We start from the raw sequence: 57367 nt of genomic DNA, 5'->3' as shown, positions 1-57367 counted from the left end.
TCCAATGGCTCAGTTACTCTTCACTGCATAATCAGGCTTCTTGTCGTTGCCATCGATGAACGGGCTCCACGGCTGGGCACGGATCGGCCCTTCGGTCTGCCACACGACGTTGAACTGACCGTCGGCCTGGATCTCGCCGATCATCACCGGTTTGTGCAGGTGGTGGTTGGTCTTGTCCATGGTCAGGGTGTAGCCCGACGGCGCCGCGAAGGTCTGGCCGCCGAGGGCTTCACGAACTTTGTCGACGTCAGTGGATTTGGCTTTTTCAGCCGCTTGCGCCCACATGTGGATGCCCACGTAGGTGGCTTCCATCGGGTCGTTGGTCACGGCTTTGTCAGCGCCTGGCAGGTTGTGTTTCTTCGCGTAGGCTTTCCAGTCGGCGACGAATTTCTTGTTCGCCGGGTTCTCGACCGATTCAAAGTAGTTCCATGCCGCCAGGTTGCCCACCAACGGTTTGGTGTCGATGCCGCGCAGTTCTTCTTCGCCCACGGAGAACGCCACAACCGGCACGTCGGTGGCTTTCAGGCCCTGATTGGCCAGTTCTTTGTAGAACGGTACGTTGGAGTCGCCGTTGACCGTGGAGATCACAGCTGTCTTGCCGCCGGCCGAAAACTTCTTGATGTTGGCGACGATGGTTTGATAGTCGCTGTGACCGAACGGGGTGTAGACCTCTTCGATGTCCTTGTCCGCCACGCCTTTGGAATGCAGGAACGAGCGCAGGATTTTGTTGGTGGTACGCGGGTAGACGTAGTCGGTGCCGAGCAGGAAGTAGCGCTTGGCGCTGCCGCCTTCTTCGCTCATCAAGTATTCAACCGCCGGGATCGCTTGCTGGTTCGGCGCGGCGCCGGTGTAGAACACGTTCGGCGACATCTCTTCGCCTTCGTATTGCACCGGATAGAACAGCAGGCCGTTGAGCTCTTCGAACACCGGCAGCACTGATTTACGCGACACAGAAGTCCAGCAGCCGAACACGACGGCGACCTTGTCCTGGGTCAGCAATTGACGACCCTTTTCCGCGAACAGCGGCCAGTTCGACGCCGGGTCGACCACCACCGGCTCCAGCATCTTGCCGTTCACGCCGCCCTTGGCGTTGATCTCGTCGATGGTCATCAGCGCCATGTCTTTGAGCGACGTTTCGGAGATCGCCATGGTGCCGGACAACGAATGCAGGATCCCGACCTTGATGGTCTCGGCGGCCTGCACGGTCCAGGTCATGCCCATCGCGGCAATCGATGCCGTGAGTGTGAAAGCCTTGATCAAACTGCGACGCTTCATTGTGCGATCTCCATGAACGTTTAATTTTTCTGGTTGGCAGAGGCGGACGACTGAAGGGTCTTTAGCAAAGGCTGTGCCGGGTCGGCGTGGAGCATGAAAACGTCGTGTTAGAGCGCTCGCAGAGTTTTGCCATGCACCATCAAGGATCGCCGCGCAAGGCGTGGTGCGCAGGGTGCGCCAGATTAGGGCAGGGGAATCATTCGGCAACAATGGTGGTAACTATCTATCGCTGATGGCTCGGCGGACGCGGGCACAGTGAGTCACGTGCTCATTGAAGCGTTAACAAAGGGAGTTGCAGCGTATGAACGATCTGTCCGGCCGTGTTGCCCGAGCGGCCTATACCGGAAAAAAAGTCCGTCTGCCAAAACTGAGTCCAGCGTTCAGTAGCGAACAAGACGCCGCCTATTGGGCGCACCGCCAGATCCCCATGAATGCGGACAAGGAATATGGCAGCCTGATTCTGCAAGTATCAACGGGATGGTTCGCCGCCACGACCCCCCTGGCGGGCGAGGCACAACAATTCGACATGAGGCTGCTGCTCGAAGTCGATGCGGCCGGAAACTATGTGCCGCCGAAGGATTACACCTGCGTGGCAAGCTTTCATTCGCACATCAATCAATTCGACAAGTATCAGAGGTTAAGGCCTGATTGGGATGCAATGACCGTCAGGCTGTTCATGAGTTTTTACTCGACCGCGGATTTCGTCGCTGACGTCGCGGATCGACGTTTTTTCCCTGCGGCTTATCTTTCCGGGCCCCACGGGTCTTTGCTCCGATACGCACCTAGCGGATCTGCGGACGAAACGGCTTATTGGCAATGGATCAGGGCGGATATGCCGGCAGACAGCCCCGTCGCCGTAGCCGGAGTCGCCAATATCATCCGGCGCATGGCCACGGTTGGCGAATTGAAAGTCGTGGTGTCCAACGCTGACTGGGGCGGTTCCGTCGGCAAAGTGCCGCCAAACTGGAGGCCGGGGAAAGTGTTCAGCAAAGGTGTGCTGACGGAGCAGCCGCTGATGACTCAGATGGTCAAGACGGCAAGCCTGGCGGTTCGCATTGCACTCAGGCGTAAGAACGCGCTGACCTCGGGCCTCATCCTCAAGCAGATCAATGTGGAGAACTACATCGCGACGCTGCCAAACCACTTCGAGCCGTCGGTATGGAATCCCGAGCGCTATTTCCCGCTAGACGCCAAGGGCAGATTGAAGTTGCCGCAAGGGTATGCGCTGGAGGGTTTCTACTATGCGTCGCGCCCTGATCGTGCTGGCGTTACCCACAAGCAGCCATGGATTTCCCAGAGTTTTTTTACACCCGGCGAACTCGCATTGGCGATCGCCTGTTATGCCAAGAGCAAAGCGCTGCATCTGGCCAACCGGCCGTTGTCGCTTTATATGCAGAGCATGGACGCGGCGTTGTTGAAATACAGTTTCGCTGACTCGGCGCTGGAGGCAGCCATGAGCAAGACGCTGCCTGACGGCACCGTCACCGACGGCGGCATGCAAAAGAAACTGGACAGTGGAAAAATGCAGCCTCGCGGTTTCGTGACGGCAGTGGCCGCCGCCGGAAGACTGGAAGTGCTGCTCAACAGTTCGCTGTGGGATCGCGAAGGCCTGGTCGGGGCGGACTGGATGCCCTACGCCGATTTTACCTGGCCGGTGTTGAGCCCTGCGTTCCTGACGGCCGACGATGCCGCGCGGTACGCCCATGAAAAAGTCGGCAGACGCCGCGACCGGCAGTACGCCGGTTACGTCTTCCAGATTCCCGGCCGCCGCTTCGTGGCGACGGTGCCATTGCCGACCCAGAGCCTTTCCATCGGGCAAGGCCTGTTTTATCCCAAGGATGTTTTTGGCCAGTCGGTGTTTCCCCAAGATCATGTTCTGCACGGGCACTATGTTTCGCACGCTGCGCTCTCAACCCTCGACCTTTCAATGGTCGAGCGCTTGAAGTGGTCGCGCGAAGAAGCAGCGCTGAGCTTGCAGATGTTCACTGTCGAGGAGGCCCGACGCCTGTTGCTGGTCGACGGGCCGGTGTATTTGTCCGGATCGGCGCAAAGCCTGATCAGTTTCAAAACTGACAACTCACCCCATGCCGAGACGTTTCGACACCGTCTGGGAACGCACGAACATCCGGGTGAACTCGCCTTGGGTCTGGACAGCGGCAGCCAACGCCCCGGCGATTTTATTCGGGCGCTTGCCGGTGCGGGTCATGTGAATGTCGTTATGGCTGGCCATCTTTGGGGCGCGCGTGGACGGTTGGAACCCTCGTGGTCGATGCTATCGTCCCCGCCCGCCTGGTCACGCCCTCAACGCGTCGCATTCGGCGCCGTGTTCGCCAGCGCCGATGAGGCCGCGCAGGATCAGTACTCGCGCAATCAGAAGCCGCACGACCGTGAACAAGCCTGGTTCGGTTTCATCCTCAAGCACCGCACGCGCGAGGAGTATGTGGCCAGTGAACTGTCGCCGGTTTCCGAGCAAAGCAATGATCTCTTTCAGCCACAACGTCTGTTTAGCTGGACGCGGGAAGCACCCTGGTTCAGCTACCCCGAAGAGTTTGATCGCCATGCGTTCTTCTATTTGCGTCAACAGGTCAAGCATCCCTCAAGCAAGCCGCAGGACTGGATCGCCAACCACTTTATCCGTCCAGACGACCTGTTCGTCGCGGTGTATTACTCCAAGCGCAATACGGTCATCCCGCACCAACCTGTTCCGCTTTATCTATCAAGCCAGGACGGAGCACTGCTCAAATACGTACCGCGAGGCGACACCAGGCTGTTTGATAACGACACGCCCGACATGGGCCTGGAAGACATCAAGCAGAACCTGAAGGCGCAAAGGCTTTCCTTTACCGGTTATGTGCGAGTGGTCGCCCAAAGCGGCGAACTGAGCGTGTTGCGAAACAGCGCCTGTTGGGATCGCCTCGGTAAGGTCGATACGCAGTGGAGTCCGATGAGTAATTTTCAGCGACGCTGGCTCAGTCCCGCTTTTGAAAACCCGGATGACGCCGCGCGTTATGCCCGCTCGCAGATGCCGGCCAACGCTGACGGATCTTGCGGCGGTCTGATTCTTGAGCGCTGGGACGGCTTGTACCTGGCCACGGATCCGATCGCCATTGCACGCGAAGATTTTGACAAACAGTGGATTTATCCCGACGAGACGAAAGCCCTCGGACTGTTCCCGGACGACTGCAGGGCTGTCGCCCGTTATCGCAGCCGGCAGGTTCAAGGTTTCGAGGTACTGCTGACGGAAAGCGAAAGGCAGATTTATCTGAACATGTTGTCGGTGGACGTTTTGTTGTCGGCATTTGAACGATCCGTCCTGAATACGCTGCGAGTTGACTATCTGTTCGCCCCGGACGGTGCGGTCATTCGATATGAGGCGGGCTATCTGGATCAGTACAGAGCGGCTGCGGCACGTGCGTTTACCGACGGCAGGAAAGTGCCGGAGGATCTCAACCCCGAATTGATCAAGGCACACATACGCGATGGGACGATCAAGCCCAGCGAATGGGTGCAGGTGATGATCAGCGCCGGCTATATGCAGGTGATCACTGGCAGTGCGTTATGGGGCCAGCCACGACGGGTCACTGAGTGGCAGCCCAATCCCGTGATCGAGCTTGCGCCCGGCGACTTTGCGAAGGTGTTGGCCGATCCGCCGATGAGTCCGTTGTTTCCTCAACATGATTCCATTGCGCGCTTTGTCCACGAGGTCAAAGAGGATATCGCCGAGTTGAGTTTCGGTTTCATTCTGTGGAGCGCCAAACACAACTGTTTCGTTGCCACCCTGCCGGTGACGGAGCCGGGCCCGCACATAAAGGTCGATCGTGTGTTTGCGGACGGTGTGCTGCCGCGCAGCCATACACTGCATTCCGTTTACCTGCGGGCGCCGAAGAAAGTCTGGAACGTACGGGACGATGATCACCGGCAATTTTTCTCTCCACTGGAGATTCATCGGATCTGCGCGTTGGCCAACTATCCCGACGGTTACAAAGTCATCTATCTGTCCTGTGCCGACGGGGCGTTATTGCGATTCGAGATGGATCCATTCGATCCGGCCCCATCCCTTGACCGGTTTGGTCAGGTTCAGTTTTTACCCAACCCTTTCGCTTCGCTGGCGCAGGCTATGAGTGATGAGTACGAGATATCCGTCAACCGTTTCAAGCTGCGCGACTACATCCAGCGCATGGCGCGCGCGGGCAAACTGGAAGTTGTTCTGACGAGCACCTACTGGTCGCGCCATGGTGTCGTGGATGATACCTGGCAGCCACGCATGGCGGATGTCGATTTCGAGACCCGCTGGCGATCTAACCAGACGTTATTCCACAGTCCGGTTTACCAGCATGCCGATGATGCCGCGCGTTATGCCCACCGGCGGATGTCGTTGCGTTATGAGCCTGGAGCCGGGTTTGAAGGCGCCATTTTGCGCAAGGACAATACGCACGCGTACCTGGCACTCGAACCGCTGCCTTATGACGGTTACAGCGTGCATCCGCTTCGATTGATCTTCCGAACCGTGCATGACCTGCAACTGAAAAAACTTGCACCACTTTATCCGCACGGATACAGGGTGGTGGGCGCGCATCAGTTGCACTGGTCCGATCCTGGCGCGACACCTGAGCAGGAAGATTTCGCCGCCACGTTGATGGTTTACGCCCATACCCTTGAGCTCAAGGCCAAAGGGTTCGACATCCAGCATTATTACTATTCTTCGCCGAACGACGTTCTGCTCAAATATTCGCCCAGTTACACCGAGGCGGAAAAAGAGCTGCTGCTGGAAACCCGGGTGTTCGGCTCCTCGAACGGGACAGTCGCCTCCATAGACTTTGTCTCCCGACTCGCCAAGGCAGGCGCGGTCGACGTGTTGATCCCCGGCAGTTACTGGCAGCAACCGGGTCGACTGGATACAGGCTGGAGGAGCGACCGCTTGTATTCGCCCAAACCGCCGCTTGTTTTGATGCACGATGAGTTTTGAAGGCTGACGGTTGCGGTTGAGCCCTGAAAAATTGGCAATTGACGTTGTCGCATGACAACAGGCGCGAGTATCACGCTTGATCTCGCGCCTGATTGGCGTTTTTGCAATCAGCTATCAAGCGGGTGCTTTCGTCGCCATCCAGCGCGACAGCAACAGCCGATCCAGCAACCACACCACCACCAGCGAAGCACCCACCAACGGGAACGCCACCGCCAGTGCCAGCATGATCGCGACGCCGGTTTTCCACTTCGGCAGGTCATGGCGCAGCGGTGGCACGCCGAACTTGCCTTCTGGGCGGCGCTTCCACCAGATCACCACACCACTGACGGCACTGAGCAGGATCATCAGGCAGATCAGCAACACGATGATCTGGTTCAGCGTGCCGAACATTTTGCCTTCGTGGAGCATCACGCCGATTTCGGTGGCACGGGCAACGGTGCCGTAGTGTTCGAAACGTACATCGGCGAGAACGTTGCCCGTGTACTGATCGACATGCAGGGTTGCGTCGTTGCGCGGGTCGTCGGCAAACACGGCGATGGTGAACACGCCGGTCGCGGTGGTCGGCAGGGTGATGCTGTAGCCCGGTTCGACCTTGCGTTGACTGGCGATGTTTTGCACATCTTGCAGGCTGATGGCTGGCGCGGCGGGGCCTTGGTGCATGCCGCCGTGGGCCATGTGTTCGGCGTGGTCGCCGGACATCGGCATTGGCGTGTTTTCCATGGCCCAGGGCACGGTCTGGCGGGTGGCGCTGTTGAGGCTGCGGGCCTCGACGTCGGAGGTTGGCACGTTGTCCCACATGGCGGCCGGGAACACATTCCACACCTGGGCGTATTGCTTGCCCCAGAAACCCGTCCAGGTCATGCCGCTGAGCAACATCACCAGCAGCAATGTCGCGCCCCAGAAACCGGTGACGGCATGCAAATCCCGCCACAGCACGCGCCCGCGACTACTCAAGCGTGGCCACAAAATCCCGGCTGCCTGCCCGCGTGGCCACCACAGGAAAACGCCCGATACCACCAGCACCACGCCCCATCCGGCGGCGAGTTCGATGAGCCGGTCACCGACAGTGCCGATCATCAATTCGCCGTGGATCGCCCGGGCGATGGCTTGCAGGTTTTGCTTGGCGTCCTGCTCACCGAGGATGTCGCCGTGGTACGGATCGACAAACACGTTCAGTTCATGTCCGGCGTTCACCAGCACAAATTGAGCGCTGCGATCAGCGCTGACCGGCGGCAGGTATTGGGTGACCTGGCCTTGTGGGTAAGTTGTTTTGACCTTTTGCAGCAAGTCATCGGCAGACACCACATGATGGCCGGCCGGGACGTTGAGCAGGCTGCTGTACATCAGTTGATCGAGCTGCGGCTTGAACAGGTAAATAGTGCCGGTCAACGCCAGCATCACCATGAAAGGCGCGACGAACAATCCGGCATAAAAATGCCAACGCCAGGCCAGGTTGTAGAAATTCGGTTTGGGTTGTTTCATCACGTGTATTCCGCTTGGCATCGTTTTAGATCAAAAAGATCGCAGCCTTCGGCAGCGCCTACAGTGGGTACGCGATCTCCTGCAGGAGCTGGCGCAGCCTGCGATCCTTTGACTTTTCTTGTCGTTTACGCGATGACGGGCGGGGCGCGGGTGCGGGCGCCGGGGAAGAACGTTTGCCGGGCATGGCCCAAGCGCGGGAAGGGGACAGTGAAGGTGTTGACCGGCGGGATATTGAACGCGGTGAAAGAGCCACCGCCAGTGAGTGCCGGGCAGTTGAACAGCAGGCTGCAATAGCCGCATTTTTCCCACAGCGCGTGATGCTCGTTCTGCGGCGGGCAATGTTCAGGCGCGGCCATGCTGGCATGCGCGGCGTGATCCATGCCGGGCATGTCCATCGACATGTCCATGCTCGTTGGCATGGACATCGAGGCGTGTTGACCCATCGGCATCGACTGGGAAATCAGCGGGCCGATGAAAATCATCAACATGGCGAACAGGGCGATCCAGCTGCCGCGCGTCAGGGGGTGGCTCTGACGACGTTGCCGGGTGGGCCTGGCGCTAAGCGGGCGCATGGGCGAAGTTTGCCGAGTCGGTTACTGGGCGTGCGCGTGGTGCTGGGTATCTTCCGGCGGCTTCTTCTGCACGGCGACTTCCACCGTCACCTCACCGGCCTTTTCGAAATGCAGCGTCAGCGGGAAGCGTTTGCCATCGCTCAACAGGCTGCGGTCCTTAAGCTCCAGCAGCATGACGTGATAGGCCATCGGCGCGAAGGTCACTTCGCCGCCAGCGGGAATCGCCACGCTGGGCACCTGATCCATTTTCATCAGGTCACCTTTCATCACGTGCTCGTGGAGTTGCGCTGCGCCGGCAATCGGCGATTCGACGCTGAGCAAGCGGTCGGCGGTTTTCCCCGGGTTCTGAATCACGAAATACGCGGCGACAGTCGGCGCGTTCGGCGGCAACTCCTGCGACCACGGATGAGCGATTTCCAGCTCGCCGGCCTTGTATTCGTGAGCATTGGCGAAGCATGCAGGCAGCAACAACACAGCCAGAACGATGAGTTTGTTCAACATGGCAGTTCTCCGGAACGATTTGAGACGCAGATTCAATGCGAGAACAAATCAGGCCAGAGGCGAGGCGCGGGGATTGAGGCTCGGCCATTGCTGGCGCGGTGTGGGTATGTCGAGTGAGGAGGGCGCCACGCTGCGATTGCTTTCGAAGCGAGCGTAATACAGCTGCGGCACATGCCCCGGCAACGCCACCAGCGGCGCGGAACCTGAGCAACACCAGCAATGCTGCATGTTGGAATGATCGTCATTTTGCGGCGCTTTCTGATCGGTGACCCCGATGGAAATCGCCACCATTTTCATACCGCTGCCGGTACAGAAACTGCTCCACAACACCTGCTCTGTCGGCGACTGCGCAGCCTGCGCCATCGCACCCTGCGCCATCGCACCCGTCATCGGCATGGCGAGCATGTTGAACAGCACTGCAAAGCAGGCGATCCAGGCAATGGCAAGCCGGTGTCGGTTCATGGGACAGGTCCGTCGGGTGGGCGATCAGGCGCGGGCTATTTAGCCTGATCAGGGCCGATAAGTAAAAAAGCGTTGTGCGGTGTGGTGTCGCAGCACGACTCAGAGAGCCATTGCGTGCAATCTCAAACCCAGGGCCTTCATGACTTTGATGATAGACGCGAATTCGGGATTACCCGTGCTACTGAGTGCTTTGTATAAACTTTCACGGCCCAGCCCTGCATCGCGTGCTATTTGGGTCATGCCTTGAGCTCGGGCGATGTCGTTGAGCGCGGCTCGTATAAGAACGCCATTGCCGGCATCTTCATCAAAACAGGCATCCAGATAGGCCGCCATTTCTTCAATCTTGAATCAGCAAAAGTTCGACGATGACAGAGCTTCGAGGACTTCAGGCGTTGTAAAAAACTCCCGATCAACCCCCGCCAACACCGGCCGCTTCAACACAATCACAGGCACCCCGCGCTCGCGCGCTACCTCCAGCTTGGGCTCGGTGGCGGTGCTGCCGCTGTTTTTGCTGATCAGCACGTCGATCTGCCGGCGTTTGAACAACTCGCGCTCTTCCTCCAGCAAAAACGGCCCACGGGCGCCGATCACTTCGCAGCGGTCGTTACCGGGGTAAATGTCGAGGGCGCGCAGCGTCCAGAATTGTTCAGCAGGGATTTCGTCGAGGTGCTGTAGCGGTTCGCGGCCCAGGGTGAACAACGGGCGACGAAAGGGTTCGAGTGCGTCGGTCAGTTCAACCCAGTCACTGACTTCTCGCCAGTCGTCACCCGGTTGCGGTTGCCAGGCCGGACGGCGCAGGGCCCAGCAGGGAATGCCGGCGAGTGGCGCGGCGGTTGCGGCGTTCTGGCTGATTTGTGCGGCGTAAGGGTGGGTCGCGTCGAGCAGCAGGTCGATGCCTTCGTCGCGAATGAACTGCGCCAGACCTTCAGCACCGCCAAAGCCACCGACCCGCACTTGGCAGGTCAGATCAGTGGGCACTCGGCCCACGCCGGCGAGGCTGTAAATGTGTTCCGGCCCCAGGGTGCGAGCAATCGCCAGCGCTTCGGTAACGCCACCGAGCAACAGAATCCGTTTCATCGGAAAACTCCCGCATGGCCGACAACGCCGCCCTGACGATCAATTGCAAACACTTCGACCTGCACTTGCGCCGGCACCACGCTGCGGGCGAATTCAAGCGCATGGCGACACACTTCATCGCCGAGGGCAATGCCCGCCGCACTGGCCAATGCCAAGGCTTGCTGGCTGGTGTTGGCCTCGCGAATACCATGCTGCAAGGCTTCGTCGGCGCCAATGGTGGCAGCCCATTGCGCCAATTGCGGCAAGTCGATGCTCGAATGGCGGCTGTGCAGATCCATGTGCCCGGCGGCCAGTTTGCTGATCTTGCCGAAGCCGCCGCACAGGCTGAGTTTATCCACAGGCACTTTGCGCAAATGCTTGAGCACGGCGCCGACAAAATCGCCCATCTCGATCAGGGCGATTTCCGGCAGGTCGTAGACCCGGCGCATGGTGTCTTCGCTGGCGTTGCCGGTACACGCGGCGATGTGCAGGTAACCGTTGGTTTTGGCGACGTCGATGCCTTGATGAATTGAGGCGATGTACGCCGCGCAAGAAAAGGGCCGGACGATGCCGCTGGTGCCCAGAATCGACAAGCCGCCGAGAATGCCCAGGCGCGGGTTCATGGTTTTCAGCGCCAGGGCTTCGCCGCCCTCGACGTTGACCGTGACGTCGAAACCGCCGCGATAACCGGCTTCCTCGGCGAGCAGGTTCAAGTGATCGCTGATCATTTTGCGCGGCACCGGATTGATCGCCGGCTCGCCCACGGCCAAGACCAATCCCGGGCGGGTGACGGTGCCGACGCCCACGCCGGCGTTGAAGCGCACCCCGGCTTCGCTGCTCAATGTCACCCGCGAGTAGAGCAGGGCGCCATGCGTCACGTCCGGATCGTCGCCAGCATCCTTGATCGTCCCGGCCTCGGCGCCATCATCGGTCAACCGGCAGAACTCCAGGCGCATCTGCACCTGTTTACCTTTCGGCAAAATAATCTGCACGGCATCAGCCGCCGATCCGTCAAGCAACAGGCGTGCAGCGGCGAGGCTGGTGGCGGTGGCACAGCTGCCGGTGGTCAGGCCGCTGCGCAGGGGCGCGGGTTGTTCGGCGGTTTCGTCACGCATCGAGGGGTTTGACCAGGTCCAGCAAAGTGATCGGCAAGGCCTGGCGCCAGGTGTCGAATTCACCGAGCGGCTGCGCCTGGGCGATGTGAATGCGCGTCAGTTCGCCGCCGTGGCGTTCGCGCCAGTCCATCAGGGTCATTTCGCTTTGCAGGGTCACGGCGTTGGCGATGAGTCGGCCCCCGGGTTTGAGTTGTGCCCAGCAGGTGTCGAGCACGCCTTCGCGGGTGACACCGCCACCGATGAAAATCGCGTCGGGGCGCTCCAGATTTTCCAGTGCCTCTGGTGCGTTGCCGCGAACCAGTTGCAGACCGGGGACGCCCAGCGCATCGCGATTGTGCTCGATCAGTTGCTGGCGACCGTCATCGGCTTCGATGGCGATGGCGCGGCAGCTGGGGTGCGCGCGCATCCATTCGATGCCGATCGAGCCGCAACCGCCACCGACGTCCCAGAGCAATTCGCCGGGAGTCGGTGCGAGGCGGGCGAGGGTGATGGCGCGCACGTCGCGCTTGGTCAGTTGGCCGTCATGCTTGAAGGCTGAATCCGGCAGACCGGCGAGGCGCGACAGGCGCGGCGTATAGGCGTCGGCGAGGCATTCGATGGCGACCACGTTGAGGTCGGCGATCGGCGGATCGTTCCAGTCATTGGCGCTGCTTTCGACCCGTCGCTCAAGATCACCGCCAAGATGCTCAAACACGGTCACGCGACTCGCACCGAAGCCGCGCTCACGCAGCAAGGCCGCTACGGCGATGGGGCTCTGACCGTCGTTGCTCAGCAGCAGCAGGCGCACGCCGCTGGACAACTGTGCGTTGATGGCCGCCAACGGTCGGGCCACCAGCGACACAATCACCACGTCTTGCAACGGCCAACCCAGACGCGCAGCTGCCAGGGAGCAGGAGGACGGCGCCGGGACGATCAACATTTCGGCGCTCGGTACCTGTCGCGCGAGGCTGGCACCGACGCCGTAAAACATCGGATCACCGCTGGCCAGCACGCATACCGCTTCGCCACGGGACTCAAGCACCGGCGCGAGGCTGAACGGGCTCGGCCATGTCTGGCGTTCACCACGGATGCAAACCGGCAGCAGATCCAGTTGACGCGGGCCACCGACGATCCGCGAAGCGCCCATCAGGGCATGCCGGGCATTTTTGCCCAGGCCCTTGAAGCCGTCTTCACCGATTCCCACTACTGTCAGCCAGGGTGACATCTGTTGCCCTCAAAAATTGTCCCGAAAACGCGTCGTTCCGACGGGCAGACTTTTCATGCCGCCGGACAAAGCAGGCATAATACCGCGCCTTCGCCCGCGAAGCGCTTATCCCTCAGAGCCAGCCGTCCTTTGAACGAACGCCCGATGTCCACCGCCATACGCCCCTCGGCCTGCCCGGGGTTGCTGCGTATCGTCCAGGCACTGGACGGCGGCATCTGTCGGATCAAGCTCAATGGCGGCTCAATCGGCGCCGAACAGGCCGAGGCGGTGGCCGATGCCGCCGAACGCTTTGCCGGCGGCGCCATCGAGGCGACCAACCGTGCCAACTTGCAGATTCGCGGGATCGGCCCACAGTCCGCCGCACTGATCGAGCGCTTGCTGGCTGCTGGTCTTGGGCCTCGCACAGCGGCGGGCGACGATGTGCGCAATCTGATGCTCAGCCCGGCCGCCGGCATCGACCGGCAGATGCGTTTCGACACGCGCCCCCTGGCCGAACAGATTCTCGACACGCTGCAAAGCCATCCGCGTTTTCATGAATTGAGCGCCAAATTCGCCGTGCAACTGGATGGCGGTGAAGCGCTGGCGATGCTCGAGCATCACCACGATCTCTGGCTGTCGGCGTATGAGCAGCACGGCCAGCAACGACTGGCTTTCGGTCTGGCGGGTTGTCCGACGGATCGCGCATTGGCGGCGGTGAGTCTTGAAAATGGGCACGCACTGGTGGTTGCCGTGCTTGAGCTGTTTCTTGATCTGGCCCGGCCCGAGCAGACGCGTATGCGCCACCTGCTGGAGGAATGGCCGGCGCTGGAATTGCTCGATCAGTTGCGCTCACGGGTAGCGTTGAAACCTGTCAGTGATTGGCAACGTCCTTCGGCGGCCGATCACCTGCACATCGGCGTGCATGCGCAGCCTGTGAAGGGGCTGGTTTACGTCGGTGCCGTGCCGCCACTGGGACGGCTCGATCCGCCGATGCTGCGCGGCATTGCGCAACTGGCTCGCACATTCGGCGATGGCAGTGTGCGTTTCACACCGTGGCAAAGCGTGTTGTTGCCCGACGTGCCTGAGGCCGATGCGGCTGACGTTGTCCAGGCACTGAAGAGGTTGGGACTGCTTTGCGATGCCAGCGAGCCGCTGTCCCGCCTGATCGCCTGCACCGGCTCCAACGGTTGCGGCAAAGGCCTGGCCGACACCAAACACGACGCCCGTCGATTGGCGGCATTGTTGCCATCGGCAGAATCCGTTCATCTTTCCGGCTGCTCGCGCTCCTGCGCCGCCGCCCACTGTGCCCCAGTGACGTTGCTGGCCGTCAGTCCCGGTCATTACGATCTCTATTTTCGCGATGCCGCGCAGCCGGGTTTCGGCGCGCTGCACGCACACAATCTGACTATTGAAGCGGTCGCGACCCTGCTCGCCGCCCGCTCACGGAGCCCCTTTAATGCTTGATTACATCCGCGACGGTCAGGAGATCTATCGCAACTCCTTCGCGATCATTCGCCGCGAGGCCGACCTGTCGCGCATCCCGGCCGACCTGGAAAAACTCGCGGTTCGGGTGATTCACGCCTGCGGCATGGTCGAGGCCATCGACGGCCTGCAATTCTCCGAAGGCGCTGGCAAGGCCGGGCGTGATGCACTGGCGGCCGGTGCGCCGATTTTGTGTGATGCGCGGATGGTCAGCGAAGGCGTGACCCGCGCGCGCCTGCCAGCCAACAACGAAGTGATCTGCACCTTGCGCGATGAAAGCGTGCCGCACTTGGCTCGTGAGCTGGGCAATACCCGTTCCGCTGCGGCGCTGGAACTGTGGCGTCCGCACCTGGAAGGCAGTGTTGTGGTGATTGGCAATGCGCCAACCGCGCTGTTTTACCTGCTGGAAATGCTCGATGCCGGCGCACCGAAACCGGCGCTGATTCTTGGCTTTCCGGTGGGCTTCGTCGGGGCTGCCGAATCCAAGGCAGCGCTGGCGGCCGACAGTCGTGGCGTGCCGTTTGTGATCATGCAAGGTCGCCTGGGCGGCAGCGCCATGGCGGCCGCCGCGATCAATGCCCTCGCCACGGAGATCGAATGATGCAGTCAACAGGACGTTTGATCGGCCTGGGCGTGGGCCCCGGTGATCCGGAGCTGATTACCGTCAAGGCTCTGCGCCTGCTGCGCGAATCGCCGGTCGTGGCGTACTTCGTGGCCAAGGGCAAGAAGGGTAATGCGTTCGGCATCATCGAGGCACACCTGCAAGATGCGCAGAATCTGTTGCCGCTGGTGTACCCGGTGACCACCGAAGTGCTGCCGGCGCCGTTGTCCTATGAACAAGTGATCAGCGATTTCTACGACGAAGCGGCCGAAGCGGTGGCCGCGCATCTGGACGCCGGTCGCGATGTGGCGGTGATCTGTGAAGGCGATCCGTTCTTCTACGGCTCCTACATGTATCTGCATGATCGCCTCGCGACCCGTTACGAAGCTGAAGTGGTGCCGGGCGTTTGCTCGATGCTTGGCGGCGCATCGGTGCTGGGTGCGCCGCTGGTGTATCGCAATCAGAGTTTGTCGGTGCTGTCCGGTGTGCTGCCACACGAAGATCTCAAGCGACGTCTGGCCGATGCCGACGCAGCGGTGATCATGAAACTGGGGCGCAACTTTCCGAAGGTGCGGCAGGTGCTCGAGGAGCTCGGTCTGGCCGAGCGGGCGCTGTACGTCGAGCGCGCGACCATGGCCAATCAGAAAATCGTGCCACTGGATCAGGTCGAGCCGATGTCCTCGCCGTACTTCTCGCTGATCATCGTGCCCGGTGAACGGTGGCAAGGTTGATGGCCTTCAGTGCGCCGGCCATCGTCATTCTGGGGCAGGGCAGTCTCGCGACAGCGCGCCGATTGCAGCAGGTGTATCCGGCGGCGTTGATCCACGGTCTTGCCGGTCGGGTCGAAGGGGCCGACCGCACTTATCAGGTATTCGGTACGACGCTGCGAGATTTGTACCAGCAAGACACGCCGATCATTGCCCTGTGCGCGGCCGGCATCGTGATTCGCACGCTGGCGCCGTTGCTGCTGGAAAAAGGCGTCGAACCGCCAGTGCTGGCCGTCGCCGAGGACGGCAGCGCCGTGGTGCCGTTGCTCGGTGGGCTCGGCGGGGTGAACGTTATGGCCCGCGAAATAGCCTCGGCGTTTGAAGTTACAGCGGCAATCACCACCAGCGGTGAGCTGCGTTTCGGTACCTGCCTGCTCAATCCGCCGAGTGGCTATGCCCTCGGCGACCTGGAGTCGGGCAAGCGTTTTGTCTCCGATCTGCTGGCCGGGCACAGCGTACGTATCGAAGGTGCCGCGCCGTGGCTTGAGCAAGCGCAGTTGCCGGAAGATCCACAAGCACAGCGCTCGATTCATGTCGGCAGCGCCGCGCGTGAGGTCAGCGCAAATGAACTGTTGATCTATCCGCGCAGCGTTGCTGTGGCGGTGGACGCGGGTGTCGCTGAGTTGCCGCAGACGATTCGCGCCGCGTTGCAGCAAGCGAACGTCGCGTCGCAATCCTTGGCTTGCCTGATCGCGGCTGACACGCAAATGGCTGATTCGGGTTTGCGCGAGGCGGCGCTGGAACTGGACGTGCCGCTGCGATTTGTGACAGCGGCGCAAAGTACTGGCGTATTGGCGCAAAACGCGTTGCCGGCAGCGGCAATCATCAAGGTTGTCGAGGGCATCGCCATCGCTGTGGCCGAGCAGCCGCTGGACGTGAATCTGATCGGTCGCCCACGTGGACGACTGGCAGTGATCGGTCTCGGCCCCGGCGCTGCGGAACTGATGGTGCCAGCGGTGAAAGCCGAACTGGCCCGCGCCACCGACGTGCTCGGTTATGAAACCTATGTGCGCATGGCGGGGCCGTTTCGCCCGGATCAGATCCAGCACTGCACCGATAACCGCGAGGAAATGCAGCGCGCTCGCCACGCCTTTGAGCTCGCCGCGCAGGGTCGCTCGGTGATCGTTGTGTCCTCAGGCGATCCGGGTGTGTTCGCCATGGCGGCGGCGGTGCTCGAGGCGTTGCATGAATCGAGCGACCCGGCGTGGCACAACGTCGATCTGGAGATCCTGCCAGGCGTGTCGGCGTCGCTGGCCACCGCTGCTCAAGCCGGTGCGCCGTTGGGTCATGACTTCTGCGTCATGTCGCTCTCGGACAATCTCAAGCCTTGGTCGATCATCGAGAAGCGTCTGGATCTGGCCGCCGAAGCGGATCTGGCGCTAGCGTTTTACAACCCGATCTCACGTTCCCGACCATGGCAACTGGGCCGGGCGCTGGACATCGTCGCCGCGCATCGGTCGCCTGAAACACCCGTGGTGCTTGGGCGAGACATCGGGCGACCGGGCCAGACACTGCGCGTCACCACGTTGGGGCAACTGACGCCCGATCAAGTCGACATGCGCACCATGGTGTTGGTGGGCTCTTCCACGACATGCACATTCCCGCGACCGGGCGGCGGTGAATGGGTATACACGCCACGCTGGTATGGCAGCAAGCCTGGGTCTTGAAGACGACGCGGCCGTTTCGGGCCGCATTGTTTTGCTGAAGCCGCACGCATCCAGAACCGTGCTTCAGCGTGCCCTCAAGGCACCAGGTAACCTTTGATACCGGTAAAAATAATCTGCGCCGCCAGTGCGCAGACGAACAATCCCATCAAGCGGCTGACGATCTGCAGCCCCTGATCGCCAAGTATCCGCTCGATTCGATTGGACAGGTAAAGCACGATCCCGACGGTGAAACTCGCCAGCGCGATGCTGACGATGGCAGTGAGTTTGTCGTCCCAATGGGGTTGGCTGACGCCCATCACCAACAGCGCACCGATGGTGCCGGGACCGACAGTCAGCGGGATGGTCAACGGCACGATGGTCACGTCCTGTTGGACGTTGTCGGTCTGCACGGCCGATTTGCCCTGCGCCATGCCTAGCGCGGAAATGAACAGCACGCTACCGGCGCCAATGCGGAACGCATCCACGGTAATGCCGAATACGCCGAAAATCACTCGCCCGAACAAGTACAACAATACGCTGGAAACCAGTGTCGCAATCGCCACCTTCCACGCCAGGCGCCGCTGCTCCTTGCGCGAGTAGCCGCGGGTCAGGCTGATAAAGCAGGACAACACGAAGAACGGGCTGTAGAGCACGAGCATCTTCAGGTAAACGCTGAATAACACGTGGAGCATGGTTCGGGCTCACTGGCAGGGAAAGTTGCACAAGTCTATCAGTTCTTTTCGCGCGCACGCAGTTGGCAAATTCAGTGAGGCCGGTGGAAGGGGTGTTAGTTATAGGTTTGGTATTGTCTGGTAAGTTTTAATAAGTGCGTTATTTGGCGTTTCATATTTGGGGTTACAACTAACTAGTTGTGTTGTTGGTGGCTGTTTATTAATGTTGTTTGGCGGGTAATTCGGCCCCTTCTTATTAAAAATTAAAGGTTTTGCGTTATGGATAATGCTGCTGCTGTTTGTGTGAATCGTATTGCAAGTTACGAGATTGACGAAATTCCGGCGTTTCGTGCGCGTGGTTTTTCTGCAGGAGAAACCGTTATTGAAGAACCTTCGAAGGGCTCCATTGTGGGTGAAGGCATTTTGTCCTTCACTGGCAATCTTTCGAAAGTTAACCAGGAAGATGCGCAGCACGCGTTTCTTTTTGCTCAGTTGGTAGCGAACAAGGCTTTCCCTTACGAGTATCAGGGCAAGGAGTGGTACTACAAGTTTCTGGAGGTCATGACCAATGCGGGGTGGATGCAGTCCCAAAAGTTCTATAGTGATCTGAATATCGGCGGCACCAGTGTCCGGATGGATCAGCTGGTTTTGGAAATTCTCGGTTCAGTCGTTGCTGGCTTGGCCATTCCCGGTCCTGCCAGTGCCCTTGTGCTGAAAGTGGCTGGCGATGCAATCACTGCCTTGAAGAAACAGGACGAGGCGCTGACCCTCTACGAAAAGAATATGCTGGAAAACGGCGTGGGCGGTATGGCGGCCGCTACATGCACAGAAGTCAATGGCGAAGTGACCATCGCGATGGGCACCGTGCGCTTTATTCGGAAAAATACCGCGACCCGCGTACTGTTTACCGATTGGGATACTCGCGAAGTCAAGTTGTTCAAGGGTGAAACCGTCTTCCGTAAAGTTCCATATGTTGCCGACGAAACCCGTGAACTTATCCGCACCAAGCTGGGTTTGAACGCGACCAGCAAAATCAAAGATTACGAGATTTGATCTTCTAAGTTACAGGGGCAGTCGCGCGTCGACTGCCTTTTTTTATTCGGAGATACTCCATGAGCGAAATTTCAGTTTGGATTGATGCGGCAGCAATTGTCGTCATGCCGTCCGATATGGCAAATGCCGCAGCCGATGATGTATTGCAAAGTGTCTTGCTTGCGCAATTGGTAGCCAGCAAACGAAAACAAGTCGCGCCCGAACTTGATTGGCACGATATCTACGCCAACGTGCTTGGCGATTACTGGATGTCGAGTTTCAAATCCCGGCAAGATCTGCCGGTTGATCTCGACGGCCGCGCTTCGCCGCTGGAGTGGGTTCGCGCGGCGCTGGCGCACATGCCAGGCGATCATGAACAACTGGTGCGGGGGCCGTTGCAGGGCGTTTCACTGTTATCTGGGGATCTCCCTGCGATTGGCATCCTGCGCAAGCACGCCCAGGCGACGGTTAATCAAGAGCTGCTCAGCGGGCAGTCGACTACCGTTCGGTTGATGGTTATCCAGATTGCAGGCAACGGCTTGATGAGCAGTGTTTGCCTGCAATTCGAGACAACTCGGCCGGTTGATGCCAATCCCTGGGGGCAGCCGTTCGATACCACGCAACTGTGCAGCCGAGTTTCAGTGCGGTGCTTTCAGGCTCATCTCAGCGAAACGTTATACGCACCGGCTCGCGCTGCGATCGCCCGCAAACTTGAAGCGGTGTTGAACGACAACCTCGCGAATATCACCGAGGTTCTAGAATTTGAAGCCAGGGAGGCTGGTCTATGACGGATTTTATGCCTCAGGCAGCGGTGGCAGGGGCGAGTGTGGTCTCGTTTGCCGCAGACTTGCCTGATTCCCACAGGGAAGATATTTACCTGAGCACACTGTATGCGCAACGGGCCACTCGTGCGGCTTGTGAAGACGGGCTGTCGGGTGACTGGTTTGAATATTACTGCAGGACGCTCAAATTCATTGGATGGGACATGCCTCGACCGCAGAGTCTGTTGGCAGTACCGGGCGGCTCGATGGGCAATGCGGCGACAGAACAGATCAGCGCCCGTCTGGGCGAAGTTTTTTCCGAGCAGACCAACAGGGCGCTCGCTGCGCTTGAAAGAAACGCCGAGGCGCTCGGCATATTCGAGTCGACTAGTCTGTCAGGTGATATGGGCCACTTTCAGATCATCCCCTGCGTGCAAAAAGACGCTTATCGTGTGCAGATGGGGATATATCATCGTCAGTTCAGTTTTCGCGGGCAGGTCTCGCAGTTTCTGTTCAGCGATCAGAGAGACATCGTGCAAAACAGCGTCGAGCAGATTTCGGTGATCACCTTTAACACGCTCTATTACGAGCAATTCAGGGCCAAGGTCAAAAGATCGGTGTTGTCACAGTCGCTGAAATACCTCAATAACCTGGATATCTGAACTGTATGGCACCCACGCCGGATCAGAACGTAGACGCTGTACGATTCTGTTGATCCCGCTGCGCCACCCAGTGTTCGATGAGTTCACGCAGCTGCGACAACTCCACCGGTTTGGACATGTGGCCGTCCATGCCTGCCTGGCGCGCACGTTCCTTATGTTCGGCCAGAATGTGCGCAGTCAGCGCCACGATGGGCGTGCGGGTGCGTTGATTGCTGACTTCCCAGGCACGCAACTGCTGGGTGGCCGAGAAGCCGTCGAGGACTGGCATTTCGCAGTCCATCAACACCAGGTCGTAGCGCTGCGCTTTCATCGCCTGCAAGGCCTCTTCGCCGTTGCTGGCGGTGTCCGGTTGCAGGTTGAGCTTGCCGAGCATGCCGCGAATCACCTTGGTGGAAATGGTGTTGTCTTCGGCCACCAGAATGCGGAAGTCGCTCGGCACTTTCACCGCTGTGGCGAGGCCGGTGGCTTGTGGTTGTAACACGCTCTGGCCTTTGTTGCGCTGGTTCAGTTCGTCCGCCAGCGTTGTCTTCAGCGTGTAGCCGGCCACCGGTTTGGCGAGGATGCGTTTGATGCCGGAGTTGCGCGCGATGATCTTGCTCGGTGCGTTGCTGATGCCGGTGAGCATGATCAACAGGATGTCGTGATTCAGGCTCGGGTCTTCCTTGATCTTCGCTGCCAGTTGCATGCCGGTCATGCCGGGCATGTTCTGATCCAGCAGCACCACGTCGAAATAGTCGCGCAGGTGCGCCTTGGTGCGCAGCAAGGCCAAGGCTTCTTTGCCCGATGGCACGGCGCTGACGTTCAAGCCCCAGGCACTGCATTGCTGCACCAGCACTTTGCGGCAAGTGTCGTTGTCGTCTACCACCAACACTCGGGCACCTTGCAGCGGGCCGTCGAGATCGGAGGTGGGGTGTTCGAGGCGGTCGGGATCCAGCGGCAGGGTCAGCCACAAGGTACTGCCCTGAGTGGCGCCGCTCTTGATACCGAATTCGCCCTGCATCAAGCGGATCAGTTGCCGGGCGATCACCAGCCCCAGATTGCCACCCAGGCGATTGGCCGAGAGGAAGTGCTTGCTGTGCAATTCGGCATGCATCAACGCATCACGTTCTTCCGCTTCCATCGGCGTGCCGCTGTCCTGCACGGCGATGCGCAGTCGCGGCCTGGTGCTGCGTTCGTCGAGCGCGACGACAATCAGCACTTCGCCTTCGTCGGTTTTTTTCAGGGCGTTTTCCACCAGACTCAGCAACGTCTGGCGCAGGCGGGTCGGGTCGCCGCTGATCACGCGCGGCACTTGCGGCTGAATGAAGCTGATCAGCTCGACATTCTGCTGTTCGGCCTTGGCGCGGTAGATACTCAGGCAGTCATCGATCAATGCGTTGAGGTCGAACTGGACGTCATCCAGTTCGATTTGCCCGGATTCCAGTTTGGAAATGTCGAGAATCTCGTTGATCAGGGTCAGCAGTTCATTGCCGGCGCTGTGGATGGTTTGTACGTAATCGCGCTGCTTCACTGACAGTGGCGTACCGAGCAGCAACTCGGTCATGCCGAGCACGCCGTTCATGGGCGTGCGGATTTCATGGCTGATCTTGGCCAGAAACTCGGCTTTGGCATTGATTTCGGCATTGCTCGCGGCAAGGTCGCGGCTGATGCTGAAACGGCTTTCGGTAATGCTGCGCTGACGCTCGCCCAAGGCAACGCTCATCAGCAGGCCACTGACGCAGATGAACCCCATCAGCGTCATGATCAAGGCTTGCGGGGAAACCATCGTCAGGCCCAAAAGAGCCGGCAGGATGATCAGCGCGCCGACGTTGAACACCGCCATGGCGGCGACGAACAGCCGCGCCGGCCGGTAACCTTTCTGCCAGTGATAGATGCCTACGAACAGCATGCTCAGGCCGGCCAGCGCCACCAGCGCGTAAGTAATGATGTTCAGCGGCAAAGTGCTGACGAACAGCAGCAGCAGGCCGCAGGCAACGATGACCACGATGTCGCCCAGCAACAATCGGTTCAGCGGGTGCGGGCCGAGCGGCGCGAAAAAGCTGTAGGCGAACATCAATCCCGCCGGTGCCGTCAGCAATAAGGCGAGATAGGCGCCAGGCGTCTGGATCGCATGCCAGTCCGGTAGCCAGGCGCCGGCGAGGTTGAGCAGCAGCAACAGGCTCAGGCCAAGCAATCCTTCACAAACCGCCAGCCACAGGCTGCTGCGTGAACGGCTGTAAGCGAAACGCACCAGATTGTGCAGGATCAGCATGCCCAGGCAACCGAACAGCAGACCGAAAATCAGCGTCTGGTTCTGGTTGGCGGCAGCCATGACTGCCGACTCCAAAACGATGTTCGGGCGCAATTGATGGTTGGACACCAGGCGCAGATAGAGGTCGAGGGGTTTGTCGCTTTGCGGCAGCGCCAGCATCAAGTCACTGCTGGGCAGTGGCTGCTCATCCTGGGGCTGATCGGTGCCGGTATCGCGCTGTTCGATCAGCTTGTCGCCGTCCAGCGCGTAGAGACTGAGGCTGGCAAGGTCGGGGGCGAAGATCCGCAAGACCTGTTCGTGCTTGTCGGGGGCCAGGCGAAAACGCAGCCACAGTGCGCCATCGGGTTCGGCCGCAGTCAGGCGGTTCAAGTCGATAGGGCTGAATTGATTGGTGTAGCGAGAAGAGCGGATATCGCTCAGTTGCAGATTGCCCTGATCATCGAGCAATACCGACCAGCCACTGCCTGGCCCGGCGTGGGCCGGGAGCATGCAGAGCAGCGTCAGCAGCGTGACGGTGAGTCCTATGGCAATCCTGAGCCAGCGCACGGCGAAATCCCTTCGTAGATTGATGCCAGAGTATAGCGATGCGCGGCGTCGGAACAGTCCGACAAGCGCCAACGGCACTTGTCGGAATCCTGCAGCCGGTTATTCCTGGGTTTCGCCACGTTCACGGGCAATGGCGCGGTAGCCAATGTCGTTGCGGTAAAAGCAACCTTCCCAGTCGATTGCGGCGGCCAGTTTGTAAGCTTGTTGCTGGGCAGCGCCAACGCTGGCGCCCATGGCTGTAGCGCAAAGCACGCGGCCACCGGCGGTAACGATCTTGCCGTCGTTGAGCGCGGTGCCGGCGTGGAAGACTTTGCCTTCCAGACCCGCCGCCGCATCAAGGCCACCGATCACGGCGCCTTTGGCGTAGTCGCCCGGGTAGCCGCCGGCGGCGAGCACGATGCCGACGCTCGGACGTGGATCCCACTGCGCTTCAACCTTGTCCAGCGCTTGCGCCAGTGCAGCTTCGACCAGCAATACCAGGCTCGATTGCAGACGCAGCATGACTGGCTGAGTTTCCGGATCGCCAAAGCGGCAGTTGAACTCGATGACTTTCGGGTTGCCGGCCTTGTCGATCATCAGTCCGGCATACAGGAAGCCGGTATAGATGTTGCCTTCTTCAGCCATGCCGCGAACGGTCGGCCAGATCACCAGATCCATCACGCGCTGGTGCACGTCGGCGGTAACCACCGGGGCAGGGGAGTAGGCACCCATGCCGCCAGTGTTCGGGCCGCTGTCGCCGTCGCCGACGCGTTTGTGATCCTGGCTGGTGGCCATCGGCAGAACGTTCTTGCCGTCGACCATGACGATGAAGCTGGCTTCTTCGCCATCGAGGAATTCTTCGATGACCACGCGGGAACCGGCGTCGCCAAAGGCATTACCGGCGAGCATGTCACGCACGGCGTCTTCGGCTTCGGCCAGGGTCATGGCGACGATCACGCCTTTACCGGCGGCCAGGCCGTCGGCCTTGATCACGATCGGTGCACCTTTTTCACGCAGATACGCCAGGGCCGGCTCGATCTCGGTGAAGTTCTGGTAATCGGCGGTCGGGATCTTGTGGCGCGCCAGGAAATCCTTGGTGAAAGCTTTCGAGCCTTCCAGTTGCGCGGCACCGGCGGTCGGGCCGAAGCAATCCAGGCCACGGGAGCGGAACAGATCGACCACGCCGGCCACCAGCGGCACTTCCGGGCCGACGATGGTCAGGGATACGTTTTTCTCGGCAAAGTCAGCCAGTTGCTCAAGCGCCAGCACGTCAATGGCGACGTTTTCGCACTTGGCTTCGGTGGCGGTACCCGCGTTGCCGGGGGCCACGAAAACTTTCTGCACGCGAGGATCCTGGGCTACTTTCCAGGCCAGGGCGTGTTCACGGCCACCGCTGCCAATGATCAAAATGTTCAAAAGAAGACTCCTTCGGAGAAGCTGCAAGCAACAAGCTGCAAGTCAAAGCGCGTGGGTGTAACGCTTATTTGCAGCTCATGGCTTTAAATGAGTAAGGCTGCACCCGCAAGAAAGAGCGACATCAACCTGCTCTTTCTCACAGCTTGCAGCTAAAAGCTTGTAGCTGCTTTCAGTGCCTAAAATGGCGCATGCCGGTGAAGACCATGGCGATGCCCGCTTCGTCAGCAGCAGCAATGACTTCAGCGTCACGCATCGAGCCACCCGGCTGGATCACCGCCGTGATACCGACCTTGGCCGCATTGTCCAGGCCATCACGGAACGGGAAGAACGCGTCCGATGCCATTACCGAGCCCGCCACTTGCAGGCCAGCATGTTCTGCCTTGATCGCTGCGATGCGCGCAGAGTTAACGCGGCTCATCTGGCCGGCGCCGACACCGATGGTCTGGCGGTTCTTGGCGTAGACAATGGCGTTGGACTTGACGTACTTGGCCACTTTCCAGGCGAAGATCAGGTCGTGGATTTCCTGTTCGGTCGGAGCGCGTTTGGTCACGACTTTCAGGTCGTCGGCGCCGATCATGCCGATGTCGCGGCTCTGTACCAGCAAGCCGCCATTCACGCGTTTGTAGTCCCAGGCAGCGGCGCGATCAGCCGACCACTCGCCGCACGCCAGCAGGCGCACGTTGGCCTTGGCGGCGACGATGGCGCGGGCTTCTTCGCTGACGCTTGGCGCAATGATCACTTCAACGAACTGACGCTCGACGATCGCTTTGGCGGTCTCGGCATCCAGTTCACGGTTGAAGGCGATGATGCCGCCGAACGCCGATTCGGTGTCGGTGGCGTAGGCCAGTTCGTAGGCCTGGCGGATCCCGCCTTCAGCGTCCGGGCTCACAGCCACGCCGCACGGGTTGGCGTGCTTGACGATCACGCAGGCCGGTTTGACGAAGCTTTTTACGCACTCCAGCGCGGCGTCGGTGTCGGCCACGTTGTTGTACGACAATTCTTTGCCCTGCAACTGTGTCGCAGTGGCGATGCCGACTTCGGCAGGCTTGGCTTCCACGTAGAACGCCGCGCTCTGGTGCGGGTTCTCGCCGTAGCGCATTTCCTGGGCCTTGATGAACTGGCTGTTGAAAGTGCGCGGGAATTCGCTACGGCCTTCAGTGCTCAAGGTTTCAGCCGCTTGATTCACGGTGCCCATGTAGTTGGCGATCATGCCGTCGTAGGCGGCGGTGTGTTCGAAAGCCTTGAGCATCAGGTCGAAACGCTGAGCGTAGGTGAGGCCGCCGTTTTTCAGGCTTTGCAGGACGTCAGCGTAATCGCTGGCATTGACCACGATGGCCACGTCTTTATGGTTTTTCGCCGCCGAACGCACCATCGTCGGGCCGCCGATGTCGATGTTCTCGATGGCGGTCGGCAGGTCGCAGCCTGGCTTGTTGATGGTGGCTTCGAACGGGTACAGGTTGACCGCCACCAGATCGATCGGCTTGATGCCGTGCTCGTTCATGATCGCGTCGTCGATACCGCGACGACCGAGGATCCCGCCGTGGATTTTCGGGTGCAGGGTTTTCACCCGACCGTCCATCATTTCTGCGAAACCGGTGTAGTCCGCGACTTCCACAGCGGCCACGCCGTTGTCCCGCAGCAGCTTGAAGGTTCCGCCGGTGGAGAGGATCTCGACACCCAGGGCTTCCAGCTCCTTGGCGAATTCGAGGATCCCGGTCTTGTCGGAAACGCTGATCAAGGCGCGGCGGATCGGCAGGCGGGTAGTCTGGTCGGTCATCTCAATTTCCATCAAAAGCAAAGGAAGTCAGCAAAAAAGGCGACCGTTTTTTACGCGGGCGCCTTTCTGGTTTTATTGAATGCTTACAGCAGATCGTACTGCTTGAGTTTCTTGCGCAGCGTGCCCCGGTTCAGCCCGAGCAGCTCGCTGGCCTTGGTCTGGTTGCCCTTGACGTAGTTCATCACGCTTTCGAGCAGGGGCGCCTCGACTTCGGAGAGCACCAGGTTGTACACGTCAGTGACGGACGCGCCCTCAAGGTGGGCGAAATAATTGTGCAGCGCCTTCTCGACACTCCCGCGAAGGGTCTGACCTTCTTCGCTCGGGGTGTTGAGGTGCTGTTTCAAATTCACGTTGTCGCTCACGGGTGTTGTTCCACTCACTAATGTCTCGGTCATCATCGTCATGCGGCCACCCCTTTTTCGTCCCCTGCCAGGCTCTTGTAACGGCCGGCGAAGAACTCCCGGACGTTGGCGCATTGTGTTTCCGTACCATCCAAACGATTGAAGTGGGCGCGAAACTCCCTGGCGCCCGGCAAGGTTGCGAGATACCAGCCCACATGCTTCCTGGCAATTCGCACACCCATCACATCTCCGTAGAAAGCGTGAAGGGCGGCCAGATGCTCAAGCAGAATGCGTTCCACCTCGTTCATCTCCGGCGCCGGAAGTTTTTCCCCGGTTCGCAGGAAGTGCTCGATCTCGCGAAAAATCCACGGCTGCCCTTGAGCAGCCCGGCCTATCAACAGGCCATCGGCACCTGTCGCGTCGAGGACGTAACGGGCCTTTTCCGGCGAGTCGATATCGCCATTGGCAAACACCGGAATCGACACGGCCTGCTTGATCGCGGCAATCGTGTCGTACTCGGCTTCCCCTTTGTACAAATCGGCGCGGGTGCGGCCATGCACCGCCAGCGCCGTGATCCCGGCCTGCTCGGCGATTTTCGCCACGGTCAGGCCGTTCTTGTTGTCGCGATCCCAGCCGGTGCGGATCTTCAGGGTCACCGGCACATCCACTGCAGCAACAACGGCCTGCAGGATCTCGGTGACCAGTGCTTCATCTTTCAGCAACGCGGAGCCGGCGGCCTTGTTGCAGACCTTTTTTGCCGGACAACCCATGTTGATATCAATAATCTGTGCGCCCAGCTCGACGTTGGCCCGGGCCGCATCCGCCAGCATCTGAGCATCGCCACCGGCTATCTGGACCGAGCGTGGCTCGGGATCGCCTTCGTGGATCATGCGCATGCGCGATTTGCGGGTGTTCCATAAACTCATGTCGCTGGTGACCATTTCCGAGACCACAAGCCCTGCACCCAGTCGTTTGCACAGCTGACGAAAGGGCTGGTCGGTGACCCCCGCCATCGGGGCGAGAATCAAGCCGTTCTGCAATGTGTATGGGCCGATGCGTACCGCCGACATAGGACTTCCCTGTAGTGGGGCCGGATCATGAGAGTTCGAAAAAGGGTGGGCATGATACCCGCTCTCGATGACTGGATAAAGGCTGAATTGAACAAAATCTGAACAGCTATTCCGTTATCGCCAGCGGTTTGGTTGCGCAGGGGGAAGTCAGAAAGCCACCGTCAATAGGGCAGCGGTGAAGCGTTTCACTCGGGGGAATGAAAGCTCAGGCTGTAATTCACCGCTTTCGGGCCTGGATCCAGAATATCCAGTGCGATGTGAATCGGCGTTTGCGGCGGCATTTCCGCCATACCTTCGAGATCGCCGTTGAGGTACTCGCCGGGCTTGAAGCGACGGCTGGCGATCAGGTGACCGTTGAGGTCGGCGAAGCGCAGCTCAAGCAGCGGAAACGGCTGGGAGAACGGTGCGCGGTTATAGATGATCGCGTCCACTACCAGTGCGCCGCTGAACTCCGGGTGGCTGCGAACCACCAGGTTGCTGCTTTTGATTTTGGCGATGTCGACCTTGGAGGGCACGGTGCAGCCGATCTGTGGGCAGACCTGCTGGAAGATCGGCCGGTATTGATCCTGACGCGCCAGCTCATCGAAATGATAGGCGATGTATTGGCCGGCGAGGCCGGCAGCAGCGAGCAGGATCAGCAGCAGCCAAAGCAGGCGGCGGCCCCAGGGCGAGCGACGTTTCTGCCAGTCAAGTTGCAGCGGGTCGTCGGTCAGATCCTGCAGCACTTCCGCACGGACGCCGGGTTCGCTGCGCTCGCGTTTTTTGCGCGGCGTTTCGATGGGCGTGAAATCATCATCGGCGTCATCGCTGGCCGAAAAGCGCTCGCGCCGGGCCTTGGGGTCGATCGGATCGTGCAGGCGCAGTTTCGGGATGGCCGGTTCGTCATCCAGATCTTCCGGCTCAAGCGACAGCGAAGGCTCGGTACGCTTGCTCGGCTCGGGTTCGGCATTCGGCTCGACATCCGGTTCCAACGCCCGCTCATCGGCCGGTGCGCTGAACAGGCTGTCCGACCACGGCGTGTGATCCGGTTCAGGGCTGTCGCGGCGAGCGCTCAGGGAATCTTCCCGAGGGCGAGGAAATTCGGCGGTCGGCTGGATTTCCCGCTGTTCGAGGCGAGCCAGTTCTTCGTCCAGATCAAGACTGTCGAGATCCAGCTCGGCGGCGCTCCACTGCTTCTGGCTGATGGCGCGCGGTGGCGCCGGCTCGTCCATAACAGGAGATTCCGTCTGTGCCGGCTGCTCGACAATCGGCGGCGGCTCCGCCAGGGCGGGCTGTTCGGCGATGACCGGTGCCAGCGGCGTGACGGTTTCCTTGCCGGCGCGTTGTTCAAGCAGCTGTTTGGCGGCGTTGAATACTTGCAGGCAGGAGCCGCAACGAACCACTCCGCGGGCCACGCTCAATTGGGCGTGGCTGACACGGAAGCTGGTTTGGCAATGCGGGCACTGAGTGACGAAACTGTCGGTCATGCGGCAATCCGGATTGAACTGGCGGACATTCTAGCGCCGACGGCCGGTGATGCGCACCCAGCCATCGCGGTTGGCAATCGGATCCAGGTCGAAGTCCTGTGTATAAGCGGCGGCGACTTCTTCGCCTTGTTCGGCGAGGATGCCGGACAGCGCCAGACGCCCGCCGGACTTGACCAGGCCGGACAGTTGCGGCGCCAGCGAAACCAGCGGGCCAGCGAGAATGTTGGCGACCAGCACGTCGGCTTTGACCTGCGGCAAATCTTCGGGCAGGTACAGCGGGAACAGATTGTCGGCGATGCCGTTGCGTCCGGCATTGTCGCGTGAAGCTTCCAGCGCCTGCACGTCAATGTCGGTGCCGACCGCTTCTTTCGCGCCCAGCAGCAGGGCTGCGATGGCTAGAATCCCCGAGCCGCAGCCAAAGTCCAGCACATTGCAGTCCTTCAGATCCTGGCCGTCGAGCCATTCCAGGCACAGTGCGGTGGTGGGATGTGTGCCGGTGCCGAATGCCAAGCCCGGATCGAGCAGCAGGTTGACTGCGTCCGGCTCCGGCGCAGCGTGCCAGCTTGGGACGATCCATAGGCGCTGGCCGAACTGCATCGGCTGAAAACCGTCCATCCAGCTGCGTTCCCAGTCCTGATCCTCGATGACTTCGCTGTGATGCTCAGGTAGCGGGCTGCCGGTCAGCAGTTCCAGATGAGCCAGCACGCTGGCGGCTTCGGTGCCGCCCTCGAACAGGGCCAGCAAATGGGTGTGCGACCACAATGGCGTGGTGTTGAGTTCCGGCTCGAAGATCGGTTGATCCTCGGCGTCCATGAAGGTCACCGATACGGCACCGACTTCAAGGAAAGCGTCTTCGTAGGTTTCGGCTTGTTCCGGGCTGATGGCCAGACGTACTTGCAGCCAAGGCATGGCGGGCACCTTTGAAAAATATTGATTGCAGCCTAGCGGCCTGCGGGAAGCGCGCAAGTTTACGCGAGCGCAAAGCTTTTGTGGGCGTGACTTGAAACACCATACCCTTGGGAGCGAGCAGGCTCACTCCCACAAGGGGATGTCAAACCTGCAGAAACAACAAAGCCGCCCGAAGGCGGCTTTGTCTTGTGCCGGAAAAAAGCTTAGTGCTTCTCGCCAGCCAGCTTGTGCTCGAGGTAGTGAATGTTCACGCCCCCTTTGCAGAAGCCTTCGTCGCGGGTCAGATCACGGTGCAGCGGGATGTTGGTCTTGATCCCGTCTACCACGATTTCGTCCAGGGCATTGCGCATGCGGGCCATGGCTTCGTCGCGGGTGGCGCCGTAAGTGATCAGCTTGCCGATCAGCGAGTCGTAGTTCGGTGGCACTGCATAACCGCTGTACAGGTGCGAGTCGACGCGAACGCCGTTGCCGCCTGGTGCGTGGAAATGCTTGACCGTGCCCGGGCTCGGCATGAAGGTTTTCGGATCTTCAGCGTTGATCCGGCATTCCAGCGCGTGACCGCGGATGACCACGTCATCCTGGGTGAACGACAGCTTGTTGCCGGCGGCGATGCTGAGCATCTCCTTGACGATGTCGATACCGGTGACCATCTCCGAAACCGGGTGCTCCACCTGAACACGGGTGTTCATTTCGATGAAGTAGAAACGACCGTTCTCGTACAGGAACTCGAACGTGCCGGCGCCACGGTAACCGATGTCGATGCACGCCTTGACGCAGCGGGCGAAGACTTCCTGGCGAGCCTTCTCGTCGATGCCCGGTGCCGGCGCTTCTTCGAGAACTTTCTGGTGACGGCGTTGCAGCGAGCAATCACGGTCGCCCAGGTGCACGGCGTTGCCTTGACCATCGGAAAGCACCTGAACTTCCACGTGACGTGGATTGGTCAGGAATTTTTCCAGATAGACCATCGGGTTGCCGAACGCCGCGCCCGCTTCGGTACGCGTCAGCTTGGCGAAGGAGATCAGGTCTTCTTCTTTATGCACAACGCGCATGCCTCGACCACCACCGCCGCCAGCGGCTTTGATGATCACCGGATAGCCGACTTCGCGACCGATGCGTAGCGCGGTTTCTTCGTCTTCCGGCAACGGGCCGTCAGAACCCGGAACGGTCGGTACGCCGGCTTCGATCATGGCGTGCTTGGCCGATACCTTGTCGCCCATCAGGCGAATGGTCTCGGCTTTCGGGCCAATGAACGCGAAGCCGGAGTTCTCGACCTGCTCGGCAAAATCGGCGTTTTCCGCAAGGAAACCGTAGCCTGGGTGGATGGCGGTGGCGCCCGTCACTTCAGCTGCCGCGATGATGGCCGGGATGTGCAGGTACGATTGCGAGGCAGACGCCGGGCCGATGCAGACGGACTCGTCCGCCAGACCCAGGTGCATCAGCTCTTTGTCGGCCTTGGAGTAAACGGCGACGGTCTTGATGCCCATCTCTTTGCAGGCACGCAGAATCCGCAGGGCGATCTCACCGCGGTTAGCGATCAGAACTTTTTCCAACTTCGCAGTCATCAAAGGCTCTCCGCGGTTCAAACGATGGTGAACAGCGGTTGGTCGTACTCAACCGGCTGGCCGTCTTCAACGAGGATGGATTCGATCACACCGCTGGTTTCAGCTTCGATGTGGTTCATCATCTTCATGGCTTCAACGATGCACAGGGTGTCGCCTTTCTTCACGGTCTGGCCGACTTCAACGAAGGACGGCGAGGTTGGCGAAGATTTGCGGTAGAACGTACCGACCATCGGCGAACGGGCAACGGTGCCGTTCAGCACGGGTGCGGTCGGTGCAGCCGGGGCGGCGGCAGCGGCTGGAGCAGCAGCAACCGGTGCGGCGGCCGGAGCCTGCATCGGAGCCGGTGCGTAGTATTGCTGCGCCGGGGTTTTGCTGTGACGGCTGATACGTACGGACTCTTCGCCTTCCTTGATCTCGAGCTCGTCGATGCCGGACTCTTCCAGCAATTCGATCAATTTCTTAACTTTACGGATATCCATGAATCATCAACTCCCAAGGGTCGGTCAGGGGCGTTCAACGCTTGTTATTCAGGCTGTTGCCTGTATTTCAAGCTATTGCCTGTAGTTCAAGCTGTTCCAGGGCAGCCTCCAGGGCCAGTCGGTAACCGCTGGCGCCAAGGCCGCAGATCACTCCTACCGCTACGTCGGAGAAGTAAGAGTGATGGCGGAAAGGTTCGCGTTTGTGCACGTTGGACAAATGCACTTCGATGAATGGGATGCTCACTGCCAGCAGCGCGTCACGTAAAGCGACACTTGTATGTGTAAAAGCTGCTGGATTGATCAGAATGAAGTCCACGCCTTCGCCGCGCGCGGCGTGGATGCGATCGATCAATTCATACTCGGCATTGCTCTGCAGGTACAGCAGATGATGGCCGGCTTCGCGGGCGCGACGCTCCAGATCCTGATTGATCTGCGCCAGGGTCGTTGCCCCGTAGGTACCCGGTTCGCGGGTGCCGAGCAGGTTCAGGTTGGGGCCGTGCAGCACCAGTAGCGTTGCCATCTGCGTGTTCCTTGTTATCTGTGAGCCGTCGTCAGAACCCGGCGACTATGCCGCAAAGACTTTGTGACTGTCCAGTTCTATGCAAAAGCCGGCACGATGACCGATGTTTGCGCAAAGTTTTTGACCGCCTTATTGAAACCGGTCATTCGCCTTTGCGACACGTTCAGCGAACTCTTTCGCACTGATCTCACCGATCACCCGCACCTCGCGATGTTCGTTGCCATCCTTGCCAAAAAACATCAGTGCCGGTGGGCCGAACAGATTGTAACGATCGAGCAGGGTGCGTTGTTCGGCGTTGCTTGCGGTGATGTCGAAGCGGATCAGTCGATAGCCCCGCAGGCGCTCGACGACTGTGGCGTCGTTGAGCACTTCGTGTTCGATGACTTTGCAACTGATGCACCAGTCGGCGTACCAGTCGAGCAGCAGCGGGGTGCCGGCGTTCTTTGCCGCCAACAACACGCGATCCAGATCCGCCGGGGTGCTGACGGTTTGCCACGAGTCGGCGCTTTGCGCAGATGCGCCGCTTTGCACCACGCGAGAAGCAATGGGTTTGAACGGGTCGGTCTGACCGCTGAACGCGCCATACCAGCAGGCCAGCGCGTAAAACAGCAGCAGCAATCCTGCTAACTGACCGAGTCGTTTGCGTGGCGATTTGTAGACGAATTCCAGCGCCCCGAGAAACAGACCGACGCCACCGGCCAGCAGTCCGATCAGCAGCAAGGTGATTTGCCCCGGCAACACGCGGCTGAGCAAGCCGATCGCCAGACTCAGCAGCAACACGCCGATGCCGTTCTTCACGTACATCATCCACGGCCCGCTTTTCGGCAGCCAGGCCGCGCCGCCTGTTGCGACCAGCAACAGTGGCGCACCCATGCCCAGGCCAAGCATGAACAGTTTCAAACCGCCACCCAGCGCATCGCCACTGGCGCTTATATACAGCAGCGCACCGGCCAGTGGCGCGGAAACACACGGCGACACCAGCAGGCTGGAAACCACGCCCAGCACCGCCGCGCCCCATAAAGAACCGCCTTCGGTACGCCCGGCAATCCGGTCGAGGCGATTGCTGATGAACGTAGGCAGTTTCAGCTCGAACACGCCGAACATCGCCAGGGCGAACACCGCAAAAAACATCGCAAACGGCACCAGCACCCATGCCGATTGCAAGCGCGCCTGCAAATTCAGTTGTGCACCGAACATTCCCATCAACGCGCCGAGCAAGGCGAAGCACGCGGCCATTGGCAACACGTAGGCAAGCGAAAGGTTGAAACCGCGCAGCCCGCCGACCTGACCGCGCAGCACCACGCCGGAAAGAATCGGCAACATTGGCAACACGCACGGGGTGAATGTCAGGCCCAGGCCTGCGAGGAAGAACAGCGCCAGATCGCGCCAGTCCCACGCCGTGCTCGGCGTCGTGCTCGAGACGGATGAAGCGTTGCCATCGATGCTCAGCCGCTCGGTTTCCGGCGGATAGCACAGGCCTTTATCGGCACAGCCCTGATAAGTGACGGCAAGGGTAAAGGCGCGGGAATCGTTGCGCGGCACTTCGACGTCGAGAATGCCGTGATAGACCTCGACATCGCCGAAGTACTCATCGTGTTTCTGCTCGCCCTTGGGCAGTTGCGCAGTGCCAAGTTTGACCTCGGCAGGTTCGGCGCGGAACTGGAAGCGGTGACGATAGAGGTAGTAGCCCTCGCTCGCGACGAAACGCAGTTTGACCGACTGCGGCGTGCTCTCGACCAGGCTCAGTTGGAAGGCTTCGCGCACCGGCAGGAAGTCTTCGCTGTTGTTCACCGAGCCGAGGGTCGAACTGGGCTTGTTATCGAACAACCCGGCGGCGGAGGCCGGCAGGACGAAGACAAAAAACAGCAGGCAAAGCAAACGGCGCATGACGATCTCGCGGTATCAGAAGTGCGGGCATCATAGCCGAGTACATGACCTCCATCATGAGCTGCCGCAGGCTGCGATCTTTTGATCTTTGTTTTTGAAAATCAAAATCAAAAGATCGCAGCCTGCGGCAGCTCCTGCACGGGTGATCGGTTTAGACGCGGAAGGCTCGTACGGCGGTGTGCAGTTGGCCGCCCAGTTTCAGCAGATTCTCGCCTTGCTCGCGACCTTCGCCGATGCGCAGCAGGTTATCCCCGCCCAACTGATGAATGCGTTCGCTGTGGTCGCGTATCTCACTGACCGCGCCACTCTGTTGCGCCGTGACATCGGCGATGCGAATGGCGGTATCGGAAATGGTCTGGATCGCGCCGACGATTTTGTCCAGCGCGCCGTCAGCCGCTTGCGCCTGATTGGCGGTGGCTTCGGCGTGTTCGACCTGGGCGCGCATGCCTTCCACCGATTGCCGGGCGGCGGATTGCAGGCCGGCGATCAACGTCTGGATTTCAGCGGTGGCGCCGGTTGTGCGCTGGGCCAAGGAGCGAACTTCTTCAGCCACCACGGCAAACCCTCGGCCCAAATCGCCGGCTCGCGCCGCCTCAATGGCCGCGTTCAACGCCAGAAGATTAGTCTGGTCGGCAATCGAGCGGATCACCGTCAGCACGCCGCCAATGGTCGCGGACTCCTCGGCCAGGTGCTCGATCATCTGCGCGTTGCCTTGCACTTCATCGACCAGCGCATGCAAACCGGTGAGGCTCTGACCGATCACTAACTGTCCGTGCTCCACTGCGAGCCCCGCCTGCTGACTGGCATCGGCGGCCTGTCGGGCGTCGCCGGCGACTTGCTGGATAGTCGCTTCGAGTTCGCCGAGAGAGTCGCGGATCAGCGCGGTGTCGCCGGCCTGATGTTCAGCGCCAATGTGCAAGTCGTTGCTCAGTTCGGCGAGGGTGCGGCTGCTGCCGGCGACCTGCTCGGCATTGCCGCGAATGGTGCCCACCAGATCGACGAGGTAGGCGCGCAAACGGTTGAGCGAGGCTTCGATGTCGCGCAGTTCGCGGTTGGTCTTGCCCAATTGGATGTCGCGGCTGAAGTCGCCATCGGCCCAGGTCGAGAGGGCGGGCGCGAGGTTAGTCAGCGTGCGTGCCAGGCGCCTCTGCAATGTGTCGATCAACACGGCGATCAGCAGAATCAGGCCGATCATCACGCCTTGCATCAAGCGCACTTCGCTCTGGATCCGCCCGTGCTGGGCGCGCACGACCGGCTCCAGTCCGGCGATGGCGTGTTGCACAGCGGCAATTTTCAGATGCGTTGCGCTGCTCAAATCGGTGCGTTTCTGGATCTGTTCGCGGGTGCGTGCCAATTCTGCAGGGTAGCGGCCGAGCAGGCTGTTGAGTTCCCGTTTGAAGCCGACACCGGCATCTTCGTCGATGGTTTTTTCCGTGTTCTCGATCCCCATCATCGCCGCGAAATCGTCGCTGCCAGACTCGTTGGTGGCGACGACGCCGAGCAAGGGCAGGGCGTCCAGAATCTGCACCTGAGCGCGAATGCTGCTGACCTCGCGCTCAACGTCTTCGGCCAGTTCACTGCGTCCGCTGCTGACCAGTTTGTCCCGCGCCAGCGACAGTTTGCCCAAGTGCCGAGAAGCGCCGAGCAGCGGTGTCAGCCAGTTCGCGTTGCCATTGGCGTAGGTGCTGAGCTGATCGAGGCTGGCGCCCAGTTCGCGTTCGGCCTGCAACAGCAGCGCTTGAGGGTCGCCCGCCAGTTTGCCGGCCGCCAGCAAATCGGTTTTGCTGAATTCATCGAGCCCCGAGAGACTTGGGCGCAGCGTGTCGGCGAGAGCTGGCGGCCATTCACTGAGCTGTGTCTGTAAACCGTCGATGGCTTGACTGGCACTGCTCAGGCGCAAGGCATCGCCACTGGCGAGGTAGTCCTCGACATTGCGCGCCACGTCATTTTGGAATGTCTGCGACAGCCCCAGATACCGCTCCATCAAAAGGTACGGGCGTTCCAGGGCTTTTTGCGACCACCACAACGTGGCGCCGAGCGCCACACACACGGCGACGAGCAGGAGGGTGTTGAGATTGGTGAGCAACTTCAGGCGCATGACGGCTACCAACGGCAGAAACGTAAGCGCCTGAATTTATTGCTGTTCTGTTACACGGTTATGACCGAGCCGGTGGATTTTGATGAAAAAGTGGCACTTTGCTTTGAGTCGCGCGCGGTCTCTACGCGATTGCGTCCATCGTGTTTGGCGCGGTACAGCGCCTCGTCGGCCTGGCTGGCCATCATCAGGCTGTCCGAGTCGTCGCACATTTCCACGACACCGGCGCTGAAGGTGCACCACAAATCCTGCGGCTGGGCCGGGTAGTGGATTTCAGCGAAGCGCTGGCGGATCTCATCAAGGACGTTATGCGCCGCTTCTATATCGGTGTCGGGCATGACGATGGCGAATTCTTCGCCGCCGTAACGGCCGATGTAGTCGGTCTTGCGCAGCCGCTGCTTGAGAAACAGCGCCAGGCTTTTGATCACCCGGTCGCCCATTGGGTGGCCGTGGCTGTCGTTGACCCGTTTGAAGTGGTCGATGTCGAGCATTGCGAAGCTCAGCGGCTTGTTCTCACGGCGGGCGCGGAACGAGCAGTCTTCGAGCAATTGCAGAATGTGCGTGTGGTTGTACAACCCCGTCAGGCTGTCGCGCACCATTCGCGCCTTGAGATTGCGCGCGCGCGCGGCGCGGTTGCGCACGGTGGTGATCAGGTGACGCGGCTTGATCGGCTTGGTCAGGAAGTCGTCGCCGCCCTCGCTCATGGCGTCGAGCTGCTTGTCGAGATCGTCCTCGGCCGACAGATAAATGATCGGCACGCTGACGTAACGGTCGTTATGGCGGATGACCTTGGCCAATTCAGTGCCGGTGCAGGCCGGCATGTACATGTCGAGGATGATCAGATCCGGCTGGAAATCCGCCAGTTCGGCCATGGCCTGGATCGGTTCGATCAACGTCCGCGTGACGATGCCGGCGCTGTTGAGCAGGCGTTCGGTGTGCATTGCCTGGGCGCGGGAGTCGTCGATGATCAGCACTTTATAAGGCTCATACTGGGCGACGCAGGTCAGGACTTCGATTTTTTCCAGCAGGCTCGACGCTTCGAGGGTGCCGGTGAGAAATTCCTGGCCGCCGGCGCGTACGGCTGCGAGACGCGTCGGCGTGTCGGTTTCGTGCAGGCTGAAGAACAACAGTGGCAGCGGTTCATCCAGGCCTTCCTGGGCTTCGGCCGCCAGTTTCAGGCCGACGCCGGTACCGCTGAAATCCACGTCCATAACGATTGCGGCTGGCAGGCGCTCGACCATAGACGAACGAAATGCCGAGACGCTATCGAGTGCCTGGGCACTGAGACCGAAAAATTCCAATTGCTTGGCCAGTCGTTCGGCGCGGTCGTGATCTTGCAGCATCACGTAAATCGGCTTGCGCAGTGGCGGCAGAAAAGTCTGCTCAAGCTGATCGCCATGGCGCAGGCCCGTGCGGGACAGGCGCTGCATCAAGCGATTGAGGTCGGTAATCAGGCCACTGCTCAAGCGTCCGCGATTGGCGTCGACGGCCTGCAGCGACTGGCTGATGTGGTGGGCGAGTTGCGTGTGCTCCGGCTGTTCGAAGCGTTCGGCAAAACGCAGCAGGCGCAGATTGGCCTCGCTCAATTCGGCGAGATCGGCGGTGGACCACTCACTGCGTTGCAGGCGCTGCCATATCTCGAGAATCTGACGTGCCTGATGAATTACCCGCTGGGCAAAATGGTGCTTGAGGCGCTCACGGCTGGGGTCTTCTGGCTCGGTCATATCCTGACTACTAGTTAGGGTTCATGCTGAGATCGACTGGTGGCTCTATGCTAGCACCTCTTTTCCCTTATATGAGTGACGTACGTCAATAATCTGTGATGCGTCACTATTCAGTTTCTGACCGAGTGGTTTTGTTTTGGACGCTGGTCCTCGATGAGGTATCCGTGATCCGGGCAGTTCAAGAGGTTTCTCACTCGCTAAGACCAAGCTTCCCAACCGTGCATGGAAGACGTCTGTCAGTGCTTTCTGATTTTTCGCGCGGACGGCCTCAGACAGGTTTTTGATTGATAGGGTTAAGGGATTCCCCTAGAAGCTGTCCGGCCGACATGAGTCAGTGTTTCAAAGAACATCCCAGTGATGAACAACGCCTGAATCACAACACAACGTCTGTGGACGCCTGCGAGTGCAGTGACCAATTGCTGTATGGCGAGAAAGTGCGGGTAACAGAAGTGCCGGTGTTGACCTGCCAGTGTCTATGGCGTGCCTACCAGCGGCAGGCCGAGGAAATCGTCGCGCCTGAAGGTGTGTTTATCGCCGACCCCGTCAGGCGCAACCGGGCGATCAACGCGGCCTATGCACGGCTCTGGCAGCACGATCGGCGGTTCCAGTGGGCCGGTCTGGCCGCATTTGCGTCCAAGCAGGTGGGCTGTGGTTTGCTGCATGCGGCGGACAGCATCGAGCTTATCCGTGAAGAGCACGAGGCACGGCAGCGTGTGCGGGAGGGTCGCAGAGCGTCAGGATTACTGACCCCGGAAAAGATGCCTGAACAGGCCGAAGCATCACGTGATTACGACGAAGCCCGGGCGCGCAACCCTGTGCCTGCGGTGGATTTTCGCCCCTCGGGCGAAGAGCTGTCTTTGGTGCAGCAACAGTTCCGGCTTGTGTACGACTTGATGGCGATGGGCAATACCACGCTGTTTCTGGATGTGTATCCGCTGCATCAGTTTTATGCGCTGCGTGGGTCGGGGGAGATGAGGAAGTGTCTGCGGGATCGGCAGAGAATTTATGGACATGCAAATTTCCCGGTTCTTTGGCCGGTGGAACAGGAAACTTTAGGTTTTGGGAAGGCATACGAGGAAATCCTTCAAGCCTTTGAGGCGATCGACGCGGGGAAGATTGCCGAAAGCGTCGAGCATTTGGCTTTTCACGAGCAGCGAAACATTCTCCAGCCGACGATTTACGAGAATCGTCGTCTGGTTGCGCTGTTGCGGGGCAACCATTTTTCTTACGTAACCGGTTTCCCGTCCGGAGTGGCTCAGGCAATCGAGTTGACCCTGACCAGTCAATGCCAGCGTGTCGATGATGGCCGCACAATCAGTTTCGGCAGTAACCCACTTGCGGATTTGTCTGATATCGATCAGCGAATGGAGTTCGTGCTGCGGGCAGCCGCTCGTTTTGATCAGATGCTCAATGACAGCAATCAAGAGGCGTTGGCGCAATCCATTGGTGAAATTGCCGTGATGGAGGGTGTTTGATGACTTGGCGCTTTTCTCTGCCCAACTGGCGGTTTTGGGTGTGGCTGGTGCTTTGCTCCGGTTTGGCGCTGGCCGCAGCACGTCAACTGACGCAGCCGTTGTGGGACGATCCCATGATTGCCCTCGAAATCGGCGGAACCTATGAAAGCATGCGTGAGCGCTCCACAGCTCCTTTCAGTCCATTGATTCGTGGTCACGTCTGGGGCGGCATTCCCAAGACCGATGCGCGCCTGCGCTTAGTCGATCCGCAGTATGGGTTCGAGACGCCTTTGGCGCGGTTTTTGTCGGTCGGTTTCAACGACAACGTGGTCAACAACGTTCGCATGTCTCCGCAAATCGAGCCGCTGTTAATCGACGATGCGATGAAAGTCGTTGTCGATCTGCAGGCGCAATGGTGTGCGAAAGGCTGGAAGCCGATGGGGACGCGGGACGATCCGACAATTGCGGATACCCCTGAATGGCGTGCGTATGTCAGACAAGGTGTGCTAGCCGGGCATTCCTTTTGGCAGGCGGGCGACAAGTATCAAGTGATGCTGATACTGGCGCGATTCAGAGACTACAGACATCCGGATCAGGAGCGTTACCTCATCACCCTGGAAGTCGCCGATGCATGGAGATCTTTCGACGAAACGGCAGACATTCCCTACGAACCCCATCATTTCCCTCCCCCCCAACCACAAAAAGGAGCCACCCCATGCCCATCCCGGCCTTCATGACTATCCAGGGCAGCCGTCAGGGGCTGATCAGCGCTGGCGCCTTCACCAAGGACTCGGTGGGCAATGTCTACCAGACGGGGCGTGAGGACAAGATTATGGTTCAGGCTTTGAGTCACGGTATTTTCGTGCCCAAAGGGCAAGGTGCAGGTCGACGGATGCATAAGCCGCTGGTGATCACTAAAACCATCGACAAGGCGTCGCCGCTCATCCAGGTCGCGATGTGTTCCGGTGAATTGCTGAGCCAGTGCCGAGTGGAGTGGTATCGCACATCGGTTCAAGGCGTGCAGGAGCACTTCTACACCATCGAGTTGGAGGGCGCTTTGATCGTCGGCGCCGAGGTTCTCATGCCCCATTGTCTCGACTCTGGCATGGCGCATTTCACGCAGCTGGAGAAGGTCTATTTCAGCTATCAGCGCATCTACTGGCGACACGAAGTCAGCCGCACGATGGGCTCTGACGAATGGCAAGGCGAGGGGCAGCAGTGAGGCTGGTTCGTCACGCAGACTTGATTAAAAGCGAGCGTGAATTTGTTTATCCGGTGAGCCAGGCACTGGAGCGGGTCTGTCAGGTTTTGCTGGAGCGGCGATCGCTTGAAGGGCTTGATGAACTGCGGGCGGGGTTGCTGATCAATCTGGACAGCGAAGTGCTGGATCAGGTCGAACGGGGCGACTGGCTGTTGCTCAGGATGCAGGCCGAATTTGGCCATTGGCCCGTCGCGGCATCGGTTTTCGATCAGACGGTGCTCGACCTGATGAATAAACCGCCTGCGCAGCAGCCCAGAACACCGAGGATATTTCGCCTCGTTGACAGCATGACGGGTGAACCGCTGGCGCAACAGGCTTACGTCGCCACGATTGACGGGGTCGCCAGCCAGCATCAAACCGACGCTGCTGGCATTGCGCATCTATTCGCATCAGAAGACGTCCGGCAGATTTCCCTGAAGATCTTCAGCGTCTGAATGGTCATTTATCCTCTCGTTCACTTGCGGCATTCAGCTGTTTTACTCCCATGTCCCAATAGCAGGTGCCCGGCCAAGGCACGTTGTTGTATGGTTGTGGTCGAACCGTTGAACCCAAGTTTTGAAAGGAAATCGCCATGCTGGACTGGAAGAACCGCGCGGGCAGCGCTCCTGAACGTGCCGCCGAGCCTAAATCGGCTACCCGCAGTTACATCGGCGGGGTGCTGTTCAGCCGTGCGCTGGCCACGCTGGTCGGCATTTATCTGCTGGTGACCATTGCCCTCGGTTGGTACTGGAGCCAGGAGCCGGCGCTATTCCCGGTGGCACAAAATGCCCAGACATCCGCCGAAACCGCAGGCAAACAAATGGTCGTCGGCTACACCACCGTAGAAACCCTCAAGACCGTTGCCGGCACCTTGCTGAACAAGCCGGGTGGCTATATTTCCAACGACCGGTTCCCGCCGGGCCTTTGGATGGACAACATGCCGAGCTGGGAATACGGCGTGCTGGTTCAGGTGCGTGACCTGAGCCGCGCGATGCGTAAAGACTTCGCCCGCTCACAATCGCAGTCCGCCGAGGACGCCGATCTGGCCAAGGCCGAACCGCGCTTCAACTTCGACAACAAAAGTTGGATGTTGCCTTCTAGCGAGTCCGAGTTCCAGGAAGGCATCAATTCCCTGAGCCGCTATCAGGCGCGTTTGTCCGAACCGAATCAGAAGAGCGCACTCTTCTACGCCCGCGCCGACAACCTGAACAACTGGCTGGGCGATGTTGGCACCCGTTTGGGCTCGCTGTCGCAACGCCTGTCGGCCAGCGTTGGCCGGGTCAAACTCAACACCGCGCTAAAAACCGAGGCGCCGGCGGTTGGCGAAGTGCCGCAGGTTGACGAGGAAATCGTCGAAACCCCGTGGATGCAGATTGACAACGTGTTCTACGAAGCTCGCGGTCAGGCCTGGGCGCTCTCGCATCTGCTGCGCGCCATCGAAGTTGACTTCGCCGACGTGCTGGCCAAGAAGAACGCCACGGTCAGCGTGCGCCAGATCATTCGTGAACTCGAAGCCTCGCAAGAGCCGGTCTGGAGCCCGATGATCCTCAACGGCAGCGGCTTCGGCGTATTGGCCAACCACTCGCTGGTCATGGCCAATTACATTTCCCGTGCCAACGCCGCGGTGATCGACCTGCGTCAACTGCTCAATCAGGGCTGACTCATGGCTGACAACGCCTTAGAGGCGGCCCATCGCGCCGCCTCGGATGCCGAACAGATTGCCTGGGTCGATGAGCAGGACACCCTGCTCGGCGCCCTGGTGCGTTCCGACTTGCGCGAGCGCGGGCTGATCGGACGTGGCACTTACATCATGCTGTTCAACAGTGCCGGTGAGTTGTGTGTTCACCGACGCACCCTCAGCAAGGCCATCTATCCGGGTTTCTGGGACGTCGCGGCCGGCGGCATGGTGCTCGCGACCGAGACTTACGCTGAGTCGGCGGCCCGGGAGCTGGAAGAGGAGCTGGGGGTGAGCGGCGTTGAGCTGATCGCCCATGATCATTTTTTCTATGAGGACACGGGCAACCGGCTCTGGTGCTCGGCGTTTTCCGCCGTGTGGGACGGCCCGCTGATCCTGCAACCCGAGGAGGTGCTGGAGGCGCGCTTCATTCCCCTCGAACAGGTGATGCTGGAAATCCAGCAGAAGCCTTACTGCCCGGACTCGCTGGCGGCGTTGAAGCGCTATCTGAAAGCCCGGCAAAGCGACGTCGCAAACTCGCTATAAATTGGCGCCGATTGGCTCTTAGCAAGTCGGCTTTTTGCCGTTACACTGCGCGACCTTTTCAAGCTGCACCGGAACGCGGTTCACGTTGCAGGAGCTGCCGCAAGCTGCTCCTGCATCAGGTAAGCGATTTCGGTTCAGTAGCGCTGCCCCTGCCTGAGTGGGGCTTCGCGGTCGATGACCTTGCCCAAGGTTGCGATCAGTCTTTGTCCTCCCAAGAGGATTGCCGGTGGCCAAAAAAGCCGCATCCTTCGCCGCCCTTGGTGGCCTGGTATTTTCCACCGACGCAGGTCGTCATTGCCCGGATTGCAGTCAACCGGTTGACGCCTGCATCTGCAAACAAACCGTGATCCCCGAAGGTGACGGCATTGCCCGCGTGCGTCGCGAAAGCAAGGGCCGTGGCGGCAAGACGGTGACGACCATCACCGGCGTGCCGCTGGCCGAAGACGCGCTCAAAGAGCTGGCGACAACGTTGAAGAAACGTTGCGGCACCGGCGGTGCGTTGAAAGACGGGGTCATCGAAATCCAGGGCGATCATGTCGAGCTACTCTTGGCCGAGTTGATCAAGCACGGTTTCAAAGCGAAGAAGTCCGGCGGCTAGCAGCCTCTGTGAAACCCACCACGGCTTGATCCGGCGTTGAACGAGTTCAGAAACCGGCGTCGTCTCCATGGTTTTCACAGAGCCTGTTCATGAACGGTTTCTAAACTCGTTGCTGTCGGTGCGGTCTACCGCCTCGCCGATAAACCGTCATTTCCATTCTTTAGACTGCGCCGGCCTGAACCCAGGCGACGCTCTATGACTTATCTATAGGGGACTTCGATGTCCGTACGACGTACACGCAAAGACGATGGCAGCCAATGGACAGTTGCGGACAGCCGCAGTGTTTACGGGATCCGCCATTGGGGGGCCGGGTATTTCGCGATCAATGACGCCGGTCGCGTCGAAGTTCGTCCGAACGGCCCGAACAGTTCGCCCATCGACCTCTTCGAGCAAGTCGACCAGCTGCGCCAGAGCGGTTTGTCCTTGCCGTTGCTGGTGCGTTTTCCCGACATTCTGCAAGACCGCGTTCGCCAGTTGACCGGGGCCTTCGACGCCAACATCGAGCGTCTGGAATACCAGAGCAAATACACCGCCTTGTACCCGATCAAGGTCAACCAGCAAGAAGCGGTGATCGAAAACATCATCGCCACTCAAGACGTTTCCATTGGTCTGGAAGCGGGTTCCAAGCCTGAACTGCTCGCCGTGCTGGCGCTGGCCCCGAAGGGTGGCACCATCGTTTGCAACGGTTATAAGGATCGCGAGTTCATCCGGCTGGCGCTGATGGGCCAGAAACTCGGCCACAACGTATTCATCGTGATCGAGAAAGAATCCGAAGTCGCACTGGTGATCGAAGAAGCCGCCTCGCTCAAGGTCAAGCCGCAGGTCGGTCTGCGCGTACGTCTGTCGTCCCTGGCATCGTCGAAGTGGGCGGATACGGGGGGCGAGAAATCCAAGTTCGGTCTGTCGGCGGCCCAATTGCTGTCGGTGGTCGAGCGCTTCCGCGCGGCGGGCCTGGATCAAGGCATCCGCCTGCTGCACTTCCACATGGGTTCGCAGATCGCCAACCTGGCCGACTACCAGCACGGCTTCAAGGAAGCGATTCGTTACTACGGCGAACTGCGCAACCTCGGCCTGCCGGTGGATCACATCGACGTCGGCGGCGGCCTGGGCGTTGACTACGACGGTACTCACTCGCGTAATGCCAGTTCGATCAACTACGACATGGACGATTACGCCGGTGTCGTGGTCGGCATGCTCAAGGAATTCTGCGACGCGCAGAGCTTGCCGCACCCGCACATCTTCTCTGAAAGCGGCCGCTCGCTGACCGCCCACCACGCCATGCTGGTGGTGCAAGTGACCGACGTCGAGAAACACAATGACGATGTGCCACAAATCGAGAACAAGGAATCGCTGCCCGAAACCGTGCAGTGGCTCGTTGATCTGCTCGGCCCGACCGACATCGAAATGGTCACCGAAACCTACTGGCGCGCCACTCACTACATGAGCGACGTGGCCGCCCAGTATGCCGATGGCAAACTGACCCTGGCCGAGAAAGCCCTCGCCGAGCAGTGCTACTTCGCCGTGTGCCGTCGCCTTCACAACTCGCTGAAGGCGCGTCAGCGTTCGCACCGTCAGGTGCTCGACGAACTCAACGACAAGCTCGCCGACAAATACATCTGCAACTTCTCGGTGTTCCAGAGCCTGCCGGACACCTGGGCCATCGACCAGGTGCTGCCGATCATCCCGCTGCACCGTCTCGATGAAGAGCCGCTGCGCCGCGCGGTGCTGCAGGATCTGACATGCGACTCGGACGGCAAGATCAATCAGTACGTCGACGAGCAGAGCATCGAAACCAGCTTGCCGGTGCACGCGTTGAACGAAGGCGAAGACTACTTGCTGGGCGTGTTCCTGGTGGGCGCCTATCAGGAAATCCTCGGCGACATGCATAACCTGTTCGGTGACACCGACTCGGTGAACATCTACCAGAACGCCGATGGCAGCGTGTATCACGCCGGGATCGAAACCCACGACACCATCGAAGACATGCTGCGTTACGTGCACTTGTCGCCGGAAGAACTGATGACCCACTACCGCGACAAATGCGCCAGTGCCCGCATCAGCGCCACCGAACGCACCCAGTTCCTCGATGCTTTGCGCCTGGGCCTGACTCGCTCCTCTTACCTGTCTTCCTGAGACCAGGTTGCCGTCCCGCCAGGTTGTCTGAAAATGTTCCGCTGACTGCGGAATTTTCGGATGACTTGGTGGGATATCTCTCTTTTTCTTCGTGAAATGCCTGACATACGTCATCGGCTACCGGATCTGGTCTGCTTTTCGCGTAGGTCATTTCCTAAGTTGTACTTCGGCACTCTACTCGGCCATGGCTCTCGGCGAGAATCCCCGGCCGCCCCTCCTGTAGAGAATCGCCAATGTTCGATCAAGTCGACGAGCCCTCGTTTCGTCTCGATGTCGCGGGTCTGTCCGATCCCTTCGAAGTTCTGGCCTTTACCGGTAGCGAGGCCATCAGCGAACCCTTTGCATTTGAGATCGATCTGCTGATCGATGACCCGCAGCTGGATCTCGCCGGCCTGCTGCACCGCGCCGCCTACTTGTCGTTTGGCGCCGGAGAAAATGGCGTACACGGGCATTTGCAGAGCCTCGTTCAGCATGAGCACGGCGATGCGGCCCGGTTGTGCCGCGTGCGACTTGGCGCCAGGCTGAACTGCCTGGCGCTGCGTTTCAGCCAACGAATTTTCAGTGCGCGCTCGGTACCACAGATTTTGCGACAAGTGCTCAAGGAACACGGTATCGCCGGCGCGCAATGCCGCTTCGAGTTGAGCGCTGAATATCCTGTTCAGGCGTTCTGCACCCAATACCGCGAATCGGATCTTGCGTTCATGCAGCGCATTTGTGCCCGGGCACGGATTCATTTTCGCTTCGAACACACACGCAGCGGGCATTGCCTGATCTTCGGCGATGACCCGGCGCACCTGCCCGAGGCGCGCATGGTGCGACTCGATGCCGACGCCGACGATGGCAACCACGTGCAACGTTGGCACGTACGCAGCGAGGTGCAAACCAGTGGGCAAATGTCGTCGCAATCGCCAACCGCCGAAGGTCATACGCGCCTGTCTGCCTTGCGTGCGGGCCAGTGGTTGTCAGTGCGAGGCCACCCGTTTTCCGAATGCAATGGTCAATGGCTGCTGAACCGGATAGAGCATCACGCCGATCAAAGCCGCGAACCGCCTTACAGTAATCGGATCTTTTGCAATGGCTCCACGGCGTCACTCGTGACAACCGGGCTGACCCGGCCACGCATGCAAAGCCTGCAGCGAGCCTGGGTGGTCACGGTCGACGAGCCGCGCCCCGATCTCTCCCGCCCGGTGGCGGTGCAGTTTGACTGGCTATACCAGGGCGAGGGAGCCGCGCCCAGTCATTGCTGGCTGCCATTGGCGCCAGCGCTGGCCAACACATCGCAGGCGATGTTGCGCGATGGCGTTGAAGTGGTGGTGAGTTTCTTTGAGGGCGATCCCGATCAGCCATTGATCAGTGGCGTGCTGCAGCGTGGGGAAAATCTGCACGAAGCGGTGAATGAGGCGCCGATTCGCCTGCCCGACACATTGCTGAGCGAAGGCTTGCCGCAGCTGTTGAAATCTGCCGAGCCGCTGCTGCTCCTGTGTCTGATTCCGGGGGGCGGCAGTTTCAATCATTGTCCGGAAGCGGTGTGCAGTTGTCGGCTGATCACCGCACTCGACCCGAGCGGCGGCCGATGAGCGGCCCCGCGCTCAAGCCGATCGCGCAGTGGCTCCTGCTGGACGTGGTGGAGGCGCCACAAGCATTGATGACATTGCGTCGGGGATTCGCCGATGTTGCAACAGTCTGGTTGTTCGATGACACGGAGTTCCAGCCGGTGCGCGAACACGGCCCTCTACTGGTGGATTTGCGTCAAAGTCCGGCGCTGGCGGCGTTGTGTCAGGCCGATCCAAAAACGTGGCGTGGCCTGTTGTTGGTGAGTCCGGTTTCGGCCGACGAACTGCTCGGCCATTTGCGACGCATGCTCACGGTGTCTTTCGGCCTCGATCACCGAGCGTTGCTCAGCTACTACAACCGCCAGACCGCAAGCTATTTTTTCGATGCCTGCGATGCCGACGACCTCAGTCGCTGGCTCGGGCCGATTCGCCAGATGCGTTGGTTCGGTGGCACGTGGGCCGACCGCGCCATCGGCAGTCAGGGCTGGCAGCAATTGCAAAATCCCTGTCTTGGCGTCGAGCCTTTGCGAAACGAAGAAAGCCTGACCGGTCGTCAACGCGAGCGCCTGCAAACCTGTCTGTTGGAGCAACACGTGTGGCGCTGGTGTCAATCGATGGGCAGTGGCTACGCGGCGATGTGGCAGCACGCGCAACAAGGTTTGGCATTGGGTTTTCATGATCGGGCCGTGTTGGACGGCTGGTTGTGGCTACGCTTGCAGCATCCGCAGGCTGTGCTGATGCCACCACCGAGCGGTCTGACCCAGCAAGAGCGGCTCGAGCACTTACGGCGGCAGTGGCAGAAAGATCAATCCTGAAGACGAGGTCGGACAGTGATGACGCATCGCTTACGCAACAAGTTTCGCGCAACGATCGGCGCCATGGTGCTGCTGGTGCTCGGTGCCTGCTCACCGGTAAAGCTGCTCAACGCTCTGACACCGGAAAACACTTTCAACAAAACCGCCGACATAGCCTACGGCGACGATCCTCGACAGAAACTCGATGTCTACGTGCCGCGCCAGCCGCTGAAGGATGCGCCGGTGGTGATCTTTTTCTACGGCGGCAGTTGGAACATGGGGGCGCGCGAGGACTACACCTTCGTCGGCGAAGCCTTGGCGTCACGGGGCATCGTCGCGGTGGTGGTGGATTATCGGTTATATCCGCAGGTGCGTTATCCACTGTTTCTTGAAGACGGTGCCCGGGCAGTGGCGTGGACGCGGGCGCACATTCGCGAATTCTCCGGTGATCCGCAGCGTCTGTATTTGATGGGGCATAGCTCCGGCGCCTACAACGCGGCGATGCTGGCGCTGGATCCGGGGCTGCTCGGCGCCGTCGGTATGTCACCGGCGGATCTGCGCGGCTGGATCGGTCTGGCCGGCCCCTATGATTTTCTGCCGATCGAGAACCCCGATGTCCGGCCCGTGTTTTTCTGGCCGGATTCACCGCCACAATCGCAGCCGGTCAATCATGTCAACCGAGGTGCGCCGCCGGCCTTGCTGATCGCCGCCACACAGGACGATCTGGTCAACCCGACCCGTAACACCGGCGGTCTCGCGAGCAAATTGCGTGAGTCCGGCGTGCCGGTACAGGATTTGTATTACTCGCGACCCAGCCACATCACGCTGGTGGCCACGTTATCGCGACCGCTGCGATGGCTGGGGCCGGTGCTTGATGAGGTCGAATCATTCATCAAGCACACGCCCGATCAGTGAATGCCGCCGCTGAACCAGCCGTCATTGCGCCGCAACCAGATTGCGAATCCCCCGAGCGTCAGGCTGCGTACAACCATGAACAACAGGAATGAAATCCACAGGCCATGATTGCCGAAACCTTGCAGCGCCCAGGCGAACGGCAGCATCAGCAACACGGTCAACAGCATGCCGTTGCGCATCTCCCGCGCGCGGGTGGCGCCGATGAACAGGCCGTCGAGCAAATAACTCCACACGGCAATCAGCGGCAAGACGGCGAGGTAGGGCAGATAGATGAACGCCGTGTCGCGCACGCTCTGGATGTTGGTCTGCATCTCGATGAACAAATGCCCGCCGAACAGAAACAGAACCGCAAACGCCACACTGGCCAGCAACGACCAGCCGCCCGCTACCACCAGCGAGCGGCGCAAGGCGAGGCGATCGCGCGCGCCAATGGCGTGTCCGCACAAGGCTTCGACGGCGTGGGCCAGACCGTCCAGTGCGTGAGCGGTCAACAGCAGGCCATTGAGCAGCAAGGCATTGGCGGCAACCGTCGCATCGCCCAGTCGCGCGCCTTGCACCGTGATCAGAAAAAACACCGATTGCAGCGCCAGGCTGCGGATGAAAATGTCGCGGTTGACCGCCAGCAATGGCCGCCAGCTCTGCCACACGCGCAACGCGGCCCAGACGATATGCCCGGGATAGGCGCGCAAGGCCTTTCGGGTCAACAGCAGGCCGAGCAGGGCGCCGCTCCATTCGGCGATCACCGAAGCGCGGGCCGAACCGACCACGCCCCAGTCGAGGCCGATGACGAACCAAAGATTGAGCGCGATGTTGATCAGGTTGGTGGTTAACAGAATCGCCAGCGGTGCCCGGGCATTCTGGGTGCCCAGGAACCAGCCGACCAGTGCGTAACTGGCCAGTGCCGCCGGCAATCCGAAAAGGCGAGTGTGGAAAAAATCACGGGTCAGTTGGTCGAGCTCCGCCGACGGTTGCATGAAATGCAACGCAACACCGCTCAGAGGAATGCCCAGCGAACCGAGCAGCAGCGCCAGGCCCATCGCCAGCAACAGGCCTTGCAACAGGATTTGCCGCAGCGCCGTGCCGTCACTGCGTCCGGCCGCCTGAGCGGCAAATCCGGTGGTGCCCATGCGCAGAAACCCCATCGCCCAGGCCAGAAAGGTGTACAGGCTGGCGCCCACGGCGACGGCGCCCAATTGATGGGCGTGGGGCAAATGGCCGATGACGGTGCTGTCGACCAGCGCCACCAGCGGCACGGAAATATTGGAAAGGATCATGGGGGCGGCGAGGCCCCAGACGCGACGGTGAGTCGGTCGGTCGCGCCAGTCGGCGATCAGGTTGGACATGCAGGCTCCTTGGGGGAGCGGCATTGTAGCGATTCATTCGGGCTTTGCAGTGAATCCAGAATCCATCCCTCTCACCCCAGCCCTCGGCCCCATGAGGGGCGAGGGGAGGTTTGCAAACGGTCAGTGAATAATCCAGCTCAACAACCACAACCCCAGCAACAACCAGATGATCCCGGCAATGATCGAGGCATTCATGAACGCCCGAATCGCCGACCACAACAGCATCAACCCGACAATCAACGCAATGATGCTGATGATCGACGTGTCCATCCCCAGCGTGCGTGACAGCCCCTCGACAAAATTGCCACCGGCATCGCTCAGGATGTTGAACAGTCCGCTCAAGCCGTCGACGATAAACCGGATGACCGAACCCAGTGCCTGGCCGAGCCATTCGAAAAAGCTTTCTACCTGCATGTGTGCATCCTGATGAAAGTCTGAATCCTTGGGCCGCAATATAAGCGGCCGAGTTCCCTGCACTATAGAGCGTTCACACCAAACCGGTAGGAGTGAGCCTGCTCGCGATTGCATTGTGTCAGGCAACTCAACTGGAATGACACACCGCCATCGCGAGCAGGCTCGCTCCTGAAGGTTGCAGCTTGCGTTCAGTCGGCATCCCCCCGAAGCTATACGCCTTCAGGAGAACCCGATGAACCTTGTTGAACTGACCGAACGCCTGCACGCCATCCGCGACCGTAATGACTGGCGGCAATTTCACAGCCCGAAAAATCTGGCGATGGCCGCGAGCGTGGAAATGTCCGAGCTGGTGGAAATCTTCCAGTGGCTGACTGAGGACCAATCGCGGCAGTTGCCAGCAGACAAACTCGCCCACGCCGGGCAGGAAGTTGGCGATATCGTGTTGTATCTGTTGCTGCTGTGCAGCGAGCTGGGGCTGGACATGAATGAAGTGGTGCGCAGCAAGCTCGCTGACAGCGAACGGCGGTTCAGCTGATGAGCGACCGTCATTTCGATCAGTTGGCGACCCGTTTCGCTGAAAAAATCTACGGCGGCGCCAAGGGTGCCATTCGTCTTGCGGTATTGCAGGCGGATCTGGCCGAAGCGCTGCCGGATCGCCCGTTGCGGGTGCTCGACATCGGCGCCGGGCTAGGCCACATGTCGTTGTGGCTGGCCGAGCGCGGGCATGATGTGACGCTGGCCGAGCCGGCCGAACCCATGCTCGACGGCGCGCGCCAGCGCTTTGCCGACGCCGGGCAAACGGCGACGTTCATTCAGGCGCCATGGCAGGAACTGCTCGGTCAGCTCACCGAACCTTACGACCTGGTGATCTGCCACGCCGTGCTGGAATGGCTGGCCGAACCCCACGCGATCCTGCCGGTGCTGCATCAATTGACCACGCCGGGCGGCTGGTTGTCGCTGGCGTTCTACAACCGCGATGCGCTGATTTATCGCAACCTGCTCAAAGGCCATTTCAAGAAAATGCGCAAAAACGTCATGGCCGGCGAGAAGCAGAGCCTGACCCCGCAACAGCCCCTCGACCCGCGTGAACTTGCAACGCAACTCGAAGACCTGTGGCGGGTCGAAACCCAGAGCGGAGTCCGGGTTTTCCACGATTACATGCCGGTGGAATTCCAGGCCCGCGCCGAACTGGCGGACTTGCTGGAAATGGAGCTTGCACACCGTCGTCACCCGAGCTTCGCCGGGCTTGGGCGTTATCTGCACTGGATCTGCCGGCCGATCTGATCGGAGCGCGAGATGAAAACTCATTCGGGGTTACTACTGATCTGTCTGGGGCTGGCCGCTTGTCAGGGCAGCAACCCGTATGTGGCGGATTCCCGGCCTCTGCCGCCGGCGCCGCCGCAAGCCGCCAGCACGTTCGACCGCAGCGCCTACCCGGCACCTGCGCGTGATTACGGGCGCTATCGCAGTTGGGCGTGGCTTAACGGGCATCTGCCGCCGGGCACGGCGTGGGCGGATTCGGCGCAAGTGGCCGAAGCGGTCAGCAATGCCCTTGACCAACGTGGCTTGCGTCCATTGCGTGACAATCAGCCAGCCGATGTCCTGGTCAGCGCTGATCTGCGTCTGGAAACGCGGTTGCGTCAGGTACGGGACGACTACGGTTATTACGGCGGTGCCGGTTATAGCGGCTATGACCGTTATGGTCGAGGCTACGGTATGTACAACTCGGTGCCGATCATGCGCACGTATCAGGAACAGGTTGTGGTGGTGCGTGTCGATCTGTTCGACGCCGGCACCGGCCAGCCCGTCTGGAGCGCCAGCGCCGAAACCGGCACGAAAGGTAATCAGATCGAACGCGGCGATGCGATCCGCGAGGCTGTGGAAAAGGCCATGTCGGCGTATCCTCCCAGCTAGCTTCCCGTGAATCAGAAGCCTGTGCAGCTTCATGTTTTCCACCGGAGAAATATCATGTTCCGCCGACTCGCTTTACTGGCCATGGCTGCACTGCTCAGTGCTTGCGCCGCCAACCAGGTCAACCATGATTTCGACGCCAGCCGCGACTTCGCCGCGTATCGCAGTTGGAGCTGGAAGGAGCCATCGCTGCAATACCGACCGGATGATCCACGGATCAAGAGCGACCTCACCGAACAACGCATCCGCCAGGCCGTCGCCGATCAACTCGATCAACGTGGCTTGCGTCCGGCCGCTGCCGGCGCCAAGGGTGATCTGAATGTGCAGACTTACCTGATCGTCGAAGATCGTCAGCAGCAAGTGACGACCAATTACGGCGGCGGCTGGGGTGGCCCCTGGAACGGTTATTGGGGCGGCCCGATGTACAACGAAACCCGCAACGTGACCTACAAGGTCGCGACCATCCAGGTCGACCTGCTCGACGGCAAGGACGGCAAACTGGTCTGGCGCGGCAGCGACGAGCAAATGCTCAGCCGCACCACCAACCCGACCGATCGCAGCAACGCCGTGCGCGAGACCGTCGCGAAAATCCTTGCGAATTATCCGCCGCGCTGAGTGCCCACCCCCACGATCACATCCAAAGGGGCGACAGGTGCAGAGGGCGCTGGCTTGCCAGCAATGACGGCCTGACGGGTGCCTCAGCCCGGTTTCTGTGGGGTTACGGTGCGCCTGCCCACCCATGCTCATCGCCGGGTATCTCTGCGCAACGAAGGTCAGGCGATGGGCTGCCAGCAACCCACCATGTGCTCCAGATCGTTGGCGCCGATCAGGCGCAAATCCCCACTCGACCCCGCTGCACTGGCGAGCAATGTCACCTCGCTGGGTAACCGCACCGGTTTGCGAAAGTGCGCGACGATCTCGACATTGGCCTTCGGCAGATGCTCACCCAGCGCCGCGATCGTGCGGGCCTTGTTCCACAACCCGTGGGCGATGGCCGTGGGGAATCCGAACAGTTTGGCGCTAGCGGCGCTGAGGTGAATCGGGTTGTAGTCGCCTGACACCTTGGCGTATTGCCGGCCAATATCTGCCGGTGCCTTCCAGTGCGCCACTTCGCTTAATACTTGCGAAGGCTCCCAGTGCTGTTCAACGGCCTCGCCGTCCAGTTTCACCCCGCGACAAAGCATCTGGCTCTCGGCTTCCCACAGCGGCCCGAGCTGATCGTCGAGGGTCGTCAGCAGATCGAACGTAGCGCCTTTGGGATGGGGTTGCAGATTCTGCACGCGCACGCTGACTTGCGCCCGAGTGACCCCGCCCATCGGACGCAACACGCGGATGCGGTTGCTCAAATGGATCAACCCCAGCAGCGGAAAAGGAAAATCCTTGGCGGTGAGCAATTGCATTTGCAGGGCGAACGCGAGGACGTGTGGGTAGGTCGGCGGCAGCAAGCCGTCATCAACGAATCCGCAGACCTTGCGATACGCCGCAAGACGTTTGCCATCGACCTCTACCGCGCAACGCAAGCCCTCGTCAGGCAGCGTATTGCCAGTGATTTTTCGCCGAGTGGCCGCGCGGGTGTACAACCCCGGCAGGCTCGGTTCGCGATCCAGCGTTTGCCATTCGATGCCCATTTTCTAAGCTCCCAACACGCTTTGTCCGCAGACGCGCAGCGCCTGCCCGGTGAAGGCGCCAGTGCCCGGTTGCGCCAGCCATGCCACGGCTTCGGCGACGTCCTGCGGCAGGCCGCCCTGACCGAGAGAACTCATGCGTCGCCCGGCTTCGCGCAAGCCGAACGGCATGTGTGCGGTCATTTGGGTCTCGATAAAACCCGGCGCCACGGCGTTGATGTTGATGCCGCGTTCAAGCAGCGTCGGTGCCCAGGCTTGGGCCAATCCGATCAGCCCGGCCTTACTGGTGGCGTAGTTGGTTTGCCCGCGGTTGCCGGCAATGCCGCTGATCGAGGCGAGTAAAACGACTCGCGCGTTGTCGTGCAGGGTGCCGTTGTCGAGCAATGCCTGGGTCAGCACTTGCGGCGCATTGAGATTGACCGCGAGCACCGCGTCCCAGAACTCCGGAGTCATATTGGCCAAGGTTTTGTCGCGGGTGATGCCGGCGTTGTGCACCAGAATGTCGAGGCCGTCCGGCAGGTGTTCGGTCAATTGCGCAGCGGCGTCTTCGGCGCAGATGTCGAGGGTGATGCTGCGCCCGCCAAGCCGTGCGGCGAGGGCGTCGAGATCGGATTTGGCTTGAGGGACGTCAAGCAGAATGACTTCGGCGCCGTCCCGGGCAAGGGTCTCGGCAATCGATGCGCCGATCCCCCTCGCCGCGCCGGTGACCAGCGCTTTGCGCCCGGCGAGCGGGCGCGTCCAGTCGCTGACTTGAGTCGCGCAAGCCGTGAGGCGAATCACTTGCCCGGAGATGAACGCGCTTTTCGGCGACAGGAAAAACCGCAGCGGGCCTTCCAGTTGCGACTCGGCGCCTTCACCCACGTAAATCAATTGCAACGTGCCGCCGCTGCGCAGCTCTTTGGCCAGCGAACGGGAAAATCCTTCGAGGGCACGCTGGGCACTGGCGGCAAACGCCTCGCTCAGGGTTTCCGGGGCGCGACCGAGGATCACGACATGGGCGCTGTGGTCGAGATTTTTCATCAGCGGCTGAAAGAATTCGCGCAGTTGCTTGAGGTCGTCGGTGTGCTGCAAATGGCTGCCATCGAAGACCACGGCTTTGATCTTCGGGCCATGGCCGGGAATCCATGCAGTGGCGAGCGAGGACTCGGTGCCGTAGCTGTAAATGGACTCGGTCAGGCGATTGGCGAACGCGGCGACCTGTGCCGTCAGCGGCCCGCCACCGATCAGCAACGCGCCATCCACCGGCCGCAGGCGCCCGGCCTGCCAGCGCTCCAGGCGCACCGGCGACGGCAGCCCAATGGCCCCGACCAAACGATGGCCGATGGATGAGTTGGCGAAGTCGATATAGCGGTCAGACATGGAACGCTCTCCAGAAGATGGGGTTCAAAGTGTGGACTGCCCAAGGCAATCAATCGTTCGATTCGGGCAATAAGGCCTAAGCTGGAACACAGCAGCGTAGTTTGCCCTCGGACTTTTTGTTGCCGAACCGCGCAACCCTGTGGGAGCAGGCTGCCAGCGATAGCGGAATCTCAGCCACCGAAGCGGTTGGATGTCTTCGGCCCCATCGCTGGCAAGCCAGCTCCCACAGGGTCTGTGTGAACTCGATCATTTGAAAAGGAGCACTTCATGAGTCAGCCGCGCCGCGTCGCGATCATCGGGGGCAACCGCATACCGTTCGCCCGCTCCAATGGGCCGTACGCCACCGCCAGCAATCAGGCGATGCTTACGGCCGCCCTTGAAGGCTTGATCGAACGCTACAACCTGCATGGCCAGCGCATCGGCGAAGTGGTCGCCGGCGCCGTGTTGAAATTGTCACGAGATATGAACCTGACCCGCGAATGCGTGCTCGGCTCACGCCTGTCACCCTCAACGCCCGCCTATGACATTCAACAGGCCTGCGGCACCGGTCTGGAAGCGGCGCTGCTGGTCGCCAATAAAATTGCCCTCGGCCAGATCGAATGCGGCATTGCCGGCGGCGTCGATACCACCTCGGATGCGCCGATCAGCGTGGGCGAAGGATTGCGCAGAATTCTTTTGCAAGCCAACCGCGCCAAAACCACCGGCGACAAGCTGAAAACATTTCTGCAATTGCGTCCCCAACACCTGATCCCGGAGTTCCCGCGCAACGGCGAACCGCGCACCGGTCTGTCGATGGGCCAACACTGCGAACTGATGGCGCAGACCTGGAATATTCCTCGCGAAGATCAGGATCAACTGGCCCTCGACAGCCACCGGAAAATGGCTGCCGCTTACAGCGAGGGCTGGCACAACGACTTGATGACACCGTTCCTCGGCCTGACCCGCGACAACAACCTGCGCCCGGATCTGACTCTGGAAAAACTCGCTTCCTTGAAACCGGCGTTCGAAAAAAGCGCCAAGGGCACTCTTACCGCCGGCAATTCCACGCCGCTCACCGACGGCGCTTCGGTGGTGTTGCTGGGCAGTGAAGAGTGGGCGAAGGAACGTGGCTTGCCAATCCTCGCGTACCTGCGTGACGGCGAAGCGGCGGCGGTGGATTTCGTCAACGGCGCCGAAGGACTGCTGATGGCGCCGGTCTACGCGGTGCCGCGCCTGTTGGCGCGCAACGGTTTGACCTTGCAGGACTTCGACTACTACGAGATTCACGAGGCATTTGCCGCGCAAGTGCTGTGCACATTGAAGGCCTGGGAGGATGCGGATTATTGCCAAACCCGGCTGGGACTGGACGCGCCGTTGGGCTCGATTGATCGCAGCCGATTGAACGTGAAAGGCAGTTCGCTGGCGGCGGGACATCCGTTTGCCGCAACGGGGCGGATTGTGGCGAACCTGGCGAAGTTGCTGGATGCGGCGGGGGGAGGGGGGGGGGGTCCGACTGTTTTGGGGGGGGCGGGGGTTTGTCGCCAACAGGAGGAATCTGTGCCGCCTCGCGCG

51 protein-coding genes are annotated in these 57367 nt (G+C 60.3%); 24 read left to right on the top strand and 27 right to left on the bottom strand.

Translation table 11 applies throughout. The annotated features are described in order from the left end of the window. Window positions 1-9: 9 nt before the first annotated feature. Window positions 10-1275, bottom strand: a complete 1266-nt coding sequence (urtA, locus tag GIW69_RS17295) for an urea ABC transporter substrate-binding protein (protein WP_236484014.1) — start codon at window positions 1273-1275, stop codon at window positions 10-12. A 301-nt stretch (window positions 1276-1576) separates the two neighbouring features. On the opposite strand from urtA, the gene GIW69_RS17290 reads away from it, so the two are divergent. Then, entirely contained in the window at window positions 1577-6241 is a 4665-nt protein-coding gene (locus tag GIW69_RS17290; protein ID WP_236484013.1) for a DUF4329 domain-containing protein, read from the top strand. A gap of 114 nt (window positions 6242-6355) precedes the next feature. Here the strand turns inward: GIW69_RS17290 and GIW69_RS17285 are convergent, their stop codons facing one another. From GIW69_RS17285 to cbiE, 8 genes are all read right to left on the bottom strand, one after another. Continuing rightward, complete coding sequence (locus GIW69_RS17285) at window positions 6356-7723, bottom strand: PepSY-associated TM helix domain-containing protein (protein ID WP_236484012.1); 1368 nt, start codon at window positions 7721-7723, stop codon at window positions 6356-6358. 125 nt (window positions 7724-7848) lie between these two features. Beyond that, complete coding sequence (locus GIW69_RS17280; RefSeq protein ID WP_236484011.1) at window positions 7849-8295, bottom strand: DUF2946 domain-containing protein; 447 nt, start codon at window positions 8293-8295, stop codon at window positions 7849-7851. Window positions 8296-8316: 21 nt separating this feature from the next. Further along, window positions 8317-8796, bottom strand: coding sequence for a copper chaperone PCu(A)C (locus GIW69_RS17275; RefSeq protein WP_236484010.1), 480 nt, complete (start codon window positions 8794-8796; stop codon window positions 8317-8319). A 48-nt stretch (window positions 8797-8844) separates the two neighbouring features. Further along, entirely contained in the window at window positions 8845-9258 is a 414-nt protein-coding gene (locus GIW69_RS17270; RefSeq protein WP_236484009.1) for a DUF2946 domain-containing protein, read from the bottom strand. Window positions 9259-9357: 99 nt separating this feature from the next. After that, a complete protein-coding gene (locus GIW69_RS17265) occupies window positions 9358-9591 on the bottom strand; it encodes an addiction module antidote protein (protein WP_236484008.1) in 234 nt (77 codons plus the stop codon). A 15-nt stretch (window positions 9592-9606) separates the two neighbouring features. Then, a complete protein-coding gene (locus GIW69_RS17260; protein WP_236484007.1) occupies window positions 9607-10335 on the bottom strand; it encodes a cobalt-precorrin-6A reductase in 729 nt (242 codons plus the stop codon). Further along, complete coding sequence (locus tag GIW69_RS17255) at window positions 10332-11429, bottom strand: cobalt-precorrin-5B (C(1))-methyltransferase (RefSeq protein ID WP_236484006.1); 1098 nt, start codon at window positions 11427-11429, stop codon at window positions 10332-10334. The genes GIW69_RS17260 and GIW69_RS17255 overlap by 4 nt, the downstream gene beginning before the upstream one ends. Next, on the bottom strand, window positions 11422-12633 hold the full coding sequence (cbiE, locus tag GIW69_RS17250) for a precorrin-6y C5,15-methyltransferase (decarboxylating) subunit CbiE (protein WP_236484005.1): 1212 nt from the start codon (window positions 12631-12633) through the stop codon (window positions 11422-11424). The genes GIW69_RS17255 and cbiE overlap by 8 nt, the downstream gene beginning before the upstream one ends. A gap of 144 nt (window positions 12634-12777) precedes the next feature. On the opposite strand from cbiE, the gene cobG reads away from it, so the two are divergent. The 4 genes from cobG to cobJ are packed head-to-tail and all read left to right on the top strand — an operon-like array spanning window position 12778 to window position 17129. Beyond that, the gene (gene cobG / locus GIW69_RS17245) at window positions 12778-14076 is read left to right on the top strand and encodes a precorrin-3B synthase (protein WP_496570931.1); all 1299 of its coding nucleotides are present in this window, start codon (window positions 12778-12780) and stop codon (window positions 14074-14076) included. Continuing rightward, on the top strand, window positions 14069-14695 hold the full coding sequence (locus GIW69_RS17240) for a precorrin-8X methylmutase (protein WP_236484004.1): 627 nt from the start codon (window positions 14069-14071) through the stop codon (window positions 14693-14695). The genes cobG and GIW69_RS17240 overlap by 8 nt, the downstream gene beginning before the upstream one ends. Further along, window positions 14695-15426 (top strand): precorrin-2 C(20)-methyltransferase, encoded by a 732-nt coding sequence (locus tag GIW69_RS17235; RefSeq protein ID WP_236484044.1) that lies wholly within the window; start codon window positions 14695-14697, stop codon window positions 15424-15426. The genes GIW69_RS17240 and GIW69_RS17235 overlap by 1 nt, the downstream gene beginning before the upstream one ends. Next, complete coding sequence (gene cobJ / locus GIW69_RS17230) at window positions 15426-17129, top strand: precorrin-3B C(17)-methyltransferase (RefSeq protein ID WP_236484003.1); 1704 nt, start codon at window positions 15426-15428, stop codon at window positions 17127-17129. The genes GIW69_RS17235 and cobJ overlap by 1 nt, the downstream gene beginning before the upstream one ends. A 74-nt stretch (window positions 17130-17203) precedes the next feature. Here cobJ and GIW69_RS17225 read toward each other — a convergent pair whose 3' ends face one another. After that, window positions 17204-17800, bottom strand: coding sequence for a MarC family protein (locus GIW69_RS17225; protein ID WP_236484002.1), 597 nt, complete (start codon window positions 17798-17800; stop codon window positions 17204-17206). Between the two features lie 258 nt (window positions 17801-18058). On the opposite strand from GIW69_RS17225, the gene GIW69_RS17220 reads away from it, so the two are divergent. Genes GIW69_RS17220 through GIW69_RS17210 form a run of 3 tightly spaced genes read left to right on the top strand, consistent with a single transcriptional unit; the run spans window position 18059 to window position 20234 of the window. After that, window positions 18059-18832, top strand: a complete 774-nt coding sequence (locus tag GIW69_RS17220; protein ID WP_236484001.1) for a hypothetical protein — start codon at window positions 18059-18061, stop codon at window positions 18830-18832. 59 nt (window positions 18833-18891) lie between these two features. Next, window positions 18892-19599, top strand: coding sequence for a hypothetical protein (locus tag GIW69_RS17215; protein WP_236484000.1), 708 nt, complete (start codon window positions 18892-18894; stop codon window positions 19597-19599). After that, entirely contained in the window at window positions 19596-20234 is a 639-nt protein-coding gene (locus GIW69_RS17210) for a PIN domain-containing protein (RefSeq protein WP_236483999.1), read from the top strand. The genes GIW69_RS17215 and GIW69_RS17210 overlap by 4 nt, the downstream gene beginning before the upstream one ends. 22 nt (window positions 20235-20256) lie before the next feature. On the opposite strand, the gene GIW69_RS17205 is transcribed toward GIW69_RS17210, so the two are convergent. The 13 genes from GIW69_RS17205 to gcbA all read right to left on the bottom strand — a co-directional run bounded on the left by GIW69_RS17205 (window position 20257) and on the right by gcbA (window position 38256). After that, on the bottom strand, window positions 20257-23031 hold the full coding sequence (locus GIW69_RS17205) for a hybrid sensor histidine kinase/response regulator (RefSeq protein ID WP_236483998.1): 2775 nt from the start codon (window positions 23029-23031) through the stop codon (window positions 20257-20259). A 99-nt stretch (window positions 23032-23130) separates the two neighbouring features. Beyond that, on the bottom strand, window positions 23131-24426 hold the full coding sequence (purD, locus tag GIW69_RS17200; RefSeq protein ID WP_236483997.1) for a phosphoribosylamine--glycine ligase: 1296 nt from the start codon (window positions 24424-24426) through the stop codon (window positions 23131-23133). Between the two features lie 169 nt (window positions 24427-24595). Then, a complete protein-coding gene (gene purH / locus GIW69_RS17195) occupies window positions 24596-26203 on the bottom strand; it encodes a bifunctional phosphoribosylaminoimidazolecarboxamide formyltransferase/IMP cyclohydrolase (RefSeq protein ID WP_236483996.1) in 1608 nt (535 codons plus the stop codon). An 83-nt stretch (window positions 26204-26286) separates the two neighbouring features. Further along, window positions 26287-26607, bottom strand: a complete 321-nt coding sequence (gene fis / locus GIW69_RS17190) for a DNA-binding transcriptional regulator Fis (RefSeq protein WP_002555375.1) — start codon at window positions 26605-26607, stop codon at window positions 26287-26289. Continuing rightward, complete coding sequence (gene dusB, locus GIW69_RS17185; protein WP_236483995.1) at window positions 26604-27614, bottom strand: tRNA dihydrouridine synthase DusB; 1011 nt, start codon at window positions 27612-27614, stop codon at window positions 26604-26606. The genes fis and dusB overlap by 4 nt, the downstream gene beginning before the upstream one ends. Before the next feature lie 185 nt (window positions 27615-27799). Next, entirely contained in the window at window positions 27800-29080 is a 1281-nt protein-coding gene (locus tag GIW69_RS17180) for a DUF3426 domain-containing protein (RefSeq protein ID WP_236483994.1), read from the bottom strand. A gap of 30 nt (window positions 29081-29110) precedes the next feature. Continuing rightward, window positions 29111-29989 carry a 50S ribosomal protein L11 methyltransferase gene (gene prmA, locus GIW69_RS17175; protein ID WP_236483993.1) on the bottom strand — a complete coding sequence of 293 codons (879 nt, stop codon included), beginning with the start codon at window positions 29987-29989 and terminating at the stop codon, window positions 29111-29113. Between the two features lie 203 nt (window positions 29990-30192). Then, the gene (gene accC, locus GIW69_RS17170; RefSeq protein ID WP_236483992.1) at window positions 30193-31551 is read right to left on the bottom strand and encodes an acetyl-CoA carboxylase biotin carboxylase subunit; all 1359 of its coding nucleotides are present in this window, start codon (window positions 31549-31551) and stop codon (window positions 30193-30195) included. 17 nt (window positions 31552-31568) lie between these two features. Then, the gene (gene accB, locus GIW69_RS17165) at window positions 31569-32030 is read right to left on the bottom strand and encodes an acetyl-CoA carboxylase biotin carboxyl carrier protein (RefSeq protein ID WP_236483991.1); all 462 of its coding nucleotides are present in this window, start codon (window positions 32028-32030) and stop codon (window positions 31569-31571) included. 67 nt (window positions 32031-32097) lie between these two features. After that, complete coding sequence (gene aroQ / locus GIW69_RS17160; RefSeq protein WP_236483990.1) at window positions 32098-32550, bottom strand: type II 3-dehydroquinate dehydratase; 453 nt, start codon at window positions 32548-32550, stop codon at window positions 32098-32100. 129 nt (window positions 32551-32679) lie between these two features. Next, the gene (locus GIW69_RS17155; protein WP_236483989.1) at window positions 32680-34437 is read right to left on the bottom strand and encodes a protein-disulfide reductase DsbD; all 1758 of its coding nucleotides are present in this window, start codon (window positions 34435-34437) and stop codon (window positions 32680-32682) included. A gap of 151 nt (window positions 34438-34588) precedes the next feature. Then, entirely contained in the window at window positions 34589-35632 is a 1044-nt protein-coding gene (locus tag GIW69_RS26415; RefSeq protein WP_496570932.1) for a methyl-accepting chemotaxis protein, read from the bottom strand. A 953-nt stretch (window positions 35633-36585) separates the two neighbouring features. Further along, complete coding sequence (gene gcbA, locus GIW69_RS17145; RefSeq protein ID WP_236483987.1) at window positions 36586-38256, bottom strand: diguanylate cyclase GcbA; 1671 nt, start codon at window positions 38254-38256, stop codon at window positions 36586-36588. Window positions 38257-38582: 326 nt separating this feature from the next. Here gcbA and GIW69_RS17140 point away from each other — a divergent pair, with 326 nt between their 5' ends. The 11 genes from GIW69_RS17140 to GIW69_RS17090 all read left to right on the top strand — a co-directional run bounded on the left by GIW69_RS17140 (window position 38583) and on the right by GIW69_RS17090 (window position 49164). Continuing rightward, window positions 38583-39731 (top strand): DUF2515 family protein, encoded by a 1149-nt coding sequence (locus GIW69_RS17140; protein ID WP_236483986.1) that lies wholly within the window; start codon window positions 38583-38585, stop codon window positions 39729-39731. After that, window positions 39731-40447, top strand: a complete 717-nt coding sequence (locus tag GIW69_RS17135) for a hypothetical protein (RefSeq protein ID WP_236483985.1) — start codon at window positions 39731-39733, stop codon at window positions 40445-40447. Before GIW69_RS17140 ends, GIW69_RS17135 begins: the two co-directional genes overlap by 1 nt. Next, complete coding sequence (locus tag GIW69_RS17130) at window positions 40426-40932, top strand: Hcp family type VI secretion system effector (protein WP_236483984.1); 507 nt, start codon at window positions 40426-40428, stop codon at window positions 40930-40932. The genes GIW69_RS17135 and GIW69_RS17130 overlap by 22 nt, the downstream gene beginning before the upstream one ends. Beyond that, entirely contained in the window at window positions 40929-41405 is a 477-nt protein-coding gene (locus GIW69_RS17125) for a hypothetical protein (protein WP_236483983.1), read from the top strand. The genes GIW69_RS17130 and GIW69_RS17125 overlap by 4 nt, the downstream gene beginning before the upstream one ends. A gap of 137 nt (window positions 41406-41542) precedes the next feature. Further along, on the top strand, window positions 41543-42610 hold the full coding sequence (locus tag GIW69_RS17120) for a DUF2333 family protein (RefSeq protein ID WP_236483982.1): 1068 nt from the start codon (window positions 41543-41545) through the stop codon (window positions 42608-42610). Between the two features lie 3 nt (window positions 42611-42613). Further along, window positions 42614-43171: an NUDIX hydrolase gene (locus tag GIW69_RS17115; RefSeq protein ID WP_236483981.1), complete on the top strand. Its 558-nt coding sequence runs from the start codon at window positions 42614-42616 to the stop codon at window positions 43169-43171. Between the two features lie 226 nt (window positions 43172-43397). After that, entirely contained in the window at window positions 43398-43769 is a 372-nt protein-coding gene (locus GIW69_RS17110; protein WP_236483980.1) for a translation initiation factor Sui1, read from the top strand. A gap of 219 nt (window positions 43770-43988) precedes the next feature. Then, window positions 43989-45902 carry an arginine decarboxylase gene (gene speA, locus GIW69_RS17105; protein ID WP_236483979.1) on the top strand — a complete coding sequence of 638 codons (1914 nt, stop codon included), beginning with the start codon at window positions 43989-43991 and terminating at the stop codon, window positions 45900-45902. 233 nt (window positions 45903-46135) lie between these two features. Continuing rightward, window positions 46136-47479 (top strand): contractile injection system protein, VgrG/Pvc8 family, encoded by a 1344-nt coding sequence (locus GIW69_RS17100; protein WP_236483978.1) that lies wholly within the window; start codon window positions 46136-46138, stop codon window positions 47477-47479. Then, the gene (locus GIW69_RS17095) at window positions 47476-48270 is read left to right on the top strand and encodes a DUF4123 domain-containing protein (RefSeq protein WP_236483977.1); all 795 of its coding nucleotides are present in this window, start codon (window positions 47476-47478) and stop codon (window positions 48268-48270) included. Before GIW69_RS17100 ends, GIW69_RS17095 begins: the two co-directional genes overlap by 4 nt. Window positions 48271-48288: 18 nt before the next feature. Next, window positions 48289-49164, top strand: a complete 876-nt coding sequence (locus tag GIW69_RS17090; protein WP_236483976.1) for an alpha/beta hydrolase — start codon at window positions 48289-48291, stop codon at window positions 49162-49164. Here the strand turns inward: GIW69_RS17090 and GIW69_RS17085 are convergent. After that, window positions 49158-50507, bottom strand: coding sequence for an MATE family efflux transporter (locus GIW69_RS17085; RefSeq protein ID WP_236483975.1), 1350 nt, complete (start codon window positions 50505-50507; stop codon window positions 49158-49160). The genes GIW69_RS17090 and GIW69_RS17085 overlap by 7 nt on opposite strands. Before the next feature lie 120 nt (window positions 50508-50627). Next, complete coding sequence (locus GIW69_RS17080) at window positions 50628-50921, bottom strand: hypothetical protein (protein WP_236483974.1); 294 nt, start codon at window positions 50919-50921, stop codon at window positions 50628-50630. Between the two features lie 232 nt (window positions 50922-51153). Between GIW69_RS17080 and GIW69_RS17075 the strand changes: the two genes are divergently transcribed. The 4 genes from GIW69_RS17075 to GIW69_RS17060 are packed head-to-tail and all read left to right on the top strand — an operon-like array spanning window position 51154 to window position 53447. Then, entirely contained in the window at window positions 51154-51456 is a 303-nt protein-coding gene (locus GIW69_RS17075) for a MazG-like family protein (protein WP_007951009.1), read from the top strand. Next, window positions 51456-52205, top strand: a complete 750-nt coding sequence (locus GIW69_RS17070) for a methyltransferase (RefSeq protein WP_236483973.1) — start codon at window positions 51456-51458, stop codon at window positions 52203-52205. Before GIW69_RS17075 ends, GIW69_RS17070 begins: the two co-directional genes overlap by 1 nt. Before the next feature lie 12 nt (window positions 52206-52217). Further along, window positions 52218-52835 (top strand): DUF4136 domain-containing protein, encoded by a 618-nt coding sequence (locus GIW69_RS17065; RefSeq protein WP_236483972.1) that lies wholly within the window; start codon window positions 52218-52220, stop codon window positions 52833-52835. A 54-nt stretch (window positions 52836-52889) separates the two neighbouring features. Next, window positions 52890-53447, top strand: coding sequence for a DUF4136 domain-containing protein (locus GIW69_RS17060; protein WP_236483971.1), 558 nt, complete (start codon window positions 52890-52892; stop codon window positions 53445-53447). A gap of 158 nt (window positions 53448-53605) precedes the next feature. Here the strand turns inward: GIW69_RS17060 and GIW69_RS17055 are convergent, their stop codons facing one another. Together GIW69_RS17055 and GIW69_RS17050 are read right to left on the bottom strand one after the other, a co-directional pair. Next, window positions 53606-54460, bottom strand: a complete 855-nt coding sequence (locus GIW69_RS17055; protein ID WP_236483970.1) for a MaoC/PaaZ C-terminal domain-containing protein — start codon at window positions 54458-54460, stop codon at window positions 53606-53608. 3 nt (window positions 54461-54463) lie between these two features. Then, a complete protein-coding gene (locus GIW69_RS17050) occupies window positions 54464-55816 on the bottom strand; it encodes a 3-oxoacyl-ACP reductase (RefSeq protein ID WP_236483969.1) in 1353 nt (450 codons plus the stop codon). 267 nt (window positions 55817-56083) lie between these two features. Here GIW69_RS17050 and GIW69_RS17045 point away from each other — a divergent pair. Beyond that, a partial coding sequence (locus tag GIW69_RS17045; RefSeq protein ID WP_236483968.1) for an acetyl-CoA C-acetyltransferase occupies window positions 56084-57367 on the top strand: 1284 nt, incomplete at its 3' end.

The organism is Pseudomonas syringae (assembly GCF_021605415.1).
Classification (GTDB): domain Bacteria; phylum Pseudomonadota; class Gammaproteobacteria; order Pseudomonadales; family Pseudomonadaceae; genus Aquipseudomonas; species Aquipseudomonas syringae_S.
The sequence above is the reverse complement of the archived record's forward strand: the minus strand, read 5'-3'. Positions and strand labels throughout refer to the sequence as shown.

Coding starts and splice junctions, on each gene's coding strand:
- urtA (WP_236484014.1), bottom strand. CDS start 1,275: ATGAAGCGTCGCAGTTTGATCAAGGCTTTCACACTCACGGCATCGATT.
- GIW69_RS17290 (WP_236484013.1), top strand. CDS start 1,577: ATGAACGATCTGTCCGGCCGTGTTGCCCGAGCGGCCTATACCGGAAAA.
- GIW69_RS17285 (WP_236484012.1), bottom strand. CDS start 7,723: ATGAAACAACCCAAACCGAATTTCTACAACCTGGCCTGGCGTTGGCAT.
- GIW69_RS17280 (WP_236484011.1), bottom strand. CDS start 8,295: ATGCGCCCGCTTAGCGCCAGGCCCACCCGGCAACGTCGTCAGAGCCAC.
- GIW69_RS17275 (WP_236484010.1), bottom strand. CDS start 8,796: ATGTTGAACAAACTCATCGTTCTGGCTGTGTTGTTGCTGCCTGCATGC.
- GIW69_RS17270 (WP_236484009.1), bottom strand. CDS start 9,258: ATGAACCGACACCGGCTTGCCATTGCCTGGATCGCCTGCTTTGCAGTG.
- GIW69_RS17265 (WP_236484008.1), bottom strand. CDS start 9,591: ATGGCGGCCTATCTGGATGCCTGTTTTGATGAAGATGCCGGCAATGGC.
- GIW69_RS17260 (WP_236484007.1), bottom strand. CDS start 10,335: ATGAAACGGATTCTGTTGCTCGGTGGCGTTACCGAAGCGCTGGCGATT.
- GIW69_RS17255 (WP_236484006.1), bottom strand. CDS start 11,429: ATGCGTGACGAAACCGCCGAACAACCCGCGCCCCTGCGCAGCGGCCTG.
- cbiE (WP_236484005.1), bottom strand. CDS start 12,633: ATGTCACCCTGGCTGACAGTAGTGGGAATCGGTGAAGACGGCTTCAAG.
- cobG (WP_496570931.1), top strand. CDS start 12,778: ATGTCCACCGCCATACGCCCCTCGGCCTGCCCGGGGTTGCTGCGTATC.
- GIW69_RS17240 (WP_236484004.1), top strand. CDS start 14,069: ATGCTTGATTACATCCGCGACGGTCAGGAGATCTATCGCAACTCCTTC.
- GIW69_RS17235 (WP_236484044.1), top strand. CDS start 14,695: ATGCAGTCAACAGGACGTTTGATCGGCCTGGGCGTGGGCCCCGGTGAT.
- cobJ (WP_236484003.1), top strand. CDS start 15,426: ATGGCCTTCAGTGCGCCGGCCATCGTCATTCTGGGGCAGGGCAGTCTC.
- GIW69_RS17225 (WP_236484002.1), bottom strand. CDS start 17,800: ATGCTCCACGTGTTATTCAGCGTTTACCTGAAGATGCTCGTGCTCTAC.
- GIW69_RS17220 (WP_236484001.1), top strand. CDS start 18,059: ATGGATAATGCTGCTGCTGTTTGTGTGAATCGTATTGCAAGTTACGAG.
- GIW69_RS17215 (WP_236484000.1), top strand. CDS start 18,892: ATGAGCGAAATTTCAGTTTGGATTGATGCGGCAGCAATTGTCGTCATG.
- GIW69_RS17210 (WP_236483999.1), top strand. CDS start 19,596: ATGACGGATTTTATGCCTCAGGCAGCGGTGGCAGGGGCGAGTGTGGTC.
- purH (WP_236483996.1), bottom strand. CDS start 26,203: ATGACCGACCAGACTACCCGCCTGCCGATCCGCCGCGCCTTGATCAGC.
- fis (WP_002555375.1), bottom strand. CDS start 26,607: ATGACGATGATGACCGAGACATTAGTGAGTGGAACAACACCCGTGAGC.
- dusB (WP_236483995.1), bottom strand. CDS start 27,614: ATGTCGGCGGTACGCATCGGCCCATACACATTGCAGAACGGCTTGATT.
- GIW69_RS17180 (WP_236483994.1), bottom strand. CDS start 29,080: ATGACCGACAGTTTCGTCACTCAGTGCCCGCATTGCCAAACCAGCTTC.
- prmA (WP_236483993.1), bottom strand. CDS start 29,989: ATGCCTTGGCTGCAAGTACGTCTGGCCATCAGCCCGGAACAAGCCGAA.
- accC (WP_236483992.1), bottom strand. CDS start 31,551: ATGACTGCGAAGTTGGAAAAAGTTCTGATCGCTAACCGCGGTGAGATC.
- accB (WP_236483991.1), bottom strand. CDS start 32,030: ATGGATATCCGTAAAGTTAAGAAATTGATCGAATTGCTGGAAGAGTCC.
- aroQ (WP_236483990.1), bottom strand. CDS start 32,550: ATGGCAACGCTACTGGTGCTGCACGGCCCCAACCTGAACCTGCTCGGC.
- GIW69_RS17155 (WP_236483989.1), bottom strand. CDS start 34,437: ATGCGCCGTTTGCTTTGCCTGCTGTTTTTTGTCTTCGTCCTGCCGGCC.
- GIW69_RS26415 (WP_496570932.1), bottom strand. CDS start 35,632: ATGATCGGCCTGATTCTGCTGATCGCCGTGTTGATCGACACATTGCAG.
- gcbA (WP_236483987.1), bottom strand. CDS start 38,256: ATGACCGAGCCAGAAGACCCCAGCCGTGAGCGCCTCAAGCACCATTTT.
- GIW69_RS17140 (WP_236483986.1), top strand. CDS start 38,583: ATGAGTCAGTGTTTCAAAGAACATCCCAGTGATGAACAACGCCTGAAT.
- GIW69_RS17135 (WP_236483985.1), top strand. CDS start 39,731: ATGACTTGGCGCTTTTCTCTGCCCAACTGGCGGTTTTGGGTGTGGCTG.
- GIW69_RS17130 (WP_236483984.1), top strand. CDS start 40,426: ATGCCCATCCCGGCCTTCATGACTATCCAGGGCAGCCGTCAGGGGCTG.
- GIW69_RS17120 (WP_236483982.1), top strand. CDS start 41,543: ATGCTGGACTGGAAGAACCGCGCGGGCAGCGCTCCTGAACGTGCCGCC.
- GIW69_RS17115 (WP_236483981.1), top strand. CDS start 42,614: ATGGCTGACAACGCCTTAGAGGCGGCCCATCGCGCCGCCTCGGATGCC.
- speA (WP_236483979.1), top strand. CDS start 43,989: ATGTCCGTACGACGTACACGCAAAGACGATGGCAGCCAATGGACAGTT.
- GIW69_RS17100 (WP_236483978.1), top strand. CDS start 46,136: ATGTTCGATCAAGTCGACGAGCCCTCGTTTCGTCTCGATGTCGCGGGT.
- GIW69_RS17095 (WP_236483977.1), top strand. CDS start 47,476: ATGAGCGGCCCCGCGCTCAAGCCGATCGCGCAGTGGCTCCTGCTGGAC.
- GIW69_RS17090 (WP_236483976.1), top strand. CDS start 48,289: ATGACGCATCGCTTACGCAACAAGTTTCGCGCAACGATCGGCGCCATG.
- GIW69_RS17085 (WP_236483975.1), bottom strand. CDS start 50,507: ATGTCCAACCTGATCGCCGACTGGCGCGACCGACCGACTCACCGTCGC.
- GIW69_RS17080 (WP_236483974.1), bottom strand. CDS start 50,921: ATGCAGGTAGAAAGCTTTTTCGAATGGCTCGGCCAGGCACTGGGTTCG.
- GIW69_RS17075 (WP_007951009.1), top strand. CDS start 51,154: ATGAACCTTGTTGAACTGACCGAACGCCTGCACGCCATCCGCGACCGT.
- GIW69_RS17070 (WP_236483973.1), top strand. CDS start 51,456: ATGAGCGACCGTCATTTCGATCAGTTGGCGACCCGTTTCGCTGAAAAA.
- GIW69_RS17065 (WP_236483972.1), top strand. CDS start 52,218: ATGAAAACTCATTCGGGGTTACTACTGATCTGTCTGGGGCTGGCCGCT.
- GIW69_RS17060 (WP_236483971.1), top strand. CDS start 52,890: ATGTTCCGCCGACTCGCTTTACTGGCCATGGCTGCACTGCTCAGTGCT.
- GIW69_RS17055 (WP_236483970.1), bottom strand. CDS start 54,460: ATGGGCATCGAATGGCAAACGCTGGATCGCGAACCGAGCCTGCCGGGG.
- GIW69_RS17050 (WP_236483969.1), bottom strand. CDS start 55,816: ATGTCTGACCGCTATATCGACTTCGCCAACTCATCCATCGGCCATCGT.